This window comes from Legionella jordanis (genome assembly GCF_900637635.1).
Lineage (GTDB): Bacteria > Pseudomonadota > Gammaproteobacteria > Legionellales > Legionellaceae > Tatlockia > Tatlockia jordanis.
In genome coordinates this window covers 1,142,228-1,199,898 of sequence record NZ_LR134383.1, presented here as the reverse complement: position 1 = coordinate 1,199,898, position 57,671 = coordinate 1,142,228, and the positions used below count along the sequence as shown (strand labels likewise).

Sequence of the window (57,671 nt, the reverse complement as noted above, 5' to 3'; positions counted from 1 at the left end):
CCAAGTTATTGGTGTTGATGGTTTGTTTGTGAAAATCGGTTTTTGAGCCATGCATTGCATTATAGAGCACTGGTTCCATAACTTTCCCTCAAATGCTGGGGCTCATCGCCCCATCTATTTACATTATCATCGAATATTTATGATGGTTTGCGTCACAGCATCCGCTGTTCGGATGGTTTGTGCATTAGCCTGGAAGTCCCGTTGTGCGCCGATGAGGTTTACCAGTTCGCCAGTGAGATCAACATTGGATTCCTCAAGTGCCCCCGATTGAATTAAACCCAGGCTTGCGGTTCCTGGATTACTTATGATGGCTTGCCCAGATGCTGAAGTTTCTCCCCAACATGTGGTGCCTAAATTTTGCAAGCCGTTGGTGTTTGTAAAATTGGCAAGTTGAACTTGTCCCATTAACCTCGACTGCCCATTACTGTAGCGACCATACAATTTTCCTTGCTCGTCAATATCAAGGTTCGCCAACCGGCCTGTGGTAAAACCATTTTGCAAATTTGACTGCACTGCGAAAGGGCTGCCAAATTGGGTGCTATTGGATAAATCCACATTAAAAGCCAAGGGATCAGCTCCGTTATTCAATGCTAAAGTCAATGGAATTTGGTTGTTTGCCAAAGGGGTATTCGTAGTATCCAGCGCCGTGCTGAAAGAGCCATCACTATTAAAATTTACGCGAAAAAGGTTATCAGTATTATGTGTGCCTACATTCGCTGGTAAGTTTTGATTATCTAGCTGAAATGCAACATACCATTGATTTTGTGTTCCAGGCGGTGAAGACGCATTCGGTGCACCAAGCGCAGCTGAGGCATCGGCTCGGATGAAATACATGGAAAGGACATGTGAATTTCCAAGACTGTCATAAATCGTTGTCGAAGTCACATTGTTGTAGGTATCTGTTGCAGGCGTGGCACCGCCGGTCCAATCTACTGCAGTAGGTGTGCTGTTTGAGTATAAATTCAATCCACTGGTCACTAAATTCGTGGCTTGAGGGTTTATATTAGATGTATTGATTTGCAAGTCACCAGGGATACTACTGATGTTACCATTGTTATCAGCAAGAAGACCCTGTAATTTTTGATTTGAACTGTTAACAATAAAGCCTTGATTATCGAGTCCAAATGCTCCCGCCCTGGTGTACACATTTGAACCTTGGTCATCCAGGATAAAAAAGCCTGATCCGCTTACTGCCAAATCTAGGCTATTATTTGTGAAGGTAAAATTTCCCTGACCAAAGTTTTGTTGAACCTGAGCTAATCTAACACCACTGCCCGTGGCATTACCGCCACTTCCATAAGAACCCGTGGCATAGACGTCTGCAAATTCAGCCCTTGAACTTTTAAAACCAATGGTTGGAGAATTAGCTATATTATTTCCAATTACATCTAAATTTTTAGATGCGGCCTGTATTCCACTGAGAGCTGTTCCAAATACCATGTTGCCTCCTGCAAAATTTTTTTAATGCCTTGCATAACTCTTTGTGAGTAATATTTAACCAGTTATTTCTTTGACATCACTTAAAGAAACAGAGCCAATTCCTGCGACATTTAATTTAACGCCTTCCCCATTTTGGCCTAAACTCACACTATCGACATTAGCAGCCGTCATCGTTTTTAATGCGACTTCTTTTCCTGAGTATACCCCATTTACCTTAACGGTGTATTTTGCTGCCTGCATACGCTCACCTTTGTCATTAAAGCCGTCCCAACTGAATTGGAATTGCCCGGCTCCATGCTGACCTAAAGGGATTTTTCGAATTAGTTCACCGGATTCAGAATAAATAAAGGCATTTAAATTTTCGACACCTTCTGGTAATTCCACAGCAATTTTGGCATCTTCCTCTTTGTTTAGATGGAACGCATTACTGTTAACCAGAACCTTACGCCCAACTAAAGCCGAGGCTTGTAATGCCTGATTGGACTGCAGAGAAGAAGCCAGTTGTTGAATTGATTCTTGCATTTTAGTAATCCCATCATTTGTACTGAATTGCGCCAATTGGGAGAGAAAATCACCATTTGTCTGAGGACTTAAGGGATCCTGGTGTTGAACTTGAGCCACCATGAGCCTCAAAAAATCACTTTGTCCTAAATTTTTATTAGGTCCAGTAACGGGTTGTCCCACTAAAGGATTCGTTGCTCCATTCACCGAATTCATTACCATCACCTCACTCCCCTAATTGTAATGTTCGTTCAATCAAATGCTTTGAAGTATTAAGCACCTCGAGATTCATTTGATAAGCTTTCGAAGCTGAGATGATGTTGGCCACTTCAGCAACGTAATTGATATCGGGGGCATAAACAAAACCATCCGCATCTGCCAAAGGATTATTAGGCTCATATTGTTTGATGGCTTCTGCCTGGCTTTCATAAATATCAGTTACGGCCACACCCGCCTTGACATCATTATCCATCCACTGTTGGGCTTCTTCCTGAATGGTTTTAAACACGGGATATTGTGCTTTGTAGCTGTCCTCTGGCTTGCTGGTTACGACATTAGCATTACTCATGTTGCTGGCACTAGCAGTTAACCTTGTGGTTTCTGCTACAAGAGCCGAACCTGCAATATCAAACACATGATTCAAAGACATAGATTATTCCCCTTTCAAGGCTGTAAGCATGGATTTGATTTTGCCATCCAGGAAAGTTAGGCTGGCTTGGTAACTCACCGCATTACGGGCAAACTCGGTTGCCTCAAGGTTTTTATCCACCGTATTTCCATCCAGTGTCATATGGCTTGGGTTACGGTACTGTAATTTGCTTTGAAAAGAATTTGCGGTCGTGATGTGATTGGGATCGCTGGCTATCATGGTTTGAGAGGAATTTCCTGACATTTCCTGGGCGAGCGTTTGCTTAAAATCGATATCTTTTGCCTTATAATTGGGGGTGTTGACATTGGCCATATTCATTGCCAATTGTGAAGCTCGTTGCTCACGTAGTACCAAGGCTTTTGCGTGTATTCCGAGGTAATTATCTAAATCCAGGGCCATCTATAAACTCCGTTTTATGGTCAGAACGAAAGAAGCAAATCTCATGCCAAAATGCCATTAAGATTTAATAGTTCCTAAGTTGTCTTCCGAAAGAACTGGCAGTAAAATTAATGCACGTTCTCCCTTTCGGCTTTCCAAATGAATACTGCCAAAGAACTGCCCTCTAATGCTATTGAATTAGTAAAAGATTACCTGCTTCAGCTCCAAAATAATATTTGCAAACACCTGGAACTTCTTGATGGCCAAGAACGATTTATTGAAGATCGCTGGACAAGAGAGCTCGGTGGTGGTGGTATCACTCGAGTTTTGTCTTCTGGTGGAATCTTTGAAAAAGCAGGTGTAAATTTTTCCCACGTATCCGGAGAACATTTGCCGGCTTCCGCCAGTGCGCATCGACCTGAGTTGGCCGGTCGAAAATTCAGTGCTCTTGGTGTCTCACTCGTAATTCATCCAAGAAATCCTTTCGTCCCTACCTCTCACGCGAATGTGCGTTTTTTTATTGCTGAAAAAGAAGGAAGTTTACCGATTTGGTGGTTTGGGGGCGGCTTTGACTTAACCCCCTATTATGGTTTTCGCGAAGACTGCAAACATTGGCATCAGACTGCGCTGGCAGCCTGTGAACCATTTGGCACAGAAATTTATCCAAAATTTAAAACCTGGTGTGATGATTATTTTTATTTAAAACACCGTCAAGAAGCTCGAGGAATTGGCGGACTGTTTTTTGATGATTTTAACGAAGATAATTTTGATCATTCTTTTGCTTTAATGAAGAGCATCGGTGATCATTTTATGAAAGCTTATGCACCCATAGTTGAACGCCGCAAAGATTTAACTTATGGTGAAAGAGAAAAAGAATTTCAACTTTATCGAAGAGGGCGATACGTAGAATTTAATTTGGTTTACGATCGAGGTACATTATTTGGTTTGCAATCTGGCGGCAGGACTGAATCGATATTGATGTCTCTTCCGCCGGAAGTTCGTTGGGGCTACAACTGGAGTCCTGAGAAAGGCAGCGAGGAAGAAAAACTCTATAGGGAATTTTTGCCTGCTAGAGATTGGCTGACGGAGTAGAATTTTTGCCTCTAAAGGCCAGCTGCTTCTATGAGTGGATGGCCTTTAAGGTTAAGTCGTGATCTTTGAGATTTATTGCGTATTTCTTTTGGGATTCAAAACTATTTTCTTTGAATACCCGCCAATCCACTTCACAGCAGGAAGAGCCTTTCTTCTCTAAAAAGAAATAACTGTTCCAATCGTCTTTTTTCCGACTGCAAGACAAGGTTCCGGCGTGCAGCACAAGGCAAATTCGGTCATTTTTTTTACGTATTAATCCTACATTTGCATAGTGGAGGTGCCCTGTACAAACGATATCTATCTTGCTGCCTGCAAGAAAACTCACAAATTGTTCTTCATTCTCCAAAGGTTTGTGCAAATCTTCAATTTGATCAAAATTATGATGAAAGAAAAGAATATTGATTGCTTTATTTTGCGTTGCAAAAAAATCATCAATTTTTTGAAGCGTTCCACTCGTGAGTTTACCCTCCTTAACCCTCAATGGATTAACAGAGTTTACCCCTAAAATGGCTAGTTCATCATTAATAAATTCAGAAGGAAAATGTTTTCCCACAAAATGTGAATACCCTTTAAAGGGTTTAAACAATCTATTGAAAATATTATAGAGAGGGACATCATGATTGCCTGGCACAACCAGAATAGGGGTTGAAACACTTAACAGGAACTGTTGTAACGCGATGAACTGCTGAACTTTAGCCCGCTGAGTCAAATCCCCTGATATGATCACAACATCAGGGCTCAGTAATTCCAATTCTTTTTGAAATGCCTCCATGACAAGCGGTAAATGCATGCCAAAATGAAGATCAGAAATATGCATTATTTTCATGATGAAGTCAGGAGCGTTAAAGAGTTAGGTAAACTGCGATAAACCAGAGGCGTATGCATCATTAGAGTATCCCCATCCAGCGAAACATGAATTTCCTCCCTATTTCTAATATTTACCTCCACGGGACCCTTGGATTTCATAATTTCGAAATGATTTTTTCTACGAAATAAATGATGAAATATCTTGCCAACAGTCATTTTGCCACGTTTAAGGAAATAAATACCCAGGGTACTGTGATGAAAATTTTCTCTGGCAACGCTTGCTGGAAACGTATAGGTATAAAGGTTGTTGGATAGCATTAAGAAGGACGTATAAAGCTCGATATTAAACTCAGGAGCTCTTACAGAAATGCGAAAACTTTCATGATAAGAAAATGTTTTGACAATGCTTGGTATGTAACTCAACCATTTATGATAATGTTTGGCATAATGATCCCTTTGTTTTGCCAGCTTTGGATAAAAGCCTATGGAAGAGTTATTTAAAAATACATAATGATTCACTTCAGCCAAGTCAATTTTTATGAATTTAGGATTTTTCAAAGCGGTTATCAACTCTCCAATGGTGAGGGGTAAACCCGCTTCCTTGGCGAAATGGTTCATCGTTCCAAGCGGTAGGACCCCTAATGCTAAGGATTGATTTGCACAAACCTGAGCAGCGGTTCGAATGGTTCCATCACCACCACCGACTAATAATAATTCAAATTGATGAAGGCAATCTTTGATTTTACTTTCCAGTTCACCCGGTTCTAACTTAAAAAAAGTGTACTGAATATTTTCTTCGTCGAATGCTTGAAGATAATTAACAATTTGTTCGGCATTAAGCGCTTTTTTATTCACAACCAAAGCAATTTTTTTCAATTACTATCCTTGTTAGCTAAAGCTCCTTCATTCTAAACAGTGTCATCCATAAACCAAGTGCCACAAACACATTTAGAATAGCGAGAATTAAAAAAACCATTGGGATACTCATATTTAAATATAGCAATAGCATAACCAATCCAGAACCAATAAGCATAAATAAAGCATTAAAAATATTGTTGGTAGCGATTGTTCGCGCTCTCATGTTTTCCTGACTGGCTACCTGGATGTAGGTGTATAAGGGTACGATGAACAAACCAGCACTAAAAGAAAAGAAGAAAAAGTCAGTAGTAATTCTGACATTATTCCAGTTCGATAAAAAAGTCAGCAATGGGCTTAATGTTTGAATCGTATGGCTTTGTGGTGAAGCCAAATATAAATCGAAAGCAAAAAAAGAAAGAAATAACATACAAATAGGAACATATCTTAAGGTTATTTTACCCGCTAATAAATGCCCGATGGCAATTGAACCTAAGGCAATACCAATTGAAAATAAGGCGAGAAAAAAGGCAAAAACCGAGGCCTGAGCCATCAAAATATAATGCGTATAATCAGGCAGTTTGGTGAGCATCACAGCCCCTATCAGCCAAAACCAAGAAATGGTCATAATCACTGGCAAAATACGATAATTATGCAGAGAACCTCTTAACATATTGTTCGTTGCCCGCCACAAACGCCAATCAATCTTAAAATCGCTTTTTTTAGGCAACGCTTTGGGGATAAACAAACTGGAAACCAGGCCTAAGACTGCGATTGCATTGGTTAAAGCAACGGCGTAGCCAACATGAGGATGGCTACTGCCAATGCTTAATGTTCCCAAAGTAGTTCCAAGAAGAATGGCTAAAAAAGTCGAAGCCTCAATTAAGGAAGTGGCCCCAAGTAACTCTCCACGCAAAAGATGATCAGGTAGAATGGCATATTTGATGGGTCCAAAAAAAGTTGAATGAACTCCCATTCCTGTGAGGGTGATTAGCATTAAAACAATGCTCTCATTGTATAAAGCAAAACCACCAACTATCATTAATCCCATCTCGAAAATTTTTATGCCGATTGTCAGCCGTGCTTTATCAAATTTATCAGCCAATTGCCCGGCGGTAGCTGAAAACAGGAAAAAAGGGACAATAAATAATGCCCCGGCGATGGCTTGGTAGTACTGAGACTGTTCCAGATTGTTACTGACATGGTAGCTGATTAGAGTCAGCATCGCCAATTTAAAGGCATTATCATTAAAAGCACCAAAAAACTGCGTTAAAAAAAGAGGTAGAAATCTTCTGGCTCTTAATAAATAACTTTCAGGGAATCCCATTTAAACTCCACTCACTCTGGGATTTCATTTTACCTTTAAGCATAGATACTTCAACAGCCCTTAGGAATAAAAGGACACTGATAGGCATGAGTACGCACATTAAACTCAATTATTCCCTGTGGATATTTGGGATCAGGGACAACTTGCCCAATGCAATTCAGATATAATTTCTGATCATCCCCAAGGATTACAAACTTATCCTGATTAAAATTGTCTGGTAAATTGACTAGGCTTTTTACATCAATGGCTGAGGAAGCAATTTCTGTTTTTCCTTCAGAAAGATAGTTAATGAATAAATTGATTTTTTTGTCGTTTTTAACAGTAAGCTCAAGAGCTTCGTCATGATGATCCTGGCAATTCCAGAATATTTTATATTCGACAGCTGAAGCCAGATTGCTCAACATTAATAGGCTTAATCCTGCAAACCACAATTTCATAATCCATTCTCCCTTTATCCACTATTTGCACCCAGTGATATTCCTCTCACCGAAACATTAGGAATTAACTTCTTCTTTCATAGCGCGCTTGCTTAATGAGGCGATAATTCTTTCCAGACTGTGTTGATGCGGATCCATCTGATGAACTAAGGCTTCTGTCCTTTTCTCGCAATAATCTTTAACTTCGCGGTCAGGCAATATATAGAAAGTTTTTCTGTCTACTTCTTGCATAATGTGATGGGCTATGTCTTCTGGGGGGCGGCTACGCGCCACCAAATCAGCCACCATACTATGAAGTTTGTCAGTGTGTAGAGGCATGGAATTATTTAACAGTTGGGTATTGGCGAAGGAGGGGCAGACGACTGATACATCGACCGTTTTTCCCAAACGCTTAAGATCAAAATACAACGATTCAGACAGCGCTACGATAGCATGCTTTGACATGGCATAAGCCGACATTAAAGAACCGCTGCAAAGACCATACACACTGGCCATATTGATGATGTGCGAACGTCTTTCTTGCTTAAACATAAAGGGTAGAAAGGCTTGTACACCATGAATTACCCCATATAAATTAACATCAAGAACCTTACGAATGTGCTCATGGGTTAATTCCCAAATGGGAGCCAGATGTCCACTGATACCCGCGTTATTAAACAGGTAATCAATGCGATGAAAATGTTCATAGGTCTGCTTGGCAAGGTGCCTTAGACTTTCAGCTTTTGTAACATCGCAGACTACCCCTAAGACTTCTGCCTGGGATTGATTGCTCAGTTGCTCTACCTTATCGCATAGGGCAGTTACCGCACTATCAGCCATAACCACATGGAAGCCGCGATTTAGACAAATTTGTGCTAAAGCAAGGCCAATCCCGCTTGCTGCTCCAGTGATTACTGCAACTCTTTGATCAGACTCCATTCCAATCTCCTCAGGAAGTGATGTAGTAATTTGTAATCTCGCATGAATGATCAAACTCTGTAAAATAGAAAGATATGGCTCAAATTTAAACAGAGCAACGAATGGCGTGGATAATACGAGTGTTGTAGCTCTTGGTCAAGAATATTAATTGCAACAGACACACACCCTTTTTACCGGATATTCATTCTGACTATTGTCTGAATTGAAGCAGCAAAAGGTGCATCCATCATTGTGCATGATTACCTAACTTTCTTGAAACTAGTCTTTAAACTAAACAATTCCAAAAGCTAATGCATGACATCCCGTGCAATAGCCCAGACACAAAAGTCAGGATTAACCTGACTTTTTGCTGAATAGTATGCTGTCGAGCTTAACGTGCTTCATCCGAAACCACAATGACATCTTGAGCCTTATAACCTTTCGGACCTTTGTCTAATACAAAAGTCACTGCATCGTTTTCATGCAAGGTTTTAAAACCTACCCCCTGGATATCTTTGTAATGAACAAAAATATCATCCCCTTGTTCGTTGATGATAAATCCAAATCCTTTTTTTTCATTGAACCACTTAACATGGCCGCTTTCTCTTTGTGACATTCACTATCCCCTTGATCTAAACATTCGCTTGGTGGCGAATCAACAGTCGGTCAGTATCCTTAATTCTTATTGCAGGCAATAATAAGACCAATATTACATCTTAAAGTATTTAAAATACTTATAGGTTAGCACCAGGCCAACTTAATTAGAATAGCAGTTTTTTATTGATTGTTAATGACTTTTTTTTGAAATAAGGAAATCCCTAGTTAGTTAATGCCTTTATAGAGAAAAATTAGGTAAAATGCTTGCTGCCGCAACCACCCAGTAACAGGTTCCCATGGATACTTTTAAAGAATCATTCATTCGATTAGCTCTGGATTGCCAAGTGTTAAAATTTGGCGAATTCACTTTAAAGTCGGGGCGCACAAGCCCATATTTTTTTAATGCAGGCCTTTTTTATGATGGTGAGGCTCTAAGGAAGCTGGGGCAATTTTATGCCAAAACCCTCTTAACCGAGCAAATCCAGTTTGATCATCTCTTTGGCCCGGCTTATAAAGGCTTACCACTCGCCACCGCAACTGCAATCGCCTTAGCTGAATTGGGAGTAAACGTAACTGTGACTTTCAATCGCAAGGAAATCAAAGATCATGGTGAAGGTGGACAATTAATTGGCGCCCCTTTGCAGGGTAAAACCATCATTGTGGATGATGTGATCACCGCAGGTACAGCATTTCGTGAATCTCAAACTCTGATTAAACAATATGGTGGCCAATTAAGTGCTGTGATTATCGCCTTGGATCGCTGTGAGAAAGGATTGCATGAACAATCCACTCTAGCGGAAATCCAGGCACAAGGCATTGAGGTTTATTCAATTATAAATTTGTTTGATTTAATAGACTTTTTGAGCCTTGAAGGCCGTGAAAAAGAGGTTGAACGATTATTAGAGTACCAGCAGCAATATGGATGTAACAATAAAGGTGGGTAAATCCCACCTTTATTTATGAATTGCAATCATCAATAGGCTGCAATATCAATGGTCTTCATCTTGTAATTCATTTTCTTACCGTGCCTTGAAAGAGTCACAGTAATAGGCTCCCCAACTTTCATATCGACCAAGATATTGTAAAACATATCGTAATTTTTAACGGGATGCCCATTAATAGCCAAAATGACATCTCCTAGGCGGATTCGACCGAAGCTGTCTCTTAAAGTACCTCTTAGTCCGGCTTGAGCTGCTGGGGTGTTAGCCAAAACATCTGCGACCAATAAGCCCTTCTTAATGCCTAGCTGTTTGGCGATGCGAGGTTCCACCACTTGAACACCAATACCTGCAAGAACTACCCTGCCATTTTTGATAAGCTGAGGAACAATCCGCGCGATATCATCGGCAGGAACTGCAAAGCCAACGCCGGCAGATGACCCAGAATTTGAGTAAATGGCGGTGTTCATACCAATTAGCCTTCCTTTGCTATCCAGCAAGGGACCACCTGAGTTTCCAGGATTGATTGAGGTATCGGTTTGAATCATGTCACGAATGGTAACACCTCCAACTCCAGGAACTTGTCGACCCAGTGCAGAAATGACACCAACCGTCAAACTATGATCCAGACCAAAGGGATTGCCAATGGCAATGGTTTTTTGGCCCACTAACAGATCATTGGTTCTAGCCAGAATGAATGGAGTGAAATTTTTTAACATCTCCAACGCTTTCGGAGACGTGATAGCCAGCACAGCAATGTCTTTGCGTGGCTCAGCCCCTACTACTTTTGCTGGCACTGTTAATTTACCAATGCTCACTCTTAAATTATCTGCCCCGTGAATAACATGATAGTTGGTCACAATATGGCCCTCAGCATCCCAAATGATACCCGAACCTGCACCAGCGGCTACCTGAGTGCGCTCATAGGAATGATTCAGTACGGTTGCCAAGCGATGTACATAAACCACTTTAGGTGAGAAATTTTGAAAAATTTCCACGGTATTACGTTCATTTGGCAAAAGCTCGTCTAACGTAGTACTATGCAGGGGGACTGCAAGGAAACTGCTTAGAATTAGCAAAATTAAGCGAAACCTTTTAATCATCATCAACTCCATAAATTACACACCAGTTAGCCAAGTCTTCACTCTGGCGCAATATAATTATTCATCACGGGCTTAAAAGGTTAAATCGGAATTGACCTTGCCGGTTACATTCCACAAGAATCAAGTACTCCTTCCCTTTTGCAAAACGAACTTCATGTCGTTTCGGCGAAGCCACAACAGCTTATTAATTATTTTTTGGCAATTATGCCCTATTTTCGCCCAATTAGACAAATAAAATACATTTAGCCAGAGGTTTTGTTGCTTTGCAGATAAGAACAAAATGAAATTTTTCAAGTTCTTAGAAAGGGCTATCGCCTAAGAAAAATATTCATCGCAGTCCTTATTCGACCCTTCTGCAATGAATGGTTGTATGTGGTCATTTGATCGATAAGCCTGATACTAATTCCGCACGCATTCACGGAATTAGTAAGGAAGGTTTTTAATGGAGTTTTACCAGAACAATAACTTAGTTATTCAGAGACCATTCTGGGTGTAGTTGCGTTTTAGGCTCTTGTTGAGGCACATCGGCAGCTGAATCTGTTTTTTTGCTGTCGTTGATGTCTCCTTCTGCACCAGAAACTTCGCCTCTATTTCCAATCTCACCCTTAGCCTTATCTTCACTAATATTGGTTGAGGGTTTGAAGTACTGCATCAGCATCGTTATGGGAGCCATAATAAACGCTTTAAAGGTTTCTGTACTGGCGTCGATGCTTTTAGTGGCAATGTTTTCGCTATTTTGATTATGCCGCAAATAGATTTTCTCCAGCATGCCTGAATGGCGTTCATAGATGACGTCCAAATGGCTGTTCCGCTTTTTTTCCTGCTCAAGAAGATAATCTTTTAACTCAGAGTGAGTATCCCACAGGCTATCACGCCGTTTTTGCAATTGCTCCAATTCCTTTTGGTAGAATTGCAATTCGATATCGATTTCATTCTTAAGCTTGTCGCAAATAGACTTTCTCTCAAGCGATTGTTCTCCATTTACGATAGCCGTCGACTCTTTAATTGCTGTCTCAGCATAACGCTGAACTAAATCCGTTTTTTTCTTTAAGATGTCTTCGATTTTCTGATCAAGATACTGAATTGCATCTTTATTCGAACCTAAAACCTGATAATGGGAATCAAATCGCTTGGGGCTTATCATTTCCTTACGCAAATTTTCCAATTCAAACACTTCCTGGCTTAGTGCCCGCTGTTGAGCTTTGTCATTTAAATCTTTATCGCGACTTAATAATAATTGCCTGATAAAAGCGGACAAAAGAGCAACAACGCCAAATGCAGTCGCACAAATGATCGCTATAGTTATTGCTTCCATAGCAAATTCTCCTTAGTGCAAATGAATCAATTGAGTATGAATGTCAATGGCAAAATACGAACTAAATGCCTGATAAGAATCCACCTCTGGCCATTCTTCTCGGTTATTGCACATTCTCATCATTTCCGCTTCAAAAATGGGTTGATAATAGTGCTGAAGAAAAGGTTTGATTTGATTTAATTTACTAAAATTTTTTACCACTACCGTGGCATTTTCAGCCAGATGGGATAAATTAACCTGCTCAAGAACGCTGATTAAATCACTTTGATCATCCACTGCAGATTTCATCCATTTCAGCAATATGGAACGTGGTCTGACCCGCAGTAACTGCTTACCGTCCTCCATAGAAGGTTCCATCAGTACAATTTGCGAATGAAGTTCAAATTTAAAACAACATAGGAAATCTAAAAAACTGCCTTCGATTTCATTCCTGGCATCATCTCCTAACCAGCGAGAGATTTCATGGCGGAACATAGTAGTAAAATGACGTTCTATCTCGTTTAATGTTTCTTCGTCATTTTTTTGCTTTTCAATGACATAAGCAGTATTATCGGTTTGCAACAAGCGTAATTCCGGTAATTCGATTTCTGGCAATTGAGAAGCAAGGAATGATAAGAAAACAGGTGTGGGCTTTAAAATAATAATTTCCCATCGACTTGGTTGCATGACGCTCTCCTTGATTTTATCGACTCATCCTGAGTACAACTAAAAAGCAAAATCAACGTCTTTTTTCCCAAACTTTTCTTAAGGGAAGACTATCAGGTTAACTTAAAATTAGAAAAATGACAAGAAAAAACCTTTTTTTATTTTAATGTAAACAGTCTTTTCAAACTTGTAAAATTAAGCAAATTTTGTGCAATTCAATACAAATCAGACTCTAGCTGACTTGACAACCCCATTGTTATCGCTACCATAGCCTGGCCATTTTTTCTTTCTTCTGAATATGAACTTTATAAAAAAATCCGTTATTGGGCTTTCTCTTTTCCTGGTTACAATCACCTTCATCCTCTGGGCACTGGCCAAATCCATTAAACCAGAGATCATTAAGGATTATGTCAGTTCCCAGCTAAGCGCCCTTACCCATCAGCAAAGTACAATTCAAGGGGATATTTCCTGGCAAATTTTCCCAAGGCCTGCCGTCAAAATTACAGGGGTTCAGATTGGCCAACTCCAGGGAGAAACACCCTACTCCATTATGTTAGATAATTTATTGTTTAACCTAAAAATAACTCCGCTACTTCGCGGCAAATTGGTTTTTAGTGAACTGAATGTAAACGGTTTTGAGGTGGATATTAACCCCGAGGCACAAAGGCCCTCAGAGAGCAATAAACAACCTGCCGCGTCTAAACAGACATCTGATAACAACATTGCAGAAAAATTTGCCATTGCCCGCGTACTCTTGAGCCATGGCCAGATTAGATGGAAATCACAACAAAAAACCTTATCCCTTACCAATCTGCAGATTGGAGCGGAGCAATTTAATCTAAACAAACTCTCCTTCCCTCTTCAATTTAAAACGTTACTTACTCTCAATATTGGGGAAAATGCAGTTGCGAGAGCCCAAATAAATTTTAAAGGAAATACCTCTCTATCCAGTACTTTATTCAGCAAACCGTTATTAACTATTGAAAATAGTCCTTTATATGGTCAACTGACTATTCAAGACGTCAAAGTTCAGCAATTAAAAATTAATAAAATTGGTGCTCATGTAAAAACAAAAAATGGCGTTTTGCAGCTTAACCCCTTAACTTTGTCCCTTTATAACGGGGAATCTGTTGGTGATCTCGCCTATGAATATGCTAGTAAAAAATTGACAATCAACCAAATGGCTACCAATCTTAATGGCAATAGGCTCAGCTTTGATCTTCTGCAAAAAAAACTACTGAAAGGCAGTCTTGATTTTTCACTTCACACCCAAGCCAATCTGCAAAATCCCCACTGGTTAGAAACAGCAATGGGTAATGGAAATTTAAGTATTAAGGATGGCGAGATGGAATCCATTAATCTTAATAAGGTAATTGATGAGACCAGCCGCAAAATTAATCAGCTAATCAATGGTAAAAAAGATGAAGTCAAAGACGTTTTACAACTTAGCCAATTTGATGATCCTGCTTTCTTTAGGGGCAATACCAACTTTAAACTCTTAACCATTCAGTATTCTTTAGAGAATGCAGTATTAGCCAGTAATTCTCTGGTACTGCAGACGGATCGCTTGCAATTAAAAGGGGATGGGGCTTTAAACCTGAAAGACAATAGCCTCAACAGCCATTTATTGGCAACTGTCAGCCTGAATGATCCCGAAGTGGATAAAATTCAACAAATCCTCGGAGGAAATTTTCCATTGATGGTTAAGGGCAGCTTGACTGAACCCCTGGTCCTTCCCGATTTATCTATCATTAATCCAATTTTAACTCGATATTGGTTAAAGGAAGCGCTCGTTAAACCCGTTAAGGAAATTCATAAGCAGATCAAAACATTACTAAGCAATGAAGATTCATGATTTAAATTCAAAAGCATTCGAGGCTTTGCAACAGGAATTTAGTGGGCCTTTATTGCGGTGGTTTGATAGCCATGGCCGCAAGGATCTGCCCTGGCAAAATCCTCGCACTCCTTATCAGGTCTGGGTTTCTGAAATCATGCTTCAGCAAACACAGGTAAAAACGGTAATTCCTTACTTCCACCGCTTTATGCAGCGTTTTCCAAGCCTTTGGCATTTAGCCCAAGCCCCTGAGGATGAGGTGTTATCGCTCTGGTCAGGTCTTGGCTATTACAGCCGAGCCAGAAATTTAATCAAAACTGCAAAAATAATATGCGATGAACATCAAGGTGTCTTTCCAAATGATGTTAATCTCCTTATTGGTTTACCGGGTATTGGTGCTTCCACTGCTGCAGCAATAGCGTCTCAAGCATTTGGCTTACCAACGGCAATCCTGGATGGCAATGTAAAGCGCATTCTTTGTCGTTATTTCATGGTTAATGGCTTCCCAGAACAAAGTTCTGTCAAAAAACAACTCTGGGAGTTGGCAAACCAATGCATGCCATTGAGTCGCTGCGCAGACTATACACAAGCTATTATGGATTTAGGTGCTACCTGTTGCACTCCCAAAAACCCTGGTTGTAATCTTTGTCCGCTAAGCCCGAGCTGCCTGGCTCATTTAAAGGGAACGGTTGCAAGTTATCCCTTTAAAAAAGTCAAAAAAACAAAACCTGTTGAGGTTCGCCACTTTTTACTCCTGTACAATGAGGATGGAAAAATATATTTAGAGAAAAGACCTCCTGCGGGGCTATGGGGAGGACTTTGGTGTATGCCTATGATGGAACAGGGGCTAGCACCCGAAGCCTATTTGTTGCAGCACTATGATCTGAAAAGCATACAGCTGGAAGAAGTAGTAAGATTAAAGCATTCTTTCAGTCATTTTCATTTGCATATTACCGCATTGGCAGTCTTGGTCAGCCCCTCTGGCAATGCAGTTCATGAAAACAATGGGAACTGGTTTCATCTGAATCAAATTAACCAGCTTGGGCTTGCTAAGCCCACAATGTCCATCATTAAGTGTTTTGAAGAGAAACAACGGATCGTGAGCGAATGATTGTCATCACCATTAGAATGACTGCAGCCAGCAAAAGCAAGACAATTTCAGCATTATACAATTGCGCCAGAGGAATGTCTTTCCAACGCGCCAATACATAGTAAAACACTACAATGACCACTCCAGACAGGCTATTAAATAAAGATTGCACCCTTCCTTGATACTTTAAATCCGTTAATTCTTGCGCCAAAGTGGTGAGTAAGGCCCAGGAAGAAAATGAAAAGCCAATAAAAAAATGATAAAAAATGGCCAACTCGGTGCTTTGCGTATGGCTAAACAGATAAAATGAAACAATCCCAATAATAACCTGTGCGAAAACCACCCGCCACAAGGTAAAGACAGTTGCCAGCCAAGGACTTAAAAAACCTCCCACAATAATGCCCGCCGATAACATTGATTCTAACCAACCAAATTGACTAACGTCACTGTGCAGCACAGATTTTGCAAAGGGCGCCAGCAAGACAGGGGCGGTCATGTAGCAAATAAAAAACAAACCCTGAACCAAATAGATAAATAACACCGGGACTCGGCTAACAATGTAGCGCCCGCCTGCGACGAATTGCTGGAAAAATGACTCTTGCAATGGATTGATGCTGTGTTTAGCTTCGTGCCTGATCAGCAAAATAAATAGAGTAGCGAATAAATAACAGGCTCCATTTATCAAAAAGCACATGGCAAATGAAGTGCTGGCCAGAATAAACCCTGCACAACCCATCCCAAGTACAGCCCCGATTTCATAGGCAGTGTCCAACATGGCATTCGCGTAAAGTAAATCTTCCTCAGTGGATACTATTTCACGTACAAATGCCATGGCAACAGGTATATAAGAAGCCAGCAATGTACCAATAATGGCTGCCAAGGTGTAAATAGCAAAGGCAGAGGCATAATTTTTTGAAGTAAGTACAGCAAAGGCAAACAGGCAAAGCGCCCTTAGCAACACCGTAATGGTGAGTAATTTCTTACGATTGCATCGATCAGCAAGGACTCCAAGAAAAGGACCAAGCACTACGTTGGGCAACCAGAAACAAGCCATAAGGATTGCCGTAGAAACCACTGAGGCGTCATATTGCATGAGAGCCCATACCATGACGATATAGGTTAATCCATTGCCGAACATTGCCAGTATGCAACTTAAAAGAAAGTTTCTAAAAGCCGCATTTTTAAAAAGATGACGTTGTTTTTTAAACATAATAATCGTCTGCATTGAAGTTTTTAATCGCCCTGAGGGCTTAATTTTGAAGATGTTTAAACAAGGCAGATTGAATTGGCACAGGAGAGGACGTCCAACTTGCTGTTTCTCTCCCTTTTAAAACCCTGTTTGCAGCAGCAAGTGACATATCCTACCACAACATTAACAATTTGCAAAGTTTTTGAACATATTACCTTATTGTGTTCGCCAATAAATCCAGTATTATCAGGTCTTGATTTTTGTGAGAATGGTTATGATTATTTTATTGATGCTAGTTAGCCTTATTGCCTTATTATGGGCTGCAAACAATTTGGTTACCGGGGCTTCTGGTATTGCGGCTCATTATCGTCTTTCTCCATTACTTGTGGGATTTACTTTAGTGGCTCTAGGCACTTCAGCGCCTGAAATTATGATTGCCATTACCGCTTCCATCGAGGGAGCACCGGATATCACAATAGGCGATGCAATAGGTACTAACATCGCCAACATAGGTCTGGTATTAGGATTGACCGCACTGATTAAACCGCTTCGTGTGCAGTCAACCCTGTTGCGGCGTGAGTATCCTTTGCTGTTTTTGGTCATGCTTTTTTCTTACTCGCTGATGCTAGACGGATACCTTGGGGTGCTAGACGGTTGCTTGCTGCTATTAATGTGCCTTGGATTACTTGGTTATTTTATTTTTTTAACCAGACAGCAACGACCCCAACGACAACAAACTCTTGCCTTTCAACACGCGGTGCTGGCCAAACGCTCGCTTAAAATACACGTCATCCATTTGCTTATTGGCTTAATTGTATTACCCATTAGTGCCCGTTACCTGGTCAATAGCTCGATTACTTTAGGTCACATGCTAGGAGTTAGTGATTTGATTATGGGATTAACCATTCTTTCCATAGGCACTTGCTTACCTGAATTAATGACTTCCGTTGTTGCTGTGCTAAAAGATGCCGATGACATTGCCATTGGTAATATTTTAGGCGCGAACATGTTTAATCTTTTGGCAGTGATCATATTTCCTAGCATTATTCATCCCGCTGTAATCAGCACAACTTTGTTATGGCGTGATATTCCAGTGATGTTCATAACCACCTTTGTGTTATTGTGGATAAACTATCGTAATAAACAAAAAATGGCTCGTTGGCACGGAGGGATACTGGTCCTTATTTACATTTGCTACATGTGTTCTTTAATTATTAATGCAGCAATGAAGTAGATTCAACTCTTAGATAAGGCATTGTTAAGGTCTTAACTGCTATCTCCGGTAAATTTTCCTTTAATAATATTTTTTATTTGAAAACCTTAATTCCCAAGATCATCTATACTTCATAAATCAACAGCCGAGGATTTCACATGTTATATCGAATTTTTATTAGCTACATCCGGTTCAAGTTGCTTAAACTTGTTTTAGATGCGGTTCGCAAGAGCAAACTGGCTAAAACCGGGAACGGCAAAGGGGGAGCTTTTCTCACTTATTTACTTGAATTAGGGCTGACCTACTTCCTGGAATCAAGATCACGGCGAAGGGCTAAATAATTCTTTTAAATGAAAGGGACTGTGTTAATCAGCCCCTTTCATCTCTTTGGGTGCATCATTGCTTCGCACTTCAAGCCAAAGAGCATTAAGAACAGCAAAAGTGCATGCCAATCCAGTACCCAATATCCAAGAAAAATACCACATCTCTCATTCTCCTAATAAAATACCTTATCATTTTCGACAATACTGTTCACCGTAACCTTTCCCCGCAAAACACGGTAGACCCAGGATGTGTACAAAATAACCAGCGGTAAAAAGACAATGGTTGCGATTAACATAATTAATAAAGTTAATTCACTTGATGAACTATCCCATACAGTTAAACTCTGATTAGGATTGCTGGATGAGGGTAAAATAAAGGGAAACATGCTCACCCCAACCGTAGCAATAATCCCAAAAATACTCAGCGAGCTGGAGAGGAATGCAAGCAAGGGTTTTCTGTCCAGGAACATCGCTAAGAAAGAGCAGATTATGCCAATCGCAGGCATGAGCAGGGTTGCAGGCATTTTTTGATAATTGCCCAACCAGGCACCGGATTCGCGTATCACTTGCTTATACAATGGATTTGATGGACCATCATAAGCAGGAATAGAGAGTAAACTGTAGCCATCTACGGCACTATAAATCCAAAAACCCCCTATGCCAAAGAGGCATATGGTTAATAAACTCGCAGCACGTCCCGCTTTGACTGCCCTTTGTTGCAAATGCCCTTCCGTTTTAATATTGATAAAATAAGCTCCCTGCATAGCCAACATCGCTACTGATAAAACACCACAGAGCAGTGCAAATGGATTGAGTAACGCTAAAAATGTACCGCTGTAGAATGAACGCAGGCTTGGATCAAATTGAAAAGGCACACCTTGCAACACATTGCCAATGGCAACGCCAAAAATCAAAGCGGGAATGAACCCTCCAATAAATAAGGCGCTATCCCAAGATCGCCGCCATTTCGGATGGTTCAATTTAGAACGGTATTTGAACCCTACAGGCCGCAAAATAAAAGCCAGGAGCACCAGCAACATGGCTAAATAAAATGCAGAGAAAGAAAGCGCATAGAGCATGGGCCATGCGGCAAAAATTGCACCTCCGCCTAAAATGAACCAGACTTGATTGCCTTCCCAGGTTGGTCCAATGCAATTGATTAATATTCGCTTTTCCATGTCGGTTCTGGCAACAAACGGTAGCCAAATTGCAATGCCCAAATCAAAACCATCCATGATTGCAAATCCAATTAATAACAAGCCCAGCAAAATCCACCAAATAAGGCGTAGTGTTTCATAATCCAAAGACATATTCATTTCTCCTAATGGCTTGCTTGTTCAGGACCTAAGCGAATGTATTTCACCATCAAATACAGCTCAATAATGGCCAAGGTGCTGTAAAAACTTATAAAAAAGATGAGTGAGGTGATAAGCTGCGATGAGCTTACAGAGGAAGTTGCAACCGCGGTCGGCAAAATTCCCTGAACCACCCAAGGTTGGCGGCCATACTCAGCAACCACCCAACCCAGTTCGGCAGCTACCCAGGGAAGTGGAAGTGCTAACCAGGCAATGACTAGATACCAGCGAGTGCTGTGCAATTTTCTTTTGATCGATAAATAAAACCCCATTGCAAACAGGAAGATAAAAAAGAACCCACACGCCACCATGATTCGAAATGAAAAGAACATCGGTGTTACATGAGGAGCTAAGTCATGAGCAGCTTTATCCACCTGTTCCTCACTGGCATCGGAAACGGATTCACGGTATTTTTTTAGCAGCAAACCATAGCCTAAGGATTTCCCATACTTTTGAAACTCCGTCTTGGCTTGCTCATCCCCTGGATTAATTTGCAGTTGGGTTAAAGCCTTATAGGCGCGCATACCTTCATGAATGTGTTGCTTCCCTTGTTCTATCAGTTCAGAAATTCCTTCAAGCGGTTCATTTAAAGAGCGTGTAGCAATTAATCCCAATACATAAGGAATTTCAACTGCATATTTGGTGTTCTGATTCTGTTCATCAGGTATACCAATTAAAGTCAAACTGGCTGGTGCTTTTTCTGTGTGCCACATAGCCTCCATCGCAGCCATTTTCATTTTTTGATTGCTATTTGCCAAATAACCACTCTCATCACCCAGGACCACCACCGAAAGAGCCGATGCCAACCCAAAGGAAACAGCAACTGTCATTGAACGTTTGGCGAAAGGGATATTGCGCCCCCGCAATAAAAAATAGGCGCTTACGGATAATACAAATACCGCACCGGTAACATAACCCGCACTAATCGTATGCACGAATTTAGCTTGAGCAACCGGGTTAAAGAAGATGTCAAAGAAATGATTCACTTCCATGCGCATGGTCTTAAAATTAAACTCCGCCCCTACTGGATTTTGCATCCAACCGTTAGCAATCAAAATCCATAAGGCTGAAAGATTCGTGCCCAAGGCCAACAACCAAGTGCAAACCATATGTTGGAACCTGGTTAGGCGATCCCAACCAAAGAAAAACAAACCAACGAAAGTGGCTTCGAGGAAAAAAGCCATTAAGCCTTCGATGGCCAAAGGGGCTCCAAAAACATCGCCTACGTAATGTGAGTAGTACGCCCAGTTGGTTCCAAACTGAAACTCCATGGTTAATCCCGTGGCCACCCCCATAACGAAGTTAATCCCAAATAATAATCCCCAATATTTAACCAGCTGACGCCATATTTCTTTTCCAGTCATGACGTAGATGGTTTCCATTATTGCAAGAAGCAAAGAAAGTCCCAGCGTCAGCGGCACGAATAAAAAATGATAGAGGGCCGTCAGCGCAAACTGTAGGCGAGAAAGATCAACCACATCACTGCCAGGAATCATAGAATCACCTTGTACTCGTTTTTGTTAATTGTGAATGCACACCACCCCGTGCAAGAAACAGGTCCTGTGGGCTAATTTTATGTTTTGGACCGCTGAAACAAACCCACCACAGGAGGAATAAAAATAACAATTTAAAAAATAAAGTTACTTGGATATCACGAGCGATCGCTTTCATGATTGCTAAAAGAAAAGATTGATTGATTGAAGATTAACCTATATTTGGCTAAAATAACTTGATCCAGATCAAGTTTGATTTTTAAGGTAGCGGTAGTTTGACTCTTTGGCCTTCCTCACATAGCTATAACCCATGCCAGGCATGCACTTTAGTCTCTTTCTGCCAGAATCCGCCTTCTTCATCTCTTAATAAAACCAGGATTTATCAAGCGGGAGAGGTGTTGGTCAAAGCGAACTCAGCTTTGGACCATATTAAAATTATCAGGCAAGGCGCCGCCAAAGCACAGCAATTTTTAGCCACCGGAAAAGAGCAAATCATTCATTTTTACTTGCCGGGCGAACCGATTGGATTTGATGCAATTCCCAACAAAATGCACCCGCATGCAGTATGCGCCCTGGTCGAAACCACAACTTGTGAACTTTCTTTGCAACATTTGCTTGATTTCACTTGCAGCTCTGCAACTTTACAAGCAAAACTGCTTGAGGTTACGCAAAAATTTCCAAGCTTGTCTTTCAATTACTATTATTCCGCTTCGATTCCCGCGGCACAACGGCTTGGCAGTTTTTTCATCCATTTAGCCAATCGCATTAAACAATGCAATATCCCCTACCCTTATACTTTGCCCATGAAGCAACAAGATATTGCTAATTTTTTAGGGATTACAGCAGAAACCACCAGCCGATTACTAGCCCTCTTTCAAAAAGAGCAATTAATAAAAATGATAAATAAAAATATCAGCTTCATTGATGTAGAAGCCTTAAAGTTTAAAACTGTGGCCTAAAAACCGCCTCTGAAACAAGCCGTATGAACTTTATTTTTCAAATTCACTTAATTGTCCCTTAAGCTTTCTTCTTTAAACTCAATCCATTTTATTTAGATGAGAAGATTAGTATGCCCCGGATTGATGAGGTTATTGACAAAATCGCAAGATTTATTACCGCTAATCATATAACGACAGGAAAGGAAGTTCTTGAGCTACTTAAGAAAGGTAAGTCGAATGCTGCGTTTCTTCATGCTTGCCAACAATGTAAACCACAGGATCAAGACACCTTAAGATTAATCAAGTTGCTTATTTCTCATCATGATGATTTAAAAATTAATGTAAATGCGACAAAGGATGGATTTTCTGCACTTCTTTTTGCCACAGTGAATGAAAATCTTGATTTGTATATAGACCTTCTCTCAGCAGGTGCAGAAGATAAAACTGCCACCACCTTAATGAGCAGCAATTTTACCTCAGCGAGTAAGTCAATTCAGAAGCTTTACCACGAAAAATTCCTAACAAGGTACAACATTCTTTTGAACGATTTTGCTGATAAAAGGAGTTTACCGGATAGAGAAACTTACCCAAATGATGAGGAAAATGCGCAATTTGACTTAACTCGTGTTATTTACATTCTTAATGTCATTCAATTTTTAATGGAATTTCAAAAGCCAGAAACCAGATTGCAAGGTGGTCTGCCTAAAAATCCCTCCCCTCTGCAGTTGGCCACTATCAGCAATGAACAAATGACGAAAAATCGTCTCTTGCTGGAAAAATTGTGTTTAACCATTCAGAATTTATCAAGTACGCTGAGGATAAAATACAGCAAATTTTTCTCTCCTGCCCCATTTACCTGGATTACTTTTGACCAACTGGGTGGAATAATTATCGAACCGGCTGAATTCAAAGTGACAACCATCCCTGTATTGGATTTTGATGATCTCATAGAGTCAGAAGACCGTGAACAAAAACTCCGTTTAGTGAGCAGCAGTAGACAGTTTTTGAATGAAATTGGCGACTTGCAACCAATCATTGAAGAGGCCGTGACGGACATTATCGAAAAAGACCTACCTGCTTTAAAAGCTTTTTTTCATAAAATAGCAATGAGTTTGATGAAGTCAGATCAAAACATTGATGTCCCTCCAATAACCTTAGCTGCGTCAAAATGCCTTGTGGGTTATTCGAACGATGTGCACAATTTAATTAAATTAATTAACTTGGCCAGTTTTTCCGAACATATTAAGATGTCAAAAACCTCAGCACTGCCAAGCTCAGTTCTTCTGGAAGGCAAAATTAAGCGGCCACACCGCTTCGAAAAAAGATTTGATTTATCTTCGAAAATGGGACGTCACGCTGCCCTTCGCCTTTTGCAATCACTCGGGGAATTAATTACCGGGAAAAATTTTTCTAAATTTCTGATTGATTTGGACCCTACAGTCGATTGGCGGACATTCATAGTTATCCGTGACGCCATTACCCATCAAGATGAAAAAGACTATCACTACAAAATTGAGCAATTTCTTCAAAACGAGGAGGCCCTTAAGCAAATCTTTGGCGATGAATTTGCCTATTTCTGGCAAAGATTAATAAATTTGCTTGTGTTGAGGGAGCAAAAACTTGGTGCTTATCAATTCGATCCTAAAACCTACTGGGCCAATCTTTTTAATCTGGAGTGCAGTGTCAAAGAACCTGCTCCAGAGGAACAGAAAGCCAGCTCAACCGTCGAGCGCAGAGTCAACGACCAAGAAGAGAATGAGTTTCTTGATGCATTGAAAACTTATAAAGCCCCGGAATCCGTTTTCGAACAGTGCAAGGGCATTTTCAGTGGTGCTTTTAGAGCTAATAAGCAACAAATTGGTTCTATTCTGCAATGCTTTCCTAAGAAAAGCATGGGTGAATACTACAAACATCTAAGTGAAATTCTAACTAAAGCCACGAGTAAGCCTGCTACCAGCGAGTCAGAAAGACAGCGTAAGCGTGAGGAAGAACAGTTAGCAAGTCAAAGAAGAGAACAGGAGCGGAGAGCAAAATTTAAGGGTCTCGACAGCTTAAGAGCATTTGCCGACCGTTTAGAAGTTGCTCCACAAGCCCAACATATGCTTAACCCCTCTAAACGTCTGGATTTAGCCATTGAAGCGCTTGAAAATATCCGGGAATTTTTAATCGATGTAGCCTACCTCAATCCCTCCTTGGCATTTACAACGGTTCAGGACTGGGATAATCACTCTAAAAAACTGCATCGCCCAGCTCTTTATAAGCTGCTCGATGATTTTCATGAGCTGAATGATGCTATTGAGTACAATGCTGGACAGCTCCTGCAACATCTAGAGACGCTTAGGGGATACAAACACTTCAAGGCTTGTGAATTCATAAACAATAATTATCCAGCTTTGCGGGCATTTCGTAATTATTTGGAGCATGGCGATCCGTTATTTGATAATAATAATGAGGTTTGGACTCAAAGTGGTTATCGACAACAACAAACTGCACCAATGATTATACGTCTGGTTTTTGAATTGTTGCCCCAACTGCAGGAAATCAAGCAGAGAATACTCTTCACAAAAACTGCGATTCAGGAAATTTCAAATCCTAAAGATGAGCATCCAGGTCCTTTTGTTTCAGATAAAGAATTTCAAGAGTGGACTAAGTTAAGCTCAAAAAGTTACTCCCCGCATGGATTTTTTAGCCTTGACGGAGGGCAAAAGGATCAAAGCATTTTTGAAGCTGAAAAAGAATTTAGCTACTACTAACGCCCAAGAAACACGAAGCTCTGGACAAGTTGGACCACTATTCCAACTTGTCCAACCTGCTAGGACAATATATTTTCCTTCCTGTACAAAGGCACTTGCAACAAAAATTCACTGACGTTGTGCTTGACAACATCTTTGAGGCAAGCACGATTCTGAAATACTCTTCTTTGCCGTTCAGAGCTTGTTCCCGAGTTCATTATTGTCCTGAGTACGTCAAAATAAGACTCGTATTTCAGTTTTCGAACATAAGGTTTTAATTTTTCGAGCCATTCATCAATGTCTTCGCGCATTGCTTTGGTTTTTCCTTCAGTATTCGTGACCAACTGAGCGTCCAAACCATGCCGAATTGCCCTCCATTTATTTTCTCGGGAAAGCCAATAAGGAGGGTAAGATACTGATTCAAGCCAACTGCCATTATCGGCGAACCAGTGGGCAAGAGTATGGATAAAAGCCACTAATGCCACTGTTTCTGCAAGAGTGGCGGTGCCATCGCAAACTCTAATTTCCAAGGTGCCAAAGCCAGGACTAGGTCTTAGGTCCCACCATAGATCTTTTAGGGTGCGAATCGAGCCACAGTGTTTCAAAGTTTTGTATAAATGCTCAAAATCTTGCCAGGACTTGACCGCATAAGGCTGACCGGCGGTAGGAAGAGATTCATAAGTAGTGGGCCGACATGAAGCTAAACCCGTATCAATGCCTTGCCAAAAGGGGGAGCTTGAGGAGAGGGCTAAAAGATGGGGCAAGAAATGCATTAAGAAATTATTATAACGAATGCAATCCTCACCACTAGTCATGCCCAAATGCACATGCAGGCCAAAAACGCTCATTCGCCTTGTTAGCCACTGATTGCGGTCCAACAAGTCCTGGTAACGCTCGGAGGGAGAAATTTTCCAATCTGCATAGGTCGAAAAGGGATGAGAACCCGTACCGGCAAACAAAACACCCAAGCCCTTGGTTGCTAATTGCAGTTCAGAAAGTGTGAGATATAAATCTTCCTCAACTTCTTGAACGCCATGACATTTATCCGTATTGACTTCAATGGTACTCAAATAAAACTCGGGTTTAACTTTTTTCAAATGGCTGGTTGCATCCAGTACTTCTTGAGCTCGAGAACAAAGGTTGTAATCCAAAGCATCGATAAGCTGCAGTTCAATTTCCACGCCCAAGGTTAAAAAGCCTTGACTTAAAAATTGAATCTCTGGCTCTTCAGGAGCCAACGTGCAGGTGTTCACCGCATCATTAATGTTCGTTAAGGAATTTTTAAAATCCTTTCGCATATACCCCCCTTTTTCTTATTTTGGGTTTTAGCCTTGTGGTCAAATTTATTGTTGCCCGGCTATTGGAAAGTGAAGGAGTTCGTTAGAATATAGCTTCAATGTTCGTATCGGTTGAAATGTTTTGTGTACAAAGTAATTTTGATACTACCTCTAAGAGATCATCATTTCAACCCTCAATTGCCAAGACTGCCATGAATAATCCTTTATCGATACCAGTGAAACCGAGTAATAAACCACACAATGTGGACTCTTCCCGTTCAAAACAAATCATTTTTGGGCTGCGAAAAATCATGCAGCAAATGGATTATCACTCCAGGCGGCTTAACAAATGTTATGGCTTAACTGTGCCACAAATTATTTGTTTGTATGAAATTTATGAACACGGCACAATGACCATTTCGGCTTTATCGAAAACAATTTACCTGTCCATGAGTACTTTGGTGGGAGTCATTGACCGGTTAGAAGAAAAACATCTGGTAACACGGGTGCGGGACGAAAAAGATCGTCGAGTAATCTTCATTGATATAACGGACAAGGGAAAGGAGTTTGTTTCAGCATCGCCCTACCTGCTGCACAATCGTCTGAATGAAAATTTAAAAACATTAAATGAGAGTGAACAACTGGCGTTGGCTCATTCTGTTGATCTCTTAGTGACCGTCTTAAAAGATTTGTAACTAAGGCATAATGTTTTCAGGCTGTTGCTTTAGGATCGCAATGGCGGCAACCGCTTCGGACTGACCTGCTTGTGCGGCTTTGTTTATCCAATACCAAGCTTTTTTTCGACTTTCAACTACGCCCTGACCGTAGTAATACATATAACCTACGGCATATTGCGCGTCAGCTTGTCCCTTTATGGCTTCAGGTTTTAAGCGTACAAATGCTTTCCGATAGTCTTCTGCACGGAAACTTCGGATGCCTTCCACCAGATTGCTACGATTAGCACAAGCGAATTGGGCAAGGCTTAAAATAATGATCAAAATGGCAATCAGTGGTGAACGCATTAATTATTCCTCTACAAGCGGCTTTGCAGGAGCGTCAAAAATTAACTCATTTTTGGGTAAACTTAAACTCTCGAGTGCTCCATTATGCAATACAACTACCCCATTTTGCGAAATTCGTTTGATGACCGCTCCACCTGGAAGAGAATCTCCAATGGAATAAATTTTTTCCGGCCCGCCTCCTGCCCGGATTATAACTTGGGAATTCTCCGCTTGACTAGAAAAGAGAACTCCAACCACTTCAGCATCCAGCATAGATTGTTTGATTTCGTTGTCGGATAGGTTCACGGGTACATAATCCCCGAATAAGGCAGTTCTAAAAACAGGAGAGTTAATTTGTATGTTTTCCTTACTGTTTGCCCTTATGATTTCCTTAGGCAAAACCAGTTCCTGTTTGGCTGAAAAATAGCCAACAATTTCCCACAGAAATAACAGAGCGGTAATAAAAAAAATGATTACAGCTAGAACTAATTTAGGATTTTGGTAGTCTAAAAAAAATTTCCTATCTTTCATCTTAAACAATTACTTTGCATGATTTTTGCCTGTATTTTCAAGAATAATACTCTTGGCCTGATGATGTACTTAACTTGCAATCTATCATCACAGATATTAAAAGAATATTGCAAGTATAGGTTTGTTCATTGCCATTACCAAAGGAATGCACATGCTCACAAACTCTGATAATCCGCAACTGCAATTGGCCATTATGTCACGCTGGTACGTTGTTTCACGAGCCTTGCATACCATAGCACAACTTGGTATTGCCAACTACATGTCTACTGAGCCGACAGAAATTCATGTGTTGGCTGAAAAAACAGGGACAAAAGCACCTTTACTCGAGCGCCTGCTAAAATTTTTAAGTGCTTATCATGTGTTCAAACGAGAAGGCGATCGCTATGCCCTGACGGACTTGTCATTGTTGCTGCGTGATGATCATCCTGATTCCATGCGAGAGGTACTCCTCATGGTGGATGACAGTTGGTGGAAAGCTTTTTCTTGCATGGATGTGGGGTTAAAAACGGGGATTACCCCTTTTGAGCACGAGAATGGTGATGATTTTTTCAGTTATTTAGCCAAGCATCCGAAAAAACAACATAATTTTGACCGCGGTATGGCAAAACTATCCACTTTCGACGATGCAGCCATTGCCAAGGCTTTTGATTTTTCAAAACACAAAAATTTAGTTGACATGGGTGGTGGCCGAGGAGGCTTGACCAAGGAATTGGCGGCACTTTATCCTTCCCTTAAATTGATTTTATTTGATACCGAAGCAGTTATCGGACAACTTAATCCTAAAAATTTCCCTCCTCAAATACAGCTTTTAGCGGGTGATTTTTTAAAGGGAATCCCCAAAGCGGATGCTTATCTGTTTAAAGGAGTGCTACATGACTTCAATGATGAATTGATGCAGCACATCTTAAAAAATTGCTATGATAAAATGCCTGCGTCTGCTTCATTGTTTATTGCCGAGCAAGTCTTACCTGAATTGGAGGACCCTCATCCGAATAAAACAATGGATATTGTGATGATGGTATTGCTGGGAGGAAGGCAACGTTCTCTTAAAGAATGGCAGGATTTCGTAGGAAAATGTGGTTTCCTTTTCGAAGAAGCCTATGAAACGGGTAGTTTGTTTCTTCTAATGAAATTTAAACCCAATAAATAACAAGTCGTTTGAATACTATAGCTGTCACCTTCGATGCAGTTGCGAACGAAAAACATTCTTCGGGTCGAATTGTTTCTTAAGGCCCATCCAATCCTTGTAACGAGGCCCAAAATGTTTCTGCCAATATTGTTCCTTCACTATTGGACCCAAATAACCCGATAGGTAGCGCTTTCCTCCCTGCTGCAAAAATAAATCATCCATAAATTGAATGCTCTCCACAGAGCTGTCAAGCAACTTTGGATGGACGCCCGGATGCAAGATCATGATGGCATACACATCAGTATCATCTTCAGGCATCATAAAAAAGCCTGTAGGGGCCTTAGGGGCCATCGGTACAATTTGCAAAACAGGTACATAGTGAAGCGGCAGCTTAGTGAGTAAACTTTCAAGATGCTGAGCCAAAAGTTTTCGCGGAATAAAGCATTCATACCAAGGATGAATCATTTCCCACTGCCCAAGCAAACGCATCATCTCGAAGCGAGAGTCGTGGCGGTGCAAATAAGATTCAATATTCTCATCTTGCACATGAAGAATGTTTAAGGGTTTAAGCAAAGGGCTAAAATCCTCAATGGCAGGTGGTGTGTAATCAAACTCTTTAGCAATATGAAGAGCATACAACCATTGAGCAAAAGGTTGACGTTTGCCCTCTTTTAGTTTGGAGCCCTGAACAGAAGGGCTACAAAACGTTTCAAGATAATCTGCCTCACGTCTTGCCTCTTCAACATCATTCAACCATTGCTCTTTATCAGAGTAAACCAGAAAAAAAGTTCTTACTTTCCTTGCACAGCTCCTCAGCTGAATACAGGCCTTAGTTATGATCCCAAAACGGCCCTGACCTGATAAACAAGCCTGGAACAACTCCGATTGCGCATCCACAATTTGCCTTTTTCCATTAGCGGTCAACACTTCAAGGGCTTTGACATAGGAACTAACTGTGCCGAACCGGAAAGAAGAGGCCCCAACTCCGCCAACTGACAATACTCCTGCAACCGATAAGTTGCAGTTGTAGGGTAAAACATAGGGGATTTGTGAATGTGTAAGGCTTGTTTCTAATAGGCTTGCCCAACTGGCATTACCATCAACCCAAATGCTGTCCTGCGCATGGGAATAAACATTTCGAAAATTCTTCAAATGCACCGTCACCCCGCCGTCTACCGCCAGAGATTGACCACTTTGGCTTAAACCATTCCCACGAATGTTAATCGGCAATGAAAATTGATTGGCATATTGCACCAGTTGTTCAAGAGGGAGCAAATTATTGGGAATAAAAACAGCGGCAGGCTGCGCTTTCGTCAGCCTGCCAAAATCTTGCTGGAATGAGATCAGCGAATGCTCATCCTTGAGCAATTCCTGACCAATCTCTTTTTCACAGCACTTTATCTGATGCGTATTCCAGAGCGTTTGCTGCATTTTCCTTCTCTTTAGCCAATTGCAATCGTTTGTTGCATGCAAGAATTAATCCATCAAACATCTTGTTAAAAGCATCGTAGCAACGGTCGACCAGTTTAAGTGCTTCCCGACGGACATTTACAGGCACTGGCCATTCAGATAATTTACGCTCCATTTCTGCTTCAAAAATGGCGTGAGCCATTTCCACTTCCAGATGCGAGCTGGAGAAATACTGAAGATTTTTATCTTCACCGGTTTTCCTGACTTGTTTAGCCACCTTCTCAAAGAACACATGGCCTGAAGATTCGAGAGTCAAGAGCAATACAATATTTAATATTTCATCGTCAGCTTTATAAATTTCAGACACGATGGCATAAGCAGCATCCCTTGTTAATTGTGATTCTTTGCTGTATAGCCAAGCCACGTCTTCTTTAATGCAAGAAGAATTATCTGAAAATTTGCCCATGTATTTTTTATCATGCAAAAACCATTTTTCATGTCCAGCATCTTCAAGGCGGTGGTGACGAGCTACTTTTTTAAGATAAGGATCTTTAACTCGCTCTTCATTAATACGCAAAATATCTTGAAAAGTCATTGCCCAGAAAGTTAATTCAGGAACGAAATAGCTTATTTCCTCTAAACTATTTAACTGATTCAAGATGTTAAAGAAAGGATGATTCATAAATTCTTGCTGTTTAGAATCAATATAAGACTGTATCGTTTTCATAGTATTGCCTCCCAAGGCATAAATTTGTAATGTTCAAATAAGGTATTGCACTAGTCGTGCCAGAATTTTATGCATTTTGACTTATTTTTTGCCTTAATATGCCGCAAATTTTCTGTCGGGCAGGCCTAATCCTCGGAAAGCGACAAAAAAATGTCCCCGATTCGTGTGAGAGTGACAAAATTTTGGCCAAATTAATCGTTTAAGTTGAAGGACTTTCATCCTTTAAGCTTAAATTCGCCAAATTTTTGTCGTATTCTTTAATTAAATTATCTACTTCCTTCCAATCTACCTCTTCGATACACCTCACTTGTTTACAAATGGAATTTAACAGCTCCTGTTGAATCTCCCCATAAGCCCTTGCTTTGGCATAGGGCGTATTGCTGAACATCACCAAGACATGCTTGGAAACATACTCCTTGGGATAACGATGCATTAATTCCTGTTCGAGCTGCTTTTTCAGGTTAAATTTTTCATCGCGTATATCAATTTGAATTTCATGATAATTGTCCATGGACATTGCCGCTACAGCATCCGTATTTACCTTCCGAGATTTATAAAACGCCGGCATGACCTGCTTCCAATTGTCCTCGTGTTGATCCAAAAGTTCATCCAGAATACGGCAATCCTCAAAAGCACTATTCATCCCCTGTCCAAAAAAGGGAACAATTGCATGAGCAGCATCCCCTAGGAGTAAACATTGATCCTCTAAATACCAGGGAGAACATTTCACGGTGCTGAGATTCCCCGTTGGGTGGTTAAAAAATTCCCAGGATAAATTCGGCATGGTTTGGTAAGCATCCGGAAATTCCCTTTGAAAAAAATCATTTACAGAATGTTCATCCCTTAGTTCGGCAAAACTGTTTGGGCCCTCATTTGCAAGGAATAAAGTACCTGTAATTGAGCGATCATGATTGGGATTTCCGAGAAGCATGAAAGCCTCACGAGGCCACAGGTGCAGATGCTCTGCAATATACTCATTGGAGAAGGGCCTGGATATGGTTAATTCTTTATATCCGTGCGCCAGGAAATCGCGGGAAGCTTTAACCGTATTAAACCGTTTTAATTCCTCTCTAACCTGGGAGCCTGCTCCATCCGCTCCGATTAGTACTTCATAGGATTTATTCAAAATCTGTCCTGTTTTGTTTTCAAAATACAAAACCTTGTTTGCGAAATCGACATTCAATAATTTCGTTTCGAAATGCACATGCAGGCGCTCTTCTTTTTCAGCGGCATCAAGCAACAGGATATTGAGTTCGCTGCGATGTATCGCATTGATGTATTCATCAGGATGACGGCCAAAAGCCTGAAATTTAATTTTGCCATCGGACTGGTGGATGGCCCTTGCCCGCATGGGCACCATAATTTGCTTAACCTGGTCTAATAAACCGGCCTTCGTGAGGCTGGTTAACCCACGGCATGACAATGCCAGGTTAATCGAACGTCCTCGGTCAATTTTTTCTACTCTTATGTCAGGTCTTGATTCAAACACATCTACCTCATAGCCTCGCCTGGCCAAATAAATAGACAACAGTGTCCCGGCTAAGCCAGAGCCAATAATGGTGATTGCCTTCATTCCATTCTCCAAATCCTGTTGCTGTAAGTACTTGCTTATTGCAGCCAGCGTGGCACAACGTTCCTTGTTTTTACCATTATCTCGGTCAAGTTAAGAGATCTTACTTACCTCTCAATTTCCAATTTTTGCTGCCGGGAAATGTTTATTTCATTTCTATGGGCCATAATTACTCCAAATTTTTATTATGAAACTTCAAAAGTGTTGAAGCATGGTTATAAAATTCCCCAGCAATAATCATACCTACTCTATTTAGAGGACAATTTCGTTTTCGTATTCTTGAAAGTAAGATGAGTTAAAAAAGGGGGAAATTTCTTTTGGCGAGACCTTTAACCGCGATTAACAGTGGGGATAATGCTTTAAAAAATCCTCCAAAGCTTCCGGGGTACCTGGTTTTTTAAAGTAATAACCTTGAGCATAGTCACAACCATGATTTACTATGAAATCCTTCTGCAACTCCGTTTCCACACCCTCTGCAAGAACCTCAAGATTGAGGCTGTGACCCAAATTGATAATCGCCCTGGCTATGGCTGCATCATTGTCGCGATTGACCAGCTCGGTGATGAATGAGCGATCAATTTTCAATTTATCGACTGGAAATTGCTTCAGATAAGACAAACTGGAATAGCCTGTGCCAAAATCATCAATAACCAGTTTCATTCCCATATCCTTTAACTGATACATGGTTTCGACTGCATGCTCAATGTCATCGACCAATAAACTTTCTGTTAATTCAAGCTCAAGGTATTTGGGGGCCAAACCTGTTTGTTTTAGTACATCACTGATGACATCGGGCAAGCGGCTTTGCCGGAATTGACGGCCTGAAATATTTACCGCAATGCTTAAGTCTTTATAGCCTTGCTGATGCCATTTTAAAGTTTGAGTACAAGCTTGCTCCAGAACCCATCTACCAATATCAATAATTAAGCCGTTTTCCTCAGCCATACCGATGAATTCAGCGGGGGAAACCTGCCCCAACAAATGACTTTTCCAGCGCAACAAAGCTTCAAAACCAACAATTTCCTGTTTTTTTAAATCAATTAAAGGTTGATAAACCAAATACAGTTCATTCTTTTTCATGGCATCGCGCAAGGCATTATCCAACTGCATGTGGTTAATAACGCGCCTATTCATTTCAGGCTCATAAACGCGATAGCTGTTTCGGCCGCTGTCTTTGGCGTGATACATTGATAAATCGGCCGCTTTCATTAATGATTCATAATCTTTCCCATCCTTGGGATAATAGCTAATCCCGATACTTCCGGTAATTTTTAAACTGTGTTGGTCTATCTGGAAAGGTTTTTCAAGTAAATGCAGGATTTCTTGCGCCATTTGTTCGGCTTGGACTTCACTATGGAGTTCGGGCAGTAAAACCACGAACTCATCGCCTCCCAATCGGGCGACGGTATCAAAATCATTGGTGGCAATCAGCAAACGATTGGATACAGCTTGGAGAAGCTTATCTCCAATACTATGCCCTAAGGTATCATTGGTCATTTTAAACCGGTCCAAATCCAAAAACAGAAAGGCCAAAATGCATTTCTTTTTCTTGGCTTGCAAAATGGCTTGTTCAACCCTGTCCATCAATAGAACCCGATTCGGAAGCTCTGTGAGCGAGTCATGGGTTGCTTGTCTGACCAGTTGTTTTTCCATTTCGCGCCGTTGCGTGATGTCATTGATAATGCAGACAAAATGCCTGTTTTTGCCAAAAGAATCCCGCACAGGGGCAACGCTCAATTCAGACCAATACAATTCGCCATTACGGCGATAACATTCAAGTTCAACTGTTTCTTCGCGCTCTTCGCGAATGGCTAAATCGAGGCGTTTTTGATTGACCTGATCAATTTTACTGCCAGTAATTTGAGAAAGATTTTGTCCGAGGGCTTGTTTTTCGGTATAGCCTGTGATTCGCTCAAATGCTTTATTCACATAAATAATGGGTTGATTAACCCGGGTGATATCAATGATTACCACAGCATGGGTACTCGCTTCAATGGCTCGTTCCCGGATACGAAGTTCATCATCAGACATCATTTTTTGCGTTACATCGCGAAAGCTGTAGACTCGCCCTACAATTTCCGATCCAACCCGCTGAGGTTTTGTATAACGTTCAAAAATTCGCCCGTCTTTAAAATGCAACAGAAGCAGTTCACCTTCCCATTCAGGATTCTCATAGAGATATTGCACATCAGCAATAACTGCTGCAGGGTTGCTGAGCTGATCCAGAATATACTCAAAACCAATGCTTTCGGTCCCTGATTCAAGCATATAAGATGGAATCCGCCACATTTCAACGAATTTTTGATTCCAATCCACCACCTGACCTTTGCCATTGACCATCATAATACCATCGGCTGTCGATTCCAAAGTTGCGCGCAAAAGAGAAAGTGATTTCTCAAGTTCGATGTTTTTTTCCAGAATTTCGCTCGTTTCTATTTGAATGTTTTCAGATAGGGGAGCTTTGATGGAACGTTGGAATTCCGGCTGGCTGCTATACCATTTCTCAAGAAGCGAAGACAACTCTGGGGTAAGAGACAGAATCCCTAGCTCTTCGCAAATATTGGTTAGAGAGGGTTCCTTCCCCTGCTGTTTTACAGACTCTGCTGCAGAGGCAACTTTTTCGTAATTTAGATCTTGCCTTGGCATTCATCCCTCACTAGAGTAACTCAACTTATAGCGTCATATTTAGAAAAACATGATTAAAATTAATAAGCATTCACTAAATTAGTATATACTGCTCTCGTATATTTTGCCGGCTGAACGAACAAGGAATAGCAATGGATAAAAATCACTTTGATACGCGTGCCATTCATGCAGGACAAGAACCTGATCCCAGCACTGGTGCCGTCATGACTCCCATTTATGCTACCTCAACTTATTATCAAATTGCCCCGGGAGTACATCAAGGCTATGAATATTCCCGAACTCAAAACCCAACAAGAAAAGCTTACGAAGATTGCCTGGCAAGTCTCGAATCAGGACAACGCGGATTTGCATTTGCTTCTGGAATGGCAGCCATTAATACAGTTGTTGATTTATTAGACAGCGGTGCTCACATCATTGCCAGTGATGATCTATACGGCGGGACTTTTCGTTTATTTGACAAGGTTAAAACCCGCACATCCAAATTATCTTTTTCATTCGTGGATATGACGGACATCAACAACATCGAACAAGCGATCCGTTCTGAAACGCGTATGATTTGGGTAGAAACCCCTTCAAACCCCATGCTGAAATTGGCCAATCTGCGAGAAATCGCAGCTCTTGCCAAACGCCATAAAATTCTTTCAGTTGCCGACAATACCTTTGCCACCCCCTGGATTCAGCGCCCTTTGGAGCTTGGCTTTGATGCCGTTTTGCACTCAGCAACAAAATATTTAAATGGCCATTCTGACGTGATTGGCGGCATTGTTGTGGTCGGGGACAACCCTGATTTGGGTGACCAGCTCGGTTTTTTGCAAAATTCTTGTGGTGCAGTCGCGGGACCATTTGATAGTTTCCTTGTACTAAGAAGTTTAAAAACCTTGTCTTTAAGAATGGAGAGGCACTGTGAAAATGCTCAGGAACTGGCAAGCTGGCTGGAAAAACATCCTAAAGTTTCCCATGTCATCTATCCGGGATTGCCAAGCCATCCCCAATATAACTTAGCCAGAGAACAAATGAATGCCTTTGGCGGCATGATTTCCATGGTGATTAAGGGTGATTTGGAAACCGCAAAACGATTCTTATCACGCTGTGAATTATTTACCCTTGCCGAAAGCTTGGGAGGGGTGGAAAGTCTCATTGAACATCCAGCAATTATGACACACGCCTCCATACCCCCAGAGACCAGAAAAACTCTAGGCATTGAGGATGGTTTTGTCCGATTATCCGTGGGGATTGAACACATCGAGGATTTAATTGCAGATTTGCAAAATGCCTTGAGCGCTTGCTAAATTATCCCTGTTTGGAGTATAAGCTCAAACAATTTGTTAGATTTCAACTTGCTGCTATGGAAACATTCAAGAAACTGAAACGCAAAGGAGGCCAGCATCACGGTATTCTGGCTATTTGTGTACTTGTATTTTCAACTTTTCTCGGGTTTGTACCCATTCTCCTGCTTGGGATTATGAAACTTTTCCCGAATCAGCGTTGGAGATTATTCTGCACCAGAATGGTTGATGTGGTCGCCAGCTGCTGGAACTCGGCAAACAATGCCTACATCAATCGCACCCAGAGGACTCGTTGGGAGGTCAAAGGGCTTGAGAATTTGAGCAGACAAAACTGGTATTTAATCATCGCCAATCATCAAAGTTGGTTAGATATTGTTGTTTTACAACGTCTATTTAACCGAAAAATTCCAGTTTTGAAGTTTTTCATCAAAGATCAATTAAAATGGGTCCCTCTTTTGGGTTTTGCCTGGTGGGCTATGGGTTGTCCTTTTATGAAACGCTACTCCAAAGACTATCTAGCAAAAAAGCCACACAAAAAGGGAAAGGATCTATTGGCCACTAAAAAAGCCATTGAGTTATTTAGACAAACGCCTGCGACAGTCATGAGCTTCATCGAAGGCACACGTTTTAGTGCGCATAAAAAGCATCAACAACAATCCCCCTACAGCTTTCTGTTAAAGCCCAAAGCGGGTGGGATTAGCTTTGTCATCGGCGCTATGGGGCAACAATTCAACAGCATTCTTGATGTCACCATCATCTATTCAAATGCAAATCACTCCCTTTGGGATTTTTTGTGTCGCAGAATGGATGTCATTAAAGTGCATATAAGACAGTTGCCCATTCCCAAGCAATTTATAGGAAATTCCCTATTAGAAAATCAGGACACGCAAGAAGAATTCAGAAATTGGTTAAATCGCAGCTGGGAAGAAAAGGATCATCTGATTGCCCATATGAAAGAACCGCTTGGCTCTGCATGAGCCAAGGCAATTTGCAAATACTCTTCATACAAGGTTATTGATGGTAAAACTCCATATACCAACGCACGAAACGTTCCACCCCTTCTTCGAATCCGATTGTCGGCAAATAGCCTAATTCATTTTGCAAACGCTCCGTGCTGGCATGAGTTGAGACAACATCTCCTGCTTGCATAGATACGAATTCTTTAATAGCCGGCTTGCCTGTGGCTTTTTCAATAGCGGCAATATAATCCAGGAGGTTTACGGGGTTTCCATATCCAATGTTGTAGACTTTAAAAGGAGCATAGCTGCTTGCAGGATTGGGATTATCACCCAACCAATCCATATCGGGTTCAGCAACTTTATCAATGGCTAAAGAAACTCCATTAACAATGTCATCAATGTAGGTGAAATCTCGCTGCATCTGACCATGGTTATACACTTTAATGGCTTTGCCAGCGAGTATGTCGCGAGTAAAAGAAAAGAATGCCATATCTGGCCTTCCCCAAGGACCATACACAGTAAAAAAACGCAATGCAGTGGTGGGCAATTGGTATAAATGCGAATAGGAGTGGGCAATCAACTCATTCGCTCGTTTTGTAGCAGCGTAGATGGTTAATGGATGATTCGCACTTTCACTTTCCTTGTAGGGTTGAGCTTCATTAGCCCCATACACGGAGCTGGTTGATGCGTAAATCAAATGTTCAACATGGTGCTGTCGGCAAGCTTCAATGATATGTCCAAACCCCACCAGATTGGATTGTACGTACAGCTGAGGATGAGTTAAAGAATAGCGCACCCCCGCCTGAGCGGCCAAATTCACCACACGCTGCGGTTTCCATTGTAAAAAGATTTCCTGTATTTGTTGTTCATTGACAATATCAGCTTGGTAAAAATGAAAGTTTGAATGAGTTTGCAATAACTCCAAGCGTGCTTGTTTTAGACGCACGTCGTAATATTCATTCAGATTATCAATGCCTATCACCGTATCACCGCGCTCCAAGCGCAACTTTGCTAAATGATAGCCAATAAATCCTGCAGCCCCGGTAATTAACAAACGCATAAGAAGCTCAATCAATGAAAATGGAATGCAGTATACTCCCTATCCTCTTTGCTGAAAACCGAGATTGCCAACTTCTCATTTATATAAAGCTTTTCATTCGTTATACTAATTTGCCATCCCTTTCAGGCTATACATTATGAATTCATTACAATCCACTATTGAACTAGGTTTTGAACAGCGGCAAGAATTAACCGCGCAAACAGCCCCAAAAGAAATTTTTGAGGCAATTGAAGACGTTTTAAACGGTTTAGATCAAGGACATCTTCGTGTCGCTGAATACATGAACGGTGAGTGGGTCGTGCATCAATGGATTAAAAAAGCAGTTCTTTTATCATTTCGACTTAAATCGAATGAAGTGATCGACAGCGGATTTAGCAAATTTTATGACAAAGTTCCTCTGAAATATCAACACTACTCCCTTGAAGAATTTCAAGAAAGCGGTGTTCGCGTGGTACCGCATGCCATGGTTCGCCGAGGGGCTTTTATTGGCAAAAACACGGTTTTGATGCCTTCTTATGTCAATGTGGGCGCCTACATAGATGAAGGCGTTATGGTGGATACTTGGGCAACAGTAGGTTCCTGTGCTCAAATCGGTAAAAACGTTCATTTATCCGGTGGCGCAGGCATTGGGGGTGTGCTCGAGCCTTTACAAGCCAACCCCACAATCATTGAAGACAATTGCTTTATTGGTGCACGTTCTGAGGTAGTCGAAGGCGTCATCGTTGAGCGAGGCTCAGTATTATCAATGGGCGTATATTTAGGACAAAGCACCAAAATTTACAATCGGTTGACAGGCAGCATCACCTATGGCCGAATTCCTGCCGGCTCAGTCGTTGTTCCTGGTAATTTACCTAGTGAAGATGGCCGCTACAGCCTTTACTGTGCAGTAATCGTTAAACAAGTCGATGAAAAAACGCGAGCAAAAGTGAGCATCAATGAATTATTACGAGATATAAAATAATGGATAGCCATTTAAAAGCCATTGTTGAACAGCTGGTTTCCTTTCCCTCCGTGACCCCTCAAGATGCGGGGTGTCAAGAATACATGATTGCTTTTTTTGAGTCGCTTGGTTTTCGCTGCCAGCGATTCAACAATCCCCCCGTCAATAATTTTTTTGCCGTTTATGGCAATCAGGCCCCTCTCTTGTTGTTTGCAGGACACACCGACGTAGTCGCTGCGGGTGATCTATCTAAATGGAACTCCCCTCCTTTCGAATTAACTGAAAAAGAGGGTCTTCTGTATGGCCGTGGCACTGCTGATATGAAAGGGAGCTTAGCCTGCATGATGAAGATGGCTAAAGATTTTATCGATCATCATCCCTCCATAAATGGAAGCTTAGGTTTTCTTATTACCAGTGGAGAAGAAGGGGATGATTTTGATCTGGGTACCCCTTATGTAATGGCTGAACTCCAAAAATTGGGTATTAAACCTGATTATTGCATCATTGGTGAACCCTCAAGCTCCAAAGAGATAGGTGATGTGATTAAAATTGGTCGCCGTGGTTCGCTGACAGGGAAATTAAGCTTACAAGGCAAACAAGGTCATGTTGCCTATCCACATTTGGCTGAAAATCCGATTCACAAAATTAGTCCTGCTTTGGCTGATTTAACTACCAGGGAATGGGATCAAGGCAATGCCCACTTCCCACCAACTACTTTTCAGGTTACCCAGGTAAAAGCGGGCGGCCAAGGGGACAATATTATTCCTGGTGAATTAATAATCCATTTTAATTTTCGTTTTTCCACGGAACAGACCGCTGAAGCGTTAAAACAGGCAGTTGAGGATTGTTTTCATGCACATGATCTTAACCCGAAAATTGTGTGGCGATTGAATGGGCAGCCTTTCTTAACAGCTCATGGAACATTGCTCGAGAGTTCCATTAAAGCCATTCAGCAAGTTACTGATAAAACGCCGGAATTATCCACCAGCGGCGGGACATCAGATGGTCGGTTTATTGCACCTTATGGCGTGGAAGTCATTGAGCTCGGACCTATTAATGCCAGCATCCATCAGATTAATGAATGTGTATCATTCACCGATTTAGAAGCCCTGGAAAGCATCTATTATAAAATTGCCGTCCAAATTTTAATGTAATTGACAGGCTTCGGCCGAATAAACAGGAAACTGCGAAGGCATTGTAAAATGCCTTCGGCAAATTCAGCTGTTCTGGTTTTTAACCCTAGGACAGGCTAACTGCTGGAGTTCTTTCGCTCACTTGCCCTGCGTTTTCAACCTTATCATTAACCACTTTGGCAACACAGGAATCTGACCACACGTTTAAGGCTGTTTCAAGCATATCAATGAGACTGTAAAACGGCAGAATTATTCCTAGTAAGGTGATTGGAATGTTCATACTGGCAAGGAGGCTTGCACTTAAGAAAAAGCAGCCCATGGGCACCCCAGCATTACCAATTGCGGCAATGGTTGCAATGATCACCCACAACAACATCATGGGCACAGTAATCACCAGCCCATGATTTTGCATGAGATAGATAACCGTGGTAAAGATAAATGCAGCACAGCCATTCATATTAAGGCTGGTGCAAAGAGGCAATACAAATCGGCTTACCTCGGGTTTCACCTGCAGGTTTTTTTCAGCGGTTTCCATGGTAATCGGCAAAGTCCCGACTGAAGATTTTGAGAAAAATGCTACCGACAGTGCAGGCATCATTCCTTTAAGGGCAGCGAAAGGCTTAATCCCTTGAGACTTTAACCAAAGGGGTAAAACAATTAAACCTTGAATTAAATTGGCCAACACGATAATCAGCAAATATTGGCTTATCCCTTTAATAGTAATACCACCACGCAACTGCACCACTGTGGTTGTAATAAATCCAAATAAACCAATGGGGATAATCGTGATGATCCAGTTGGTGATCACCATAAATAAACCGTGAGCCCCACGGAAAAATTGCGTAATCGTATGTCGGGCTTCTGGTTCAGGGATAAATCGGATGGCGATGCCAACAACAATCCCCAACAACAACACCCCCATGACTTGATGCTCAAGAAAAGGCGACCAAATAGAGGAAGGAATTAAATTGGCTATGTGTTCAAAATAACCTAACCCACTGGCCTTTGGAGTCATCACACCAGCTTTTACCACGCCAACCATATTCGGTTGAATCAGTAAGTACAATAAGCAGCTAATGGCTGCAGCAATCAAGGTTGTCCCTAGTGTATAGGTCATCGCTCGACGCCATACTGTTTTCATAGCACCATCTGCGCGATAATTGGACAACGTAACAATAATGGATAACGCAATGATGGGCAGGCTGATGCATTTAAAAATTTTAATGAACACATCCGCAATGAATAAACCTGAGGCCTTTAAAAAAGGAATGTCAGAATAGCCACTAAATATACCTAAAAGGATCATCAACGCATAAAGGCTAGCTGGAGAAAGCCATTTTTTTTTCGCTGGAGTTTGCTGAGCGCACATGTGGAAATACCTTCTTATCAATTAAATCAGGAAAAGGGGTGTTTGATTAACAGCAACAACAGCAGCAGCAAAAAGAGGAAGAACAAGCTGAGGGAAAAGACATTAAATAAGAAGGTAAATCTGAATCGTTCATAATCACCGCTGTATTAGTTTTGAACATAGAGATCACATTTTAACACATATCGTCTCTCGGTCAAGTCATTTCTATCAATGACTTGTACCCAGGACATGTTTGAGTTTGAGAATTCTTTCGTAAGACTCTGCTATACGAGCAGATGAAATCACCCCGCTTAAAACCAATTGCTCAATTTTGTCGATAACCTCCGGTGCCGTGATTTGGCCCAGTTGATTACCGAAGATCAACATGTCAGCGCCCGCATTGATGGTTAATTCCAGTGATTTTTCCAAGGAATAATGCTTGGCTATGGCATGCATTTGCAAATCATCACTGACGATAACACCCTCGAACCCGAACTCTTCCCTTAACAGGCCTGTGAGCATTTTTTTAGATAACGTGGCTGGTAAACCACTGGGGTCGAGGTTTCGATTGATAACATGTGCGGTCATAATCATAGCCGGTAAATCGTGCCGCTTTGCTAATTGCTGGTAAGGTTGTAATTCACTGGGTTGAAAGCTGTCAGTCACATCGACAAAATCCTCATGGGTATCCCCTGGCGCACTCCCATGCCCTGGAAAATGCTTATAACAACATATCAGTTTATGTTCAGCAAAATTTGAGACAAAAGAAGCAGCCAAACTAGCAACCTCATCGGGATTAGCTGAAAAACTACGGCCTAATTTTCCGATAATACCCTGTTCCTTGTTTAAATCCAGATCAACAACTGGTGCAAAATTCAAGTTAAATCCCAAGGATTTAACGGTACTGGCCATGCCTCCTACATGCGTTTGAAATTCAGTCTCATCAAGTGCCGCTAATTCCGAGGGAGTTAAGGTTTTTGGGCAGTCGGGGACGTATTTCAGGCGATCAATGCTCCCTCCTTCATAATCGATGGCAATAAACAGAGGAAGCTTGGCATGGTCAGGAAGAGCTTGCTGGAGTTGCTCAGTCAATTGCTGAATTTGCTCTTTATTGATCAAATTTTTTCCCTGGCAACGGTTTTGCATATCATAATCAAATAGAATAACAGCACCTATTTGTTCCTGGCTTATCCATTTTCTAACAGGGTGTACCTCGTCAATACTGGTTCCTGCAAAGCCCATGACCAACATTTGAGCAATTTGTTGTCTTAATTCAGCCATCTCAGCCCTTTCTTTTTATGATGCTGAGAATAATACAAGCTGAGTGCCTGGAAAGGAAGTTTCTTCCACCCAGCTCTTTATTAAATCTGAAGAACTAATTTTTAATAAGCCAGTGGGCTCAACCATTGGCTTTTCTGTTCAAAACCTGCTGTTTGTTCAACTCAGCCATAAACCGTTCTTCTTTTTCGGTTATATAGCGTTTATAACCTTCAGGATCAACGAAGGGATTTGCCTTGGCACCCTTTTTCAAGGCAGCGTATTTCCGCTCAAGACCGAAGTAGCCAGCATGTGCACCCAGAAATAAGTCACAATGCAAAGATTTTAGAATTTCAAAACCCTTCTTGTAGTCCTTGGCTATATCTGGATAGGTTTGGTTATTTATTAATTGATAGCCTGGATTTACATTGGGACTACCCAGAATAACCACATCATAGCTTTTATTTTTATCCTTAATCTTCATAGTCCATGTAGTGCATCCTTTAGTATGGCCAGCAGTCCGATGTGCGATTAAGCGTGCATCACCCAGTTTCACTTCTTCACCATCATGAAGCACATGATCCACCTTGGTTGGTTCATAAATACTATCGGGATCATTCCCATACTGAAAATCGAGCTTTCCCCCGCTTTCAACAACTGGTGCATCCTCATCCATAACCATATAGCTCGCCCCAGTCATTTTTTTAATGAGAGCGCTTCCAGCATCATGATCGGCATGGGCATGGCTGATTAAAAGAATTTTGGTGTCCGCAAACTTAAAACCAAGTTGCTCAATGCTGGCCTTGATTGCAGGTACATCCGTTTGCAAATTGCTATTAATCAGAATATTACCTTCTGAACTGACGATTAAGTAACTGGCTAAATCCTTATTGCCCACGTAATACAGATTGCTGACAATTTTAAAAGGAGGGAAAGGTTCACCACTGGGATAAGGGGTTGAAAAAGCCAAACTTTCAAAAGTTAAGCCAAGGATAAATAGGAAAAAAGAAATTATTTTTGTCATGTTACCAGAGTGATTAAAAATTCAAGGGCTCTTTTTAATAGAAGCAAGTTTAAAATTCAAGTTCATTCTGTGTTCACAGGCAGTTAGGGTGTTGGTGCGGGAATCTTATTCCAATCGCAGGAGCAATTGCCGGTAGCATCAGGTGGAAAAGGGACCGCAGAAAAATTGCTAGGAAAACAAATGGGAATATTCCAGGCTACTTCTTTAGGGCCAATTGAACCTGGCATAGACCAGTAGCGTATGGACATGTATTTTTTACCGATTTCACTTTGCCAAAAAACCGGTTGATAGGTTGCTTCATAATAGAAACTTTGCGCAGGTTGACACTCATACCTTGCTCTCGCCCAGGACTTGCCCTTGGGTAAATCAATAGTGACTGCGGGCTCATTGGTATTGGAATCAATGACCACTACTTTAACCTCATAATTTGTCCAACAACTGTCTTTGGCTAAGGTAAAAAAACAGGGAAAGGCAAACAATTGGGTGGAGGCCAGTAAACCAAAGATAGAAATAATCCATTTCATAATGAAAACCATAGCCCAGAAGAATACGTTAATTATAAACGATCTCTGAAAATTAAGCGCTGCTTATGAGCTATGCTTTCTTTTTATAATTACTGATTGATTCTTCAGGGTCACCACAATTTTGAAAAAATATCGCATGCAACAGCTTTTAATTAAAGAGCAGGTTGATTTCCTAAGAATATGAGTATATTCTTCGCGCTTGAGGAGAGATGGCCGAGCGGTTGAAGGCGCACGCCTGGAAAGTGTGTATACGGCAACGTATCGAGGGTTCGAATCCCTCTCTCTCCGCCACCCACTGAGAGTGTTCCATGCATTCCCCCTTAATTCAGTTTTTCTACGAGTGCGAACAATATTTTTTTGAATCAATCAGCATCAAATCGGGGAGCTTAGACGAAGGCAGCAACGTCTACATCACGGATGTACCGATTTCCAGCTTGAATCTGCTGGTTTTGTATAAAAAACCCACCAACATGCATGATTTCTTTAGCAAGTACGACCAGTTTTTTTCAAGGCAGCAGTTACCCTGGTCAGCGGTTATTTCTGACCACTTTCTTGACAATGACATGGCCTTTTCTGAAGTCGCTAGTTATTTTAATCATTACGAATCCGCAACACCGATGGTTATTCAACTTCATGATGACCTGCAACCCCAATATCAAAAAGACAATTGCTTAATTAAAGGAAGCAATGAGGCGCTTCAGGACTGGATGCAACCCTTAATCGAAGCCTTCAATTCAACGCTCGAACTAACAGCCATTTACTTAGGCACGCATCAACACGCCTTGGGCAAAAAAGCCCAGCTGCAGCATCTTACTTTGTATGTGAATGATAGACCGATCTCTTCTCTTACCGTGTCGAGACACAAAAACTTAGCCCGCATTGATGACTTTGGTACCTTGCCTGCTTACCAGGGACAAGGATTCGGGCGCCATTTATTAACTTATACCCTTAATCAGCTCAAAAACACGGGGGTTGAATTTTGTTTTCTGGAGTCGGCTCAAGGGAGCCTTTCCTTGTATAAAAAAATGGGTTTTAAGCCGCTTTTCAATCGAAGATATTTGTGGGATTTTAAAGCCTAGAACGTATCCAGAGGGAACCCTCCAAACATAATCAGGCGCTATCCATACTTGGTAACGCCTGCTGTAACGATTAAATCATCATGTTTTGAAATACATTGGTGGCGGTTGCTTCTTTTGACTCCACTTCCAGATAGCCATTTCCACACATAGCGGCAATCTTGATTAACAGGGCTTTTTGCTGTTCTAACTGAAATTGCAGCTCGAATATACTGCTGTCCTGGTGGCTTAATTCACAAAATCGTTGGACCTGGCGTTCTTTAGGTTTCTTGGGATAGCCAAAAAATGCATAACCCCTTTGTCCCAAAGCTAAATAGCGGGCCGCCCTGAGGACTTGTCCATAATCCTTGGCACCTTCATCCAGGTCTTCCTTATTGTCTATTCGCGGCTTGCCTCCAAGCAGCTCTGCAATGATTAATGCCCTCTTTGGATCTTCTAAAATCAGCTCCAAATTACTTTGGTTTAACTGTTCACTCTGAGCTAAACAACAACAAGCACTGGCAATGGTCCGAAAAAGACCCACATGCTCCAGTATTTTATTGAGGTTAGGAACCGTCAGCAATTTAGCCTTGTTTAAGTCTGCCAATAAATCCTGGAACTCAAGATTTAATACATTCCTTGCATACAAGCTTTCATATAAAGAGCATTTGTCTTCGATTTTACTTATATGATTAGCCAAGAGTTGCTTTAAAATGCCTCCCGCGATAGACGCATTTTCAGGGTGCTTAAGCACCATTTCCATGTGGAATTCATCCAAATTTCCAAGTTGGGCAAGCTGTTTAAATAAATAAGCCAATGATTCTGCTTCTTCATGATGGATACTCAGTATTTCTTTGTATTTTGGGTTGCCGATAGATGCCTTTTCCAAAATCATTATACCCTTTGCCATTTTTTCAGCAGACAATGGCGTTCTAAAAATAATATTCGCATCCGTTTTCGGCATCAGCATGTACATATAGTCCATTTCTCTAAGAATTGAATAATATTCAGGATTGTGAAAAAGGACATCAAAAACAGCCTGTGCCGAATCTTTATTCAATCGGAACCGATTTAAAATACTTATAGAAGCATCGAGAACTTTGATATTCCCGAGGTCGATTGTAAAAATGATTGCGGGTAAATTACTCTGAATATCCCAACCATTTTCATCAAATACCTTTATCCATTTCGCTTGAATTTCCAGCGATTTTACCCCAACACTGGAGAGCAGTTTATCTAGAGCTGTCGAAGTAATGTTATCTTTAGAACGCGCCAACTCTTTCAAGATAGGCAATAAAAATTTATTCAGATTTCCCAATTGGCAAATGCGTTTGAAATATTGTGGCAACAAACCACGATCGGCATCGACAAGTAAATTTAACACCTCATAAATTTGAGCAATATCTTCAGAGAGAGGCAGACACTCCCAGTCGCTTTCGTCAAATTTATGTTGGGTTAACAACAAAACAGTATCCAGCATGCTTTCCGAGTCTTTGCTTTGCGCTACCAGCATTAAGGCTGTCTTTGAAGGGGTGCGAAGTTCTTCTACGAGAGACGTTATGTAGGGCAACCTTGGCTCGATTGTCACCAGATTGGCGTCTTTTGAAAAATCCTCGAAAAATTCCTCGTTGTATTTACCCTTTAATAAAACGATTAAGGATGAAAGCGCGTTAGGATATTGACTGTTCATCAGTAACTTTAAATTACTTACGTTTAAAAGAGCGCTCCTTCTCAATTGGATAAGCGCGTCCCTCCCTCCAAGAAATTTTGCAAGTTCATCCAGGGTGATGCTGCTTTGCGAACCATTCCAGGTGCGTTTTCCAGAGCAAATTTTTGCCAGATTAAGAAGCTCAACTTCGTTTAAATCATCATTATCATTTCGATTTGCCAAAGAATCGCTGAACTGGCGTAATTCCCGAATGTGCTTTTCATCTACTAATATTCGGAACTTACCTTTATTTAAATCGTAATATTGGAGCCATTCTCTAACTTGTGAGACTTTCATCTTAATAATCCTATCCCTGTTGTTCCCAGCAAGAACATAACGATAGCTGTACAAACAGTCAATAAATTCATTACAGGTCAGGTATTAGAGGAGCAAACATGTTCGCTAAAGAAGCAAAGTAATCGCAGTTAAGTCCATCTTGCATATTCCAAATCCAAGACAGGATGATTTGGACAAAACAATATTGATAAATACGCACTTCATCTAAATGAAGCAGACTGGCAAACATGTGAATTCGATTTTGCAAAAGTTTTGCAGCATCTTGGCATTGCAATAAATTTGGCATGGGATTTCTTATAAAGGCGCATAACTCATATATTTCTTCGCCAACAACCCCTTTGGGATCAATGATTAACCAGCGCTTGCCATGGCGAAGAATGTTGTCATGATGTAAGTCACCATGAAGCAATTTAATGGGTCCTGCCGTTTGCATTAAATAATTTTTAAGCTCGCGAGCCATGCACAAATAGTGCTTGGGTATTGCTAACCAATCCTCATCAAGGGCTGAAAACCACTGGGAAACATAAGGGAACCCTTCAGCAGGAGAAACTTTCTGCAACTGTTTTATGCATTCGCAGGCAATTTTGACGGACTCAAGCTCCTGGGCTGGCCAATCCATTTTTAATGAATCTCCAGGAATTGCCCGCTCTAAAAGCAATGCCTGTTCATCTTTCTCCAGAAGAGTCACCACACCGCAGTTTTCAAACGCCATTAGAGCTTCTGCTTCTTTTTGCAGATTGCAAGGTCTAGGATTGAGTTTTAAAACAATAGGCTCAGTACCCCGGAAGCCAGTTAAAATATAATTGAATGAACAATTTGCTATAGGGTTTAACCCTCTTAAATCCCACATTTTGCTTATTCTTTCAATTAGGGCAGGCAAGCGATTGAGCCATCTCCTCCCGTCTTCACCATATTTGTGCAACATGTTTTCGCTTTGTGAATGCAAACTCGCTCCCCCATTATCAACATTTAAAATGTCCATTGAATTTATTAAAAAAGCTCTTATATAGTAAATTCCATCTTCAATTAGTATCGCCACACTATTTTAAAAATTCCAAGGTATAGGAGATCCCGGCATGAGCCATAATGCCATTTCACCCGAAGATATTCTTGCGACTGGTGCAGACCACGCTGAATTTCGAGGGATTCAAGTCAGAAAAGCCAGTGTCGCAGCATTTTTAGCAAACATCGAGTTGCTTGAGAGCTCTTCAACTGCAAGTGAAGCATATCAGCAGGCCTTGAATAAATTAAAGGAGCTGGCACCCGCGGTAGTGGCTGTGGGGCTTCATCGGCACGCCCAGTTTAAAAATACTTTGGTTGAATCCATCATTGTGGATGCAGCGCAAGCTTTCAGTGATGCTAACTCTTGAATGTCTGCCATTGATGCTGCGAAAGTCGATAAAGTACATGTTCTGAAAGACGATGATGGGCATCCAGGGCAGGATGCTTGAAATCATCCGTTTCGCGACGATGAAGACCTATTTTTTGCATAACTCGTTGCGAGCGCAAATTCGTTACGCTGGTAAATGAAACTATTTCGGGAAAATTAAATTGTTCAAATCCATAATCAAGAATCGCTTTAGCTCCTTCCGTTGCTAATCCCCTTCCCCAAAATGCACAAGCCAAACGCCAGCCAATCTCCACGCAAGGAGTAAAGTGAGATTGAAATGTGGGCACATTAAGTCCGATAAAACCCATAAACTCTCCTGTTTCTCTGAACTCAGCCGCCCAAAGACCATAACCATATCGAGTGATGTGAGCCCTAATTCTGGAAATCATTGCCACAGTTTCTTCCGGACTTAATAATGCAGGAAAATGCTCCATAACTCGAGCGTCAGCATTCATTGCAATAAATGCCAGGCTATCCGAATCTTGCCATTCGCGAATAAGGATACGAGTAGTGGAGAGAATGTTCATTTTGTTTTATTAAGGGGACTAATTTACAAACAACAGGCACAGGTATCTTTCATTATGATGAATTTTATAATAATTAAAAGGGTTTAAAACAAGCTTAAAGGTTTTAGAATTAAAATTAGAAAAATAAATCTTGCCTTCTACTCCTTTTTCTTATAAAAATCTCCACTTGTTGTGTTTTGCCCTAGAAAATTATGGACAAAATACCAAATTATTGTACAATTTTTCCGCCTTGGTGCTTCATTTTGAGAGATTATAAAGGTAGTGATTAACCAGAAACAACAGCATGCCGCACCGATAAGCGATGGCGGTTACAAGCGAGGACTAAAGGATAGACATGTCCAACTGATCGCCTTAGGCGGGATTATTGGTTCAGGCTATTTCCTGGGGACAGGAGCCGTTGTGAATCAGGTAGGCCCTTCCGTATTCATTGCCTATATATTAGGCGGCTTAATCATTTACCTAACGATGCTGTGCATGGGTGAGTTGGCCGTTGCCATTCCTATTTCAGGCTCATTTATTACCTACACAGCCGATTTTATTTCGCCTACAATCGCTTGCGGTGTTGGCTGGTCTTATTGGATTAGCTGGGTTGCTTATATACCTGCAGAATGCATTGCCGGTGGAATTATTATGCAACATTTCACTGGGATTAATGGCTATGTATGGGCTGTATGCTTTGGCCTTCTTATTACCTACATTAATATTGCAAAAGTGGGCACCTTTGGTGAAATAGAGTTTTGGCTGGCCATTATCAAAATTGCGGCTCTTATGGGCTTTGTTGCTCTATCCATTTTGATTTTCTTCGGTTTAATACATGGGCCACAACCTCCAGGACTCATTGGTGCTAAATACATTTTTAATCAAGGGGGGTTATTCCCTAATGGCCACATGGTTCTATTAACAGCCATGGTTTTACTCCTTGTAAATTATCAAGGTTCGGAAATTATTGGCCTGGCAGCAGGTGAATCCATTAATCCAGCTCGTATGATTCCAAGGGCAATCCGCACAGTTACTTTCAGAATTTTATTCATTTACATCATTCCTGTATTCTGTCTGGTATTGATATATCCTTGGCAAAAAGCTGGTCTTGCTAACTCTGTTTTCGCTGATGCACTTAATTTTTATGGCTTAAAATGGGCGGGGGTTGCCACAAGTTTCGTTACTTTAAGCGCCACCCTCTCCTGCTCCAACTCTGGAGTATATGGGATTGTTCGTTCACTCAATGCATTGGCCCGTAATGGAATGGCTCCGCACAAGCTAAGTAAGCTTAACCGCAATGCAGTTCCGCAAAATGCAGGAATTGTGACTTTAATTGCGATCTGGCTACTGCTGGCGGCGGGATATTTTTTTGGCCAGTCCATGCTGTATATTGCTCTCTTACTAGTTTCTGGTTTTACTGGAGCTACTGCATGGATTTCTCTATGTTGGGCACAAATTAATTTCCGCAAACGCTTATATAAAGCTGGGTATACAACGGACGATTTGAAGTATAAAACCCCCGGCTCTCCCTACACTGGAATTGCAGCAATCGTGTTAATGCTGACTTGTCTGGTTTTCCTCATTTTAAACCCGGATCCAAGTTATAAAATTGCATTTGTTATGGGTTTGGTTAGCTTTATTGTCCCTATTCTGATTTACAAGTTTGGTGGTTTTGGTAAAAAACGGCATTTAGCCATACAAAATATGAATAACTTGCAATTTAAGGATATTTTTCCCAACCGCAAGAAATAAACTCACATGATAAATCCCGTTGCTATGCAGACTGCAGGCGGGATAATTTTCCAAACATCTGTTTCTCTCAAAAGCTAGAACCTACCCGATATATTTTACCGGTTTGTAATCCTTCTACGCTTTTACTGTAGGCTAAAGCTGCCCTAACAGCAGGAATAGGCTCAAATCCTCTGAAATACTCAGCATATTTATCCATAGCTTCACTGATGACGGTGGGACTTACGCAATTTATTCTTTGTTTTTTTGGCATTTCAAGTGCAGCAGCCACCACAAAGGAATTCAGAGCTCCATTAACCAAAGAGGCAGAACAGCCGAAACGAATGGGATCATCACTCAAGATACCACTCGTTAAAGTAAATGAACCGCATTCATTGAGGTAATGTCTTCCAATAAGAACGGTATTCACCTGCCCCATAAGTTTATCTTTAAGACCCACATTAAATTCACTCTCATGCATTTTCATGAAATCTCCAAAGTGAACTTTACCGGTTGCCATTACAACGGCATCAACATGCTGCACCTTCTTAAACATCATTTCTATAGAAATTTTATCTGTTACATCAACCTGGATATCTCCCGAATGGTAGCCAACTTGGATGATTTCATGCCGGGATTGCAGCTCCTCGACGATGGCTTTTCCAATGGTCCCGGTTGCGCCCATGACGATGACTCTCACTCCTCTCTCCTAACTTGAATTTGTATTTTTATTCTCTCAGAAAAAAAATCAAGCTTCTATAATGTTTCACTGAGTCCTAATTCGTAGTACATTGGCTTAACTTATTGTTCAAATTTGAATATGTGATATTATGTACAATTTGTTCAATTAATTTTAAGAATTATGCCCAAGCTGATTTTATCCAAATTACCAAACCCATCATCAACCGTTGCTTCCCAACATTATTTTCGTAAATTGTCTCTGCTGATTGATCAATTTAACGAAGCCGAACCTGATGGTTATTTGCAACTGTGTTTATTGCAACAAATTGACGCGTATTCTAGGGCAATCATTGATCGCAGTGAGACCGATTTTTTTGAACCTGGTTCCAAAGAGTGTCGAAACCCTGGATTCAGGCAAGATGTTTATAAATGGCATTATCAACAAGAATCCACAGAAAATGAGTCCTCATTGCATGACTTATTACAACATTTTGGCATACATCGAGATGCTTCCTTTTCATTAAAAGCAGCTGAATATTCCATTGCCTGTGCTCGACTGCTTAAAATACAGAGCCAGGATAACGAGACCGTCCATTCCCTTCACAAACAGCTAGAGGACCGTTTATCTTTAACTGCTGCTGGACAAGACAGCTCTGAGGTTAATGGCAGAAAGCCAAACAGCATTGAACAATTTTATGAGCTGATGGAGGAACGCTTTTTAATTCTTCAAAATCTGCTCAGGGAAGCTCATCAAACAGATGCTGAAGAAGAAGCAAGCAGAAATTATAATCAATTGCTGATGACCCATTTGAAGATGGTTTACTTAATTGAAAACTCAGATGAGCTCCGAGAGCTGCTAGAAAATCACATGGCAATGCTTTCTCTGGTCCAGGCTGAAATGGAAATTCGTGCTTTGGGGATGAGCAAAGGCCAACATTTTCCCAATCAAAAAATTGGCCCATTGAATAAAAGACAAGTTAACAACCATAACTATTTCTTTAATTTATCTGCTGAAAAAGAGGACGAGATTACTTTAGTCATTCGTGAAGAGGATAGAGACAATCAAACCTTAGAACATCGCCTACTCTCGAACCGGGTTGCCAGATTTTTTGCCCAAGACTATGGCAACATGATGCGGCACAGTGAGAATCACATGGGCGACCATTATCAACCTATTGTTATAAGCCAATTGGCTAAACAAGGTAATTTAGTTCAGCTGTGCAAGAAGACTCCCACTGAACAAATAGCTTCTGAAGCACAGATTTATTTTTCACAAATTACAGAATTTTGTCAGGAGTTGGTAGCGCTTGATGTATTTCATCCTGACATTAAACTCACTAATTTCCTAGTTGAAAATAATCGGATACTCGTTAGTGATCGCAAGGCGTTGCTACGCGGTCAAAAAGCCAATATAAAAGACATTAGAACCTCTCCCCTCTATACACCACCTGAAATCCGGGTCTGCGTTAATAACCGCCAAGGTGTTATGCGAGCATTTAAGAGTATCGATCTCCTTCCTTCGATGTCCTATCAAATTGGTATTGCTTTAAAAGAATTTCTGCTAAAAGGCGACAGTCCTTTGAATCTTCTTTCGACGAACCTATTAAAGGCGGTTAAACATCCAAGTGATGCCCACCTTAATCTAATCGTTTTAAGTGAGGCTTTGACGCGTGGTATACCCACTCAACGGATTTCACTGGGTACTTGTTTGCAAATGCTGTCTTCAGATTTATTAAACCTCCCCCCGCAACAATTTCTAGCCAAACTTAACGAGGTAGAAGGACGAGACGTTTTTGCCATTCGAAACGCCCTTACTGATTTATTCCATTATGAGGCAATTAGCTTTGGTGATCTTGAGCAAGTCCTGCAACCTTATGGCAGCAGTCTGTCGCTTTTCCTTGACCCAGACGTGGAAAAAGTCCTCTTGCGTTTATTTAAGGAGAAACCCATCTCAGGCCAGTCTTTTTCTGAAGTTGGGCAATTAATAGAAACTCTGCAAAATCTGGTGGAACAAAATTCTGTAGAAGATCGATGTATCTATGCAATCAATGATGCATTAGACAAGGCGGAGCAGTGCATGAAAGCAGCCGAAGCGACTAAGCAAGATCATTGCTTGCCTCTTCAACTGCTAAAAAGAAGTATCAATCAGATTCAAAAAGACTATCGAAAGTACTTGCAAATTATTGCCGTTCGTAAGCTCTCAGCAAGAATTGCAGAAAAACCACTTTGCCCAGAAGATTGGAAGAGTCTTTCTTCTTGCTTAAATAGCTATTTAGGAATGGACTTAAACAGGGAATCCTCAAGATTTAAAGAGGCCTTCACTAAACTTAAAACACAAAGCGGCAAACTCATCCAGAAAGAAATCGATAATTTTAACTATCAACAAGCTGGCTTCTTTGAAAAACTGTGGTCCTGGTTAAGACTAAGGCCCATTCCCAATCGATTAACCAAAGAAGAGTTTGAGACCAACCCTAACCTTAAACATTGTTATGATTTTTTGAAAAGCCTTGATCAGAGCAAACTGACTCACTTACTCAAAGATAAGAGTACATTTATACTGAGCTTTTTGGAAGTTAAGGAAAATGATTCAGCAGATAAAATGAAGAAATTGAATAAAGGAAGCTCAAGTCCAAAACCTAAAGAGGAAGACGATGAAACAGCTACCACAAAAATTGCTAATGATGAAGGTGCTACTGTTGGAAATAAGCAAGAAGATCAACTGAAAGTTGAAGAACATCAAAAGGAACAATCTTCTGTGGAAATTAGTTTAGAAGTTATTGCACAATCCTCGACAGTTTCCGCCCAACCCTCATTTTAGGAGCAGATTTATTAAGCGAGTATAGAGCGAATCCATCGGTCTATACTCGTTTGATTGACAGCCTGCTTGCTTTCAATCTTCAAGCGGCAAAATATAGGTCTAATGCAATTTTTGACCATTAGGGACTGACGGCTCAGCAGATACTAAACAAATGTCCCCCTTTTCATCCTTGAACCCCAGCAATAAAAACTGGGATTTGAATCCTGCAATGTTTTTTTCTCCAAGGTTTACACAACCCACTACTTGCCTTCCTAGAAGTGACTGAGTGCTGTAATTTGCAGTGATTTGCGCTGAGGTTTGCAATATACCTATCTCTTTTCCGAAATCCACCCACACCTTAAATGCCGGATTTTTTGCCCTAGGGAACTCCTCAACTTTTATGATTGTTCCAGAGCGGATGTCGACGCGTTCGAAATCTTCATAGCTAATGATCATAAAATATTCCAATTTCGGCTAAACCACATATGTGTGACTGTTAATGACAACTAACCTGAGAAAAAAAGAACTTGTTTCCAGCCAGTCTTTAACTTCCGCAATAGTTATTGGATAACATTTGTCAATGACTCTTTAGCTATCTCAGAATTAAACTCTGGTACCAAACTTTTTAGCAGAATATACAGTTCGCTATTGTTGTGCATAGCACAAGCCATATTGAGCATGCGAACCGTTTGCATGAGTTCATTCCATTCCAGATGACGAAACTTAGCCTTAAATAACTTCTCATGTTCCGTTTGTGATAACTCTTCGGAAGGATGGAAAAGCTCCTCAAACAGTTTTTCACCAGGACGCAATCCGGTATAAGAAATCTGTATATCCTTACCCGGCTCTTTCCCAGCCAAGCGGATCATTTGCTCAGCCAGATAACTAATTTTAATGGGTTCTCCCATATCCAGAACAAAAATTTCTCCCCCTAGGCCATTGACCATAGCTTGTAAAATTAATTGACAAGCTTCAGGAATGGTCATGAAATAACGCTGAATGTCTGGGTGGGTCACTGTTAAAGGACCCCCTACTTGCAATTGCTTTTGAAATAAGGGAACCACACTACCTGCTGAACCGAGCACATTACCAAAACGCACCGTTATGAACTGAGTAGCAACGCGTTCGTTCAAATTTTGACAATAAATTTCAGCAATGCGTTTGGTTGTACCCATAATATTGGTTGGATTGACCGCTTTATCCGTTGAGATGAGAATAAATTTCTCCACGCCGACAGCCACACTGGCTTCAGCCACAACTTGCGTACCAATAACATTGTTTTGTACAGCGACTCTTACTTGTTCCTCCAGCATTGGTACATGCTTGTAGGCTGCGGCATGAAACACAATCTGAGGCTTAAACTCGTGGAAAAGAAAATCAATTGCTGTGGAGTCCGTTACAGAAACTAAGCCTAACTGCAATGGAATGTCTGAAAATTTTTGCTTCAACTCTAATTCAATCTTATAGAGATTGAACTCTGAATTATCAATAATTAACAACTTCGCCGGGCGTAATAGCATGATTTGCCGGCATAATTCCGAACCTATAGAGCCACCGCCGCCTGTTACAACGACGCTTTTACCCATTATTTTCGAAGCTATCTTTTCCCATTCCAATTGAACCTGATCCCGTCCTAACAAGTCTTCAATGTTTACATCGCGTAGCGCATTAACCTCCACTCGGCCCGCGACCAATGCGGACAATCCAGGTAAAGTCCGGAAAGGTACTTTAGAAGCTTCGCAATAATTTACAATGCGTCGCATTGTCGCTGAACGAGCAGAAGGAATAGCAATGAAGATGAGATCAATATTAAAATTGATTACCAAATCAGCCAAATCCCGAGTTGTTCCCAACACCCTTACACCATGTAGCTCTAAACCTCTTTTATGAGGATTGTCATCAACAAAACCAATTGGCAAATACATCTGGATGCGTTTTAAATCACGCACCAAACTGTCTCCTGCGCGACCTGCACCAATAATTAGCACACGCTTTCGTTCATTGCTTTTGTCCTTTTCTTTCCAATCCCAGTATAACCGCAAGGTCAACCGTCCCCCACAGAGCAAAGTCACTAAAATAATGTCATAAAGTGGTAAAACGGAACGCGGCAAATGACCAAGTAGTGAGGCAAAATAGAGTGTTAAAACGGTCAATACTGTCGCGCAAAGGGTGGCATTGATTATTCTTGTCACATCTTTTAGGGAGGAGAATCGCCAAAGGCCTCGATATACGCGAAAATAATAGTAGCAACTGACTTGAATGGCAGTTAACAGCAACAAAGAGAAAATTGAATAGGTGCTGGTCAAATTGCTGGGAAAAGGCTGGAGGTTATACCTTAACCAATACGCCAGATACCAGGCTGTTGGAATAGCCAAAACATCAAAGGCAATAACGGGCAGTTTTTTATATAACTTATATACGAAATTATAAATGCTTTTCATATTTAAAAAATCCTTTAGCCTTCAGCCTGTCCGATTTAATTAAATCGCTATCTTACTACAGCTTCGATTCGAGAAGTATAATTTTGTTGACAATGTCA

At 41.0% G+C, this 57,671-nt stretch carries 55 protein-coding genes and 1 tRNA gene (1 of these 56 cut by a window edge); 19 read left to right on the top strand and 37 right to left on the bottom strand.

Annotation, left to right across the window (positions count from 1 at the left end):
- The 5 genes in view from flgF to flgB are tightly spaced (at most 54 nt apart) and all read right to left on the bottom strand, a layout consistent with a single transcriptional unit that may run on beyond the window.
- A protein-coding gene (gene flgF / locus EL203_RS05450) for a flagellar basal-body rod protein FlgF (RefSeq protein WP_058470136.1) crosses the window boundary here: on the bottom strand, nucleotides 1-79 show its beginning. The gene continues 659 nt to the left of window position 1, outside the view; only the first 79 of its 738 coding nucleotides appear in the window; the start codon lies at nucleotides 77-79; its stop codon lies off the left edge, out of view.
- Nucleotides 80-126: 47 nt separating this feature from the next.
- Nucleotides 127-1,440, bottom strand: a complete 1,314-nt coding sequence (flgE, locus tag EL203_RS05445) for a flagellar hook protein FlgE (protein WP_058470137.1) — start codon at nucleotides 1,438-1,440, stop codon at nucleotides 127-129.
- Nucleotides 1,441-1,494: 54 nt separating this feature from the next.
- Nucleotides 1,495-2,163, bottom strand: coding sequence for a flagellar hook assembly protein FlgD (locus EL203_RS05440; protein ID WP_058470138.1), 669 nt, complete (start codon nucleotides 2,161-2,163; stop codon nucleotides 1,495-1,497).
- Nucleotides 2,164-2,167: 4 nt separating this feature from the next.
- The gene (gene flgC / locus EL203_RS05435) at nucleotides 2,168-2,590 is read right to left on the bottom strand and encodes a flagellar basal body rod protein FlgC (RefSeq protein ID WP_058470139.1); all 423 of its coding nucleotides are present in this window, start codon (nucleotides 2,588-2,590) and stop codon (nucleotides 2,168-2,170) included.
- Between the two features lie 3 nt (nucleotides 2,591-2,593).
- Nucleotides 2,594-2,989: a flagellar basal body rod protein FlgB gene (gene flgB / locus EL203_RS05430; RefSeq protein ID WP_058470140.1), complete on the bottom strand. Its 396-nt coding sequence runs from the start codon at nucleotides 2,987-2,989 to the stop codon at nucleotides 2,594-2,596.
- Nucleotides 2,990-3,127: 138 nt separating this feature from the next.
- On the opposite strand from flgB, the gene hemF reads away from it, so the two are divergent.
- On the top strand, nucleotides 3,128-4,060 hold the full coding sequence (gene hemF / locus EL203_RS05425; protein WP_058470141.1) for an oxygen-dependent coproporphyrinogen oxidase: 933 nt from the start codon (nucleotides 3,128-3,130) through the stop codon (nucleotides 4,058-4,060).
- Between the two features lie 28 nt (nucleotides 4,061-4,088).
- Here the strand turns inward: hemF and EL203_RS05420 are convergent, their stop codons facing one another.
- The 6 genes from EL203_RS05420 to EL203_RS05395 all read right to left on the bottom strand — a co-directional run bounded on the left by EL203_RS05420 (nucleotide 4,089) and on the right by EL203_RS05395 (nucleotide 8,999).
- Nucleotides 4,089-4,877 (bottom strand): metallophosphoesterase family protein, encoded by a 789-nt coding sequence (locus tag EL203_RS05420; RefSeq protein WP_058470142.1) that lies wholly within the window; start codon nucleotides 4,875-4,877, stop codon nucleotides 4,089-4,091.
- Nucleotides 4,878-4,882: 5 nt separating this feature from the next.
- The gene (locus EL203_RS05415) at nucleotides 4,883-5,743 is read right to left on the bottom strand and encodes a diacylglycerol/lipid kinase family protein (protein WP_058470143.1); all 861 of its coding nucleotides are present in this window, start codon (nucleotides 5,741-5,743) and stop codon (nucleotides 4,883-4,885) included.
- A 16-nt stretch (nucleotides 5,744-5,759) separates the two neighbouring features.
- Nucleotides 5,760-7,049: an MFS transporter gene (locus EL203_RS05410; RefSeq protein WP_058470144.1), complete on the bottom strand. Its 1,290-nt coding sequence runs from the start codon at nucleotides 7,047-7,049 to the stop codon at nucleotides 5,760-5,762.
- A gap of 50 nt (nucleotides 7,050-7,099) precedes the next feature.
- On the bottom strand, nucleotides 7,100-7,486 hold the full coding sequence (locus tag EL203_RS05405; protein WP_058470145.1) for a hypothetical protein: 387 nt from the start codon (nucleotides 7,484-7,486) through the stop codon (nucleotides 7,100-7,102).
- A 57-nt stretch (nucleotides 7,487-7,543) separates the two neighbouring features.
- Nucleotides 7,544-8,404, bottom strand: coding sequence for an SDR family NAD(P)-dependent oxidoreductase (locus tag EL203_RS05400; RefSeq protein WP_058470146.1), 861 nt, complete (start codon nucleotides 8,402-8,404; stop codon nucleotides 7,544-7,546).
- Between the two features lie 370 nt (nucleotides 8,405-8,774).
- Complete coding sequence (locus EL203_RS05395) at nucleotides 8,775-8,999, bottom strand: cold-shock protein (protein WP_058470147.1); 225 nt, start codon at nucleotides 8,997-8,999, stop codon at nucleotides 8,775-8,777.
- Nucleotides 9,000-9,276: 277 nt separating this feature from the next.
- Here EL203_RS05395 and pyrE point away from each other — a divergent pair, with 277 nt between their 5' ends.
- A complete protein-coding gene (gene pyrE, locus EL203_RS05390) occupies nucleotides 9,277-9,924 on the top strand; it encodes an orotate phosphoribosyltransferase (RefSeq protein WP_058470148.1) in 648 nt (215 codons plus the stop codon).
- Nucleotides 9,925-9,953: 29 nt separating this feature from the next.
- Here the strand turns inward: pyrE and EL203_RS05385 are convergent, their stop codons facing one another.
- From EL203_RS05385 to EL203_RS05375, 3 genes are all read right to left on the bottom strand, one after another.
- The gene (locus tag EL203_RS05385) at nucleotides 9,954-11,033 is read right to left on the bottom strand and encodes a S1C family serine protease (RefSeq protein WP_122224897.1); all 1,080 of its coding nucleotides are present in this window, start codon (nucleotides 11,031-11,033) and stop codon (nucleotides 9,954-9,956) included.
- Between the two features lie 454 nt (nucleotides 11,034-11,487).
- On the bottom strand, nucleotides 11,488-12,336 hold the full coding sequence (locus tag EL203_RS05380; protein ID WP_058470150.1) for a hypothetical protein: 849 nt from the start codon (nucleotides 12,334-12,336) through the stop codon (nucleotides 11,488-11,490).
- 12 nt (nucleotides 12,337-12,348) lie between these two features.
- Nucleotides 12,349-13,002, bottom strand: coding sequence for a hypothetical protein (locus EL203_RS05375; protein WP_058470151.1), 654 nt, complete (start codon nucleotides 13,000-13,002; stop codon nucleotides 12,349-12,351).
- A 277-nt stretch (nucleotides 13,003-13,279) separates the two neighbouring features.
- Between EL203_RS05375 and EL203_RS05370 the strand changes: the two genes are divergently transcribed.
- Nucleotides 13,280-14,836 (top strand): AsmA family protein, encoded by a 1,557-nt coding sequence (locus EL203_RS05370; RefSeq protein ID WP_058470152.1) that lies wholly within the window; start codon nucleotides 13,280-13,282, stop codon nucleotides 14,834-14,836.
- A complete protein-coding gene (gene mutY / locus EL203_RS05365) occupies nucleotides 14,823-15,926 on the top strand; it encodes an A/G-specific adenine glycosylase (RefSeq protein ID WP_058470153.1) in 1,104 nt (367 codons plus the stop codon). The genes EL203_RS05370 and mutY overlap by 14 nt, the downstream gene beginning before the upstream one ends.
- Here the strand turns inward: mutY and EL203_RS05360 are convergent.
- Nucleotides 15,886-17,115 carry an MFS transporter gene (locus EL203_RS05360; RefSeq protein WP_058470154.1) on the bottom strand — a complete coding sequence of 410 codons (1,230 nt, stop codon included), beginning with the start codon at nucleotides 17,113-17,115 and terminating at the stop codon, nucleotides 15,886-15,888. The two genes, mutY and EL203_RS05360, sit on opposite strands and share 41 nt — an antisense overlap.
- A gap of 253 nt (nucleotides 17,116-17,368) precedes the next feature.
- Here EL203_RS05360 and EL203_RS05355 point away from each other — a divergent pair, with 253 nt between their 5' ends.
- Nucleotides 17,369-18,328, top strand: a complete 960-nt coding sequence (locus tag EL203_RS05355; RefSeq protein ID WP_058470155.1) for a calcium/sodium antiporter — start codon at nucleotides 17,369-17,371, stop codon at nucleotides 18,326-18,328.
- 137 nt (nucleotides 18,329-18,465) lie between these two features.
- Entirely contained in the window at nucleotides 18,466-18,648 is a 183-nt protein-coding gene (locus EL203_RS05350) for a hypothetical protein (protein ID WP_058470156.1), read from the top strand.
- Nucleotides 18,649-18,672: 24 nt separating this feature from the next.
- Here the strand turns inward: EL203_RS05350 and cydX are convergent, their stop codons facing one another.
- Genes cydX through cydP form a run of 4 tightly spaced genes read right to left on the bottom strand, consistent with a single transcriptional unit; the run spans nucleotide 18,673 to nucleotide 21,656 of the window.
- On the bottom strand, nucleotides 18,673-18,792 hold the full coding sequence (gene cydX / locus EL203_RS05345; RefSeq protein ID WP_064108327.1) for a cytochrome bd-I oxidase subunit CydX: 120 nt from the start codon (nucleotides 18,790-18,792) through the stop codon (nucleotides 18,673-18,675).
- 11 nt (nucleotides 18,793-18,803) lie between these two features.
- On the bottom strand, nucleotides 18,804-19,940 hold the full coding sequence (gene cydB, locus EL203_RS05340; RefSeq protein ID WP_058470157.1) for a cytochrome d ubiquinol oxidase subunit II: 1,137 nt from the start codon (nucleotides 19,938-19,940) through the stop codon (nucleotides 18,804-18,806).
- Between the two features lie 11 nt (nucleotides 19,941-19,951).
- Nucleotides 19,952-21,481 carry a cytochrome ubiquinol oxidase subunit I gene (locus EL203_RS05335; protein ID WP_058470158.1) on the bottom strand — a complete coding sequence of 510 codons (1,530 nt, stop codon included), beginning with the start codon at nucleotides 21,479-21,481 and terminating at the stop codon, nucleotides 19,952-19,954.
- Between the two features lie 4 nt (nucleotides 21,482-21,485).
- Nucleotides 21,486-21,656 carry a cytochrome oxidase putative small subunit CydP gene (gene cydP / locus EL203_RS14760; protein WP_375232613.1) on the bottom strand — a complete coding sequence of 57 codons (171 nt, stop codon included), beginning with the start codon at nucleotides 21,654-21,656 and terminating at the stop codon, nucleotides 21,486-21,488.
- Nucleotides 21,657-21,753: 97 nt separating this feature from the next.
- On the opposite strand from cydP, the gene EL203_RS05330 reads away from it, so the two are divergent.
- The gene (locus tag EL203_RS05330) at nucleotides 21,754-22,437 is read left to right on the top strand and encodes a Crp/Fnr family transcriptional regulator (protein ID WP_082647131.1); all 684 of its coding nucleotides are present in this window, start codon (nucleotides 21,754-21,756) and stop codon (nucleotides 22,435-22,437) included.
- A gap of 110 nt (nucleotides 22,438-22,547) precedes the next feature.
- Nucleotides 22,548-25,169: a hypothetical protein gene (locus tag EL203_RS05325; RefSeq protein ID WP_058470160.1), complete on the top strand. Its 2,622-nt coding sequence runs from the start codon at nucleotides 22,548-22,550 to the stop codon at nucleotides 25,167-25,169.
- Between the two features lie 59 nt (nucleotides 25,170-25,228).
- Here EL203_RS05325 and EL203_RS05320 read toward each other — a convergent pair whose 3' ends face one another.
- Nucleotides 25,229-26,446, bottom strand: coding sequence for a carboxylate-amine ligase (locus EL203_RS05320; RefSeq protein ID WP_058470161.1), 1,218 nt, complete (start codon nucleotides 26,444-26,446; stop codon nucleotides 25,229-25,231).
- Nucleotides 26,447-26,637: 191 nt separating this feature from the next.
- On the opposite strand from EL203_RS05320, the gene EL203_RS05315 reads away from it, so the two are divergent.
- Complete coding sequence (locus tag EL203_RS05315) at nucleotides 26,638-27,120, top strand: MarR family winged helix-turn-helix transcriptional regulator (RefSeq protein WP_058472149.1); 483 nt, start codon at nucleotides 26,638-26,640, stop codon at nucleotides 27,118-27,120.
- On the opposite strand, the gene EL203_RS05310 is transcribed toward EL203_RS05315, so the two are convergent.
- Complete coding sequence (locus EL203_RS05310; protein ID WP_058470162.1) at nucleotides 27,121-27,447, bottom strand: SEL1-like repeat protein; 327 nt, start codon at nucleotides 27,445-27,447, stop codon at nucleotides 27,121-27,123.
- A 3-nt stretch (nucleotides 27,448-27,450) separates the two neighbouring features.
- The gene (locus EL203_RS05305) at nucleotides 27,451-27,957 is read right to left on the bottom strand and encodes a type II secretion system protein N (RefSeq protein WP_058470163.1); all 507 of its coding nucleotides are present in this window, start codon (nucleotides 27,955-27,957) and stop codon (nucleotides 27,451-27,453) included.
- Nucleotides 27,958-28,108: 151 nt separating this feature from the next.
- On the opposite strand from EL203_RS05305, the gene EL203_RS05300 reads away from it, so the two are divergent.
- Nucleotides 28,109-29,107 carry a methyltransferase gene (locus EL203_RS05300; protein ID WP_058470164.1) on the top strand — a complete coding sequence of 333 codons (999 nt, stop codon included), beginning with the start codon at nucleotides 28,109-28,111 and terminating at the stop codon, nucleotides 29,105-29,107.
- A 24-nt stretch (nucleotides 29,108-29,131) separates the two neighbouring features.
- Here the strand turns inward: EL203_RS05300 and EL203_RS05295 are convergent, their stop codons facing one another.
- The 4 genes from EL203_RS05295 to EL203_RS05280 form a co-directional block, all read right to left on the bottom strand.
- On the bottom strand, nucleotides 29,132-30,517 hold the full coding sequence (locus EL203_RS05295; protein WP_058470165.1) for an FAD-binding protein: 1,386 nt from the start codon (nucleotides 30,515-30,517) through the stop codon (nucleotides 29,132-29,134).
- A complete protein-coding gene (locus tag EL203_RS05290) occupies nucleotides 30,474-31,223 on the bottom strand; it encodes a hypothetical protein (protein WP_058470166.1) in 750 nt (249 codons plus the stop codon). Before EL203_RS05290 ends, EL203_RS05295 begins: the two co-directional genes overlap by 44 nt.
- Before the next feature lie 199 nt (nucleotides 31,224-31,422).
- A complete protein-coding gene (locus tag EL203_RS05285; RefSeq protein WP_058470167.1) occupies nucleotides 31,423-32,796 on the bottom strand; it encodes an FAD-dependent oxidoreductase in 1,374 nt (457 codons plus the stop codon).
- A 336-nt stretch (nucleotides 32,797-33,132) separates the two neighbouring features.
- The gene (locus EL203_RS05280) at nucleotides 33,133-35,439 is read right to left on the bottom strand and encodes a bifunctional diguanylate cyclase/phosphodiesterase (protein ID WP_058470168.1); all 2,307 of its coding nucleotides are present in this window, start codon (nucleotides 35,437-35,439) and stop codon (nucleotides 33,133-33,135) included.
- Between the two features lie 131 nt (nucleotides 35,440-35,570).
- Here EL203_RS05280 and EL203_RS05275 point away from each other — a divergent pair, with 131 nt between their 5' ends.
- Nucleotides 35,571-36,728 (top strand): cystathionine gamma-synthase, encoded by a 1,158-nt coding sequence (locus EL203_RS05275; RefSeq protein WP_058470169.1) that lies wholly within the window; start codon nucleotides 35,571-35,573, stop codon nucleotides 36,726-36,728.
- A 56-nt stretch (nucleotides 36,729-36,784) separates the two neighbouring features.
- On the top strand, nucleotides 36,785-37,702 hold the full coding sequence (locus EL203_RS05270) for an acyltransferase (protein WP_058472150.1): 918 nt from the start codon (nucleotides 36,785-36,787) through the stop codon (nucleotides 37,700-37,702).
- 34 nt (nucleotides 37,703-37,736) lie between these two features.
- Here the strand turns inward: EL203_RS05270 and EL203_RS05265 are convergent, their stop codons facing one another.
- Entirely contained in the window at nucleotides 37,737-38,744 is a 1,008-nt protein-coding gene (locus EL203_RS05265) for an NAD-dependent epimerase (RefSeq protein WP_058470170.1), read from the bottom strand.
- A 136-nt stretch (nucleotides 38,745-38,880) separates the two neighbouring features.
- Between EL203_RS05265 and dapD the strand changes: the two genes are divergently transcribed.
- On the top strand, nucleotides 38,881-39,705 hold the full coding sequence (gene dapD, locus EL203_RS05260) for a 2,3,4,5-tetrahydropyridine-2,6-dicarboxylate N-succinyltransferase (protein WP_058470171.1): 825 nt from the start codon (nucleotides 38,881-38,883) through the stop codon (nucleotides 39,703-39,705).
- Nucleotides 39,705-40,838: a succinyl-diaminopimelate desuccinylase gene (gene dapE / locus EL203_RS05255; protein ID WP_058470172.1), complete on the top strand. Its 1,134-nt coding sequence runs from the start codon at nucleotides 39,705-39,707 to the stop codon at nucleotides 40,836-40,838. Before dapD ends, dapE begins: the two co-directional genes overlap by 1 nt.
- 85 nt (nucleotides 40,839-40,923) lie before the next feature.
- Here the strand turns inward: dapE and EL203_RS05250 are convergent, their stop codons facing one another.
- From EL203_RS05250 to EL203_RS05235, 4 genes are all read right to left on the bottom strand, one after another.
- Nucleotides 40,924-42,186, bottom strand: a complete 1,263-nt coding sequence (locus EL203_RS05250) for a dicarboxylate/amino acid:cation symporter (protein ID WP_058470173.1) — start codon at nucleotides 42,184-42,186, stop codon at nucleotides 40,924-40,926.
- Nucleotides 42,187-42,393: 207 nt separating this feature from the next.
- A complete protein-coding gene (locus tag EL203_RS05245) occupies nucleotides 42,394-43,446 on the bottom strand; it encodes a glycoside hydrolase family 3 protein (RefSeq protein WP_058470174.1) in 1,053 nt (350 codons plus the stop codon).
- Nucleotides 43,447-43,564: 118 nt separating this feature from the next.
- Nucleotides 43,565-44,446 carry a subclass B3 metallo-beta-lactamase gene (gene bla, locus EL203_RS05240; protein ID WP_058470175.1) on the bottom strand — a complete coding sequence of 294 codons (882 nt, stop codon included), beginning with the start codon at nucleotides 44,444-44,446 and terminating at the stop codon, nucleotides 43,565-43,567.
- A gap of 83 nt (nucleotides 44,447-44,529) precedes the next feature.
- The gene (locus tag EL203_RS05235; protein WP_058470176.1) at nucleotides 44,530-44,970 is read right to left on the bottom strand and encodes a hypothetical protein; all 441 of its coding nucleotides are present in this window, start codon (nucleotides 44,968-44,970) and stop codon (nucleotides 44,530-44,532) included.
- A gap of 203 nt (nucleotides 44,971-45,173) precedes the next feature.
- Between EL203_RS05235 and EL203_RS05230 the strand changes: the two genes are divergently transcribed.
- Nucleotides 45,174-45,261: transfer RNA gene (locus EL203_RS05230), tRNA-Ser, on the top strand.
- A gap of 17 nt (nucleotides 45,262-45,278) precedes the next feature.
- Entirely contained in the window at nucleotides 45,279-46,049 is a 771-nt protein-coding gene (locus EL203_RS05225; protein WP_058470177.1) for a GNAT family N-acetyltransferase, read from the top strand.
- A gap of 70 nt (nucleotides 46,050-46,119) precedes the next feature.
- On the opposite strand, the gene EL203_RS05220 is transcribed toward EL203_RS05225, so the two are convergent.
- A complete protein-coding gene (locus EL203_RS05220) occupies nucleotides 46,120-48,030 on the bottom strand; it encodes a hypothetical protein (RefSeq protein ID WP_058470178.1) in 1,911 nt (636 codons plus the stop codon).
- A gap of 70 nt (nucleotides 48,031-48,100) precedes the next feature.
- Nucleotides 48,101-48,976: an aminoglycoside phosphotransferase family protein gene (locus EL203_RS05215; protein WP_064108345.1), complete on the bottom strand. Its 876-nt coding sequence runs from the start codon at nucleotides 48,974-48,976 to the stop codon at nucleotides 48,101-48,103.
- A 130-nt stretch (nucleotides 48,977-49,106) separates the two neighbouring features.
- Between EL203_RS05215 and EL203_RS05210 the strand changes: the two genes are divergently transcribed.
- Entirely contained in the window at nucleotides 49,107-49,400 is a 294-nt protein-coding gene (locus EL203_RS05210) for a hypothetical protein (protein WP_058470180.1), read from the top strand.
- Here the strand turns inward: EL203_RS05210 and EL203_RS05205 are convergent.
- Nucleotides 49,390-49,947 carry a GNAT family N-acetyltransferase gene (locus EL203_RS05205; RefSeq protein WP_058470181.1) on the bottom strand — a complete coding sequence of 186 codons (558 nt, stop codon included), beginning with the start codon at nucleotides 49,945-49,947 and terminating at the stop codon, nucleotides 49,390-49,392. The two genes, EL203_RS05210 and EL203_RS05205, sit on opposite strands and share 11 nt — an antisense overlap.
- A gap of 261 nt (nucleotides 49,948-50,208) precedes the next feature.
- Here EL203_RS05205 and EL203_RS05200 point away from each other — a divergent pair, with 261 nt between their 5' ends.
- A complete protein-coding gene (locus EL203_RS05200; protein WP_122224896.1) occupies nucleotides 50,209-51,678 on the top strand; it encodes an amino acid permease in 1,470 nt (489 codons plus the stop codon).
- Between the two features lie 67 nt (nucleotides 51,679-51,745).
- On the opposite strand, the gene EL203_RS05195 is transcribed toward EL203_RS05200, so the two are convergent.
- Entirely contained in the window at nucleotides 51,746-52,354 is a 609-nt protein-coding gene (locus tag EL203_RS05195; protein ID WP_058470183.1) for a short chain dehydrogenase, read from the bottom strand.
- 162 nt (nucleotides 52,355-52,516) lie between these two features.
- Between EL203_RS05195 and EL203_RS05190 the strand changes: the two genes are divergently transcribed.
- Complete coding sequence (locus EL203_RS05190) at nucleotides 52,517-55,153, top strand: protein kinase family protein (RefSeq protein ID WP_058470184.1); 2,637 nt, start codon at nucleotides 52,517-52,519, stop codon at nucleotides 55,151-55,153.
- Nucleotides 55,154-55,252: 99 nt separating this feature from the next.
- Here the strand turns inward: EL203_RS05190 and EL203_RS05185 are convergent, their stop codons facing one another.
- Nucleotides 55,253-55,588 (bottom strand): tRNA-binding protein, encoded by a 336-nt coding sequence (locus tag EL203_RS05185; RefSeq protein WP_058470185.1) that lies wholly within the window; start codon nucleotides 55,586-55,588, stop codon nucleotides 55,253-55,255.
- 104 nt (nucleotides 55,589-55,692) lie between these two features.
- Nucleotides 55,693-57,573, bottom strand: coding sequence for a polysaccharide biosynthesis protein (locus tag EL203_RS05180; RefSeq protein WP_058470186.1), 1,881 nt, complete (start codon nucleotides 57,571-57,573; stop codon nucleotides 55,693-55,695).
- Nucleotides 57,574-57,671: the final 98 nt, after the last annotated feature.

Coding starts and splice junctions, on each gene's coding strand:
- flgE (WP_058470137.1), bottom strand. CDS start 1,440: ATGGTATTTGGAACAGCTCTCAGTGGAATACAGGCCGCATCTAAAAAT.
- EL203_RS05440 (WP_058470138.1), bottom strand. CDS start 2,163: ATGGTAATGAATTCGGTGAATGGAGCAACGAATCCTTTAGTGGGACAA.
- flgC (WP_058470139.1), bottom strand. CDS start 2,590: ATGTCTTTGAATCATGTGTTTGATATTGCAGGTTCGGCTCTTGTAGCA.
- flgB (WP_058470140.1), bottom strand. CDS start 2,989: ATGGCCCTGGATTTAGATAATTACCTCGGAATACACGCAAAAGCCTTG.
- hemF (WP_058470141.1), top strand. CDS start 3,128: ATGAATACTGCCAAAGAACTGCCCTCTAATGCTATTGAATTAGTAAAA.
- EL203_RS05420 (WP_058470142.1), bottom strand. CDS start 4,877: ATGCATATTTCTGATCTTCATTTTGGCATGCATTTACCGCTTGTCATG.
- EL203_RS05410 (WP_058470144.1), bottom strand. CDS start 7,049: ATGGGATTCCCTGAAAGTTATTTATTAAGAGCCAGAAGATTTCTACCT.
- EL203_RS05405 (WP_058470145.1), bottom strand. CDS start 7,486: ATGAAATTGTGGTTTGCAGGATTAAGCCTATTAATGTTGAGCAATCTG.
- EL203_RS05400 (WP_058470146.1), bottom strand. CDS start 8,404: ATGGAGTCTGATCAAAGAGTTGCAGTAATCACTGGAGCAGCAAGCGGG.
- EL203_RS05395 (WP_058470147.1), bottom strand. CDS start 8,999: ATGTCACAAAGAGAAAGCGGCCATGTTAAGTGGTTCAATGAAAAAAAA.
- pyrE (WP_058470148.1), top strand. CDS start 9,277: ATGGATACTTTTAAAGAATCATTCATTCGATTAGCTCTGGATTGCCAA.
- EL203_RS05385 (WP_122224897.1), bottom strand. CDS start 11,033: ATGGAGTTGATGATGATTAAAAGGTTTCGCTTAATTTTGCTAATTCTA.
- EL203_RS05380 (WP_058470150.1), bottom strand. CDS start 12,336: ATGGAAGCAATAACTATAGCGATCATTTGTGCGACTGCATTTGGCGTT.
- EL203_RS05375 (WP_058470151.1), bottom strand. CDS start 13,002: ATGCAACCAAGTCGATGGGAAATTATTATTTTAAAGCCCACACCTGTT.
- EL203_RS05370 (WP_058470152.1), top strand. CDS start 13,280: ATGAACTTTATAAAAAAATCCGTTATTGGGCTTTCTCTTTTCCTGGTT.
- mutY (WP_058470153.1), top strand. CDS start 14,823: ATGAAGATTCATGATTTAAATTCAAAAGCATTCGAGGCTTTGCAACAG.
- EL203_RS05360 (WP_058470154.1), bottom strand. CDS start 17,115: ATGTTTAAAAAACAACGTCATCTTTTTAAAAATGCGGCTTTTAGAAAC.
- EL203_RS05355 (WP_058470155.1), top strand. CDS start 17,369: ATGATTATTTTATTGATGCTAGTTAGCCTTATTGCCTTATTATGGGCT.
- EL203_RS05350 (WP_058470156.1), top strand. CDS start 18,466: ATGTTATATCGAATTTTTATTAGCTACATCCGGTTCAAGTTGCTTAAA.
- cydX (WP_064108327.1), bottom strand. CDS start 18,792: ATGTGGTATTTTTCTTGGATATTGGGTACTGGATTGGCATGCACTTTT.
- cydB (WP_058470157.1), bottom strand. CDS start 19,940: ATGTCTTTGGATTATGAAACACTACGCCTTATTTGGTGGATTTTGCTG.
- EL203_RS05335 (WP_058470158.1), bottom strand. CDS start 21,481: ATGATTCCTGGCAGTGATGTGGTTGATCTTTCTCGCCTACAGTTTGCG.
- cydP (WP_375232613.1), bottom strand. CDS start 21,656: ATGAAAGCGATCGCTCGTGATATCCAAGTAACTTTATTTTTTAAATTG.
- EL203_RS05325 (WP_058470160.1), top strand. CDS start 22,548: ATGCCCCGGATTGATGAGGTTATTGACAAAATCGCAAGATTTATTACC.
- EL203_RS05320 (WP_058470161.1), bottom strand. CDS start 26,446: ATGCGAAAGGATTTTAAAAATTCCTTAACGAACATTAATGATGCGGTG.
- EL203_RS05315 (WP_058472149.1), top strand. CDS start 26,638: ATGAATAATCCTTTATCGATACCAGTGAAACCGAGTAATAAACCACAC.
- EL203_RS05310 (WP_058470162.1), bottom strand. CDS start 27,447: ATGCGTTCACCACTGATTGCCATTTTGATCATTATTTTAAGCCTTGCC.
- EL203_RS05305 (WP_058470163.1), bottom strand. CDS start 27,957: ATGAAAGATAGGAAATTTTTTTTAGACTACCAAAATCCTAAATTAGTT.
- EL203_RS05300 (WP_058470164.1), top strand. CDS start 28,109: ATGCTCACAAACTCTGATAATCCGCAACTGCAATTGGCCATTATGTCA.
- EL203_RS05295 (WP_058470165.1), bottom strand. CDS start 30,517: ATGCAGCAAACGCTCTGGAATACGCATCAGATAAAGTGCTGTGAAAAA.
- EL203_RS05290 (WP_058470166.1), bottom strand. CDS start 31,223: ATGAAAACGATACAGTCTTATATTGATTCTAAACAGCAAGAATTTATG.
- EL203_RS05285 (WP_058470167.1), bottom strand. CDS start 32,796: ATGAAGGCAATCACCATTATTGGCTCTGGCTTAGCCGGGACACTGTTG.
- EL203_RS05280 (WP_058470168.1), bottom strand. CDS start 35,439: ATGCCAAGGCAAGATCTAAATTACGAAAAAGTTGCCTCTGCAGCAGAG.
- EL203_RS05275 (WP_058470169.1), top strand. CDS start 35,571: ATGGATAAAAATCACTTTGATACGCGTGCCATTCATGCAGGACAAGAA.
- EL203_RS05270 (WP_058472150.1), top strand. CDS start 36,785: ATGGAAACATTCAAGAAACTGAAACGCAAAGGAGGCCAGCATCACGGT.
- EL203_RS05265 (WP_058470170.1), bottom strand. CDS start 38,744: ATGCGTTTGTTAATTACCGGGGCTGCAGGATTTATTGGCTATCATTTA.
- dapD (WP_058470171.1), top strand. CDS start 38,881: ATGAATTCATTACAATCCACTATTGAACTAGGTTTTGAACAGCGGCAA.
- dapE (WP_058470172.1), top strand. CDS start 39,705: ATGGATAGCCATTTAAAAGCCATTGTTGAACAGCTGGTTTCCTTTCCC.
- EL203_RS05250 (WP_058470173.1), bottom strand. CDS start 42,186: ATGTGCGCTCAGCAAACTCCAGCGAAAAAAAAATGGCTTTCTCCAGCT.
- EL203_RS05245 (WP_058470174.1), bottom strand. CDS start 43,446: ATGGCTGAATTAAGACAACAAATTGCTCAAATGTTGGTCATGGGCTTT.
- bla (WP_058470175.1), bottom strand. CDS start 44,446: ATGACAAAAATAATTTCTTTTTTCCTATTTATCCTTGGCTTAACTTTT.
- EL203_RS05235 (WP_058470176.1), bottom strand. CDS start 44,970: ATGAAATGGATTATTTCTATCTTTGGTTTACTGGCCTCCACCCAATTG.
- EL203_RS05225 (WP_058470177.1), top strand. CDS start 45,279: ATGCATTCCCCCTTAATTCAGTTTTTCTACGAGTGCGAACAATATTTT.
- EL203_RS05220 (WP_058470178.1), bottom strand. CDS start 48,030: ATGAAAGTCTCACAAGTTAGAGAATGGCTCCAATATTACGATTTAAAT.
- EL203_RS05210 (WP_058470180.1), top strand. CDS start 49,107: ATGAGCCATAATGCCATTTCACCCGAAGATATTCTTGCGACTGGTGCA.
- EL203_RS05205 (WP_058470181.1), bottom strand. CDS start 49,947: ATGAACATTCTCTCCACTACTCGTATCCTTATTCGCGAATGGCAAGAT.
- EL203_RS05190 (WP_058470184.1), top strand. CDS start 52,517: ATGCCCAAGCTGATTTTATCCAAATTACCAAACCCATCATCAACCGTT.
- EL203_RS05185 (WP_058470185.1), bottom strand. CDS start 55,588: ATGATCATTAGCTATGAAGATTTCGAACGCGTCGACATCCGCTCTGGA.
- EL203_RS05180 (WP_058470186.1), bottom strand. CDS start 57,573: ATGAAAAGCATTTATAATTTCGTATATAAGTTATATAAAAAACTGCCC.